Source organism: Janthinobacterium violaceinigrum (assembly GCF_009208555.1).
Lineage (GTDB): Bacteria > Pseudomonadota > Gammaproteobacteria > Burkholderiales > Burkholderiaceae_D > Janthinobacterium > Janthinobacterium violaceinigrum.
Genome location: NZ_WFLI01000036.1, coordinates 1 through 56,608 on the forward strand (window position 1 = coordinate 1; position 56,608 = coordinate 56,608).

Consider the following 56,608-nt stretch of genomic DNA (forward strand, 5'->3'; position numbering starts at 1 on the left):
GGCTGGCGGCGATGCTGCCGTCGGCCAGCCCTGCTGGCTGCGCGCGCACGGCGATGGCAGCGGCAGCGATGGCGCCGCCGCCGGCGTCGCTGTCCACCCAGCTGACGTCGAGCGCCGGCAGTTCGCTGCGCAAGTTCGTTGCCAGCGCCTGCGCCAGTGCGCGGCGCGTGTGCGCGGCTTCGTCATCGGCATGGATGGCGATCTCGGCGAGACATAGCTGCAAGGGCTGGCCCGGCTGCCGGTCCAGCAGCACTTGCAGCGCCTGGCGCCAGCTGCCCACCCAGCGTGCCAGCGCGGCGGCATCGGCCGGCTGCGGGTGGGCCGGGTCCAGCAAGATCAGGATGGTGCGCAGCGGGGCCGCAGCCGATTCCGCGCCATGCAGCCTGCCATCGGCATCCCACTGGGCATGGCGGGTATGCACGTCGGCTTCGGCCAGCCATTGCACGCATGCGGCGGGCAAGGTGCTGCTGGCTGCGGCGGCCACCAGCCATTGTTCGCCGGCTGCCGCGCGGGCCGGCTCGCCCGCAGGGACAGGGTGCGCGACCCAGTCGACCGCATGCAGCGGCAGGGGGGCAGGCACGTCCGGCGCGCCCAGGCCCAGGGCCGCGCAGCTGACTTCGCCCAGCACGCCGATGCAGCGGCCCTGCTCGGAATACAGCCGCAGTTCGCCATCGAGGAAGCCGGCGGGCGCTGGCCGCAGCACGGCCTGGCAGAAAATGGTGGCATTCCAGAGCGCGCCGGCGTCGAACCAGGCGCTGCCGACCGAGACCGGCACATAGGCCTGCGCCGCATCGCCGGCGCAGATGCCCAGGGCATGCAGGCAGTTGTCGAGCAGGGCCGCATGCCACAGGGGCAGGCTGGCCGCGGGCGCGTCCGGCGGCAGGATGCGGACCCATAGCTCGCCGTCCGATACCCGGTGGCTGGCCTGTACCCGCTGGAACAGGGGACCGTAGCTTACGCCGTGCTCGCGGTAGTGTGCATAGAAGGGCGCGGCATCGTCCCACCGCGCCGCCGCGCCCGGAGCGTCCGCGCCGTCGGGGCGCTGCGCCGCGCTCCAGCAGGCGCGCACTTCCGCGTGCAGCGCCCGCGCCTGTGCGGGCGCGCTGTAGCGCAGCTGATACGCCTGCCTGGCATCGGGGCCGCCGATTTCCACCGTCAGCGGGGTAGCGGTGTCGGCCGCCAGCGCCAGCGGCTGGTGGATCAGCAGATCCTGCAGCGTCAATTGCGGCGCGGCGGCGCCTGCCGCCTGCGGCAGCCAGCGTTGCGCCAGGCTGAAGGCGCTGGACAGGTAGTACATGCCGGGCAGGACGGCAGCGCCATGGATGACGTGCTGCTGCAGCCAGCTGTCGTCGGCCTGGGGATCAAGGCTCAGTTCATGGCGTATCGCCAGCGCCGCGACCGGCGGCACTGGCGCCGTTGCGGCGGCACCCTGGACGGGCAGGCTGGCATGCCACGAGGCCGGCTGGAAGTGCTCGCGCTGGAATGGATACAGCGGCAGGCCGTCCTGCACCGGATGTTTCTCCTGGGCGGCGAATTGCTGCATCGCCTGGCGTGGATCGAGCGCGCCCTGTTCGTTCAGGATGCCCATTGCGCGCAGCACGGTGGGGACGTCGTCGTGGCGAATATCCAGGCTGGGCAGGCAGGGGATGGCGCGGCCGGCCAGGCGCGCGGCGCTGGCGGCCAGCGGGGTCAGCACGGCGCGCGGGCCGATTTCCAGCACCAGGTCCGGCGCGTCCGCCAGCAGGCGCGCGATGGCGCCGGCAAAGTCGACGGGCGTTTGAATCTGCCCGCTCCAGTAGCGCAGCTGGTCGACGCCGTGTTCCAGCGCGGCCGGATCGTCACTGTCCACCGAGCTGTAAAACCGGATGGCGGCGCTTGGCGCGCGCAGCGCCGGCGCCATCGCCGCACAGCTGGCAGTGAACTGTTCTGCCGCCGGCGCCATCAGCGGCGTATGGAAGGCGCCCCGGGTGGCCAGCGGCGTGCAAACCAGGCCGCCGTCCGTGGCGGCCTGGGACAGTTGCGCGAGCGCCGCAGCGTGGCCCGCCACCACCACCGATTGCGGGCCGTTGCGCACGGCGATCCAGAGCGCCGGTTCCGCGGCGCAGATGCGTTCGAGCAGTGGCGCCAGCTGCTGCGGCGTGGCGGCCACGGCCAGCATGGCGGAGTCGCTGGCGGCGCAGGCCGCCTCCATGGCGTCGGCCCTGGCCAGCAGCATGCGCACGGCCACGTCGAAGTCCATCACGCCGGCCACGCAGGCCGCGGCGTATTCGCCAACGCTGTGGCCCAGCACCGCTACCGGCCGCAGGCCCAGCGCACGCCAGAATTCGGCCAGCGCATACTCGATCAGGAACAGCGACAGCTGGGCGCTGCGCTGACGTTCGCGTCCGCTCGGCTGGCGCAGCTCGGCGGCGCCGGCAAACAGGGTGTCGAGGATGGGCGTAGCATCGCCCGCCAGGCGGTCGAGGCGGGCGGCCAGCGGATCGAGCAGCGAGCGGAACAGGGTGTTTTGCAGGTACAGCTGGCGCGCCATGTTGGTGTACTGGCTGCCCTGGCCGGTGAACATGAGGGCGACCCTTGCCTTGGCCGGGCGCGCCCGCAGCGGCGTGTCCAGGCGCCGCAGCAGCTGCGCCGCCAGATCGGCGGCATTGTCGCCGGTGACGCACAGGCGCGCCTGGTTCCACAGCTGCCGATGGAACAGCGCATGGTGGCAGACGGCCGCGGCGGCTGGCGCATCCGCGCGCGCCAGCCAGCCGGCATAGTACTGCACCAGCGCCTGCAGTGCGTCGGTGCTGCGGGCCGACAGCTGCAGCAGCTGCGGGCCGTCTGTCATGGCCGGCGCCGGCGTATGGCCGGTTTCGCCGAGCAGCACGTGCGCATTGCTGCCGCTCATGCCGAAGGAGCTGACGCCGCCGATGCGGCGGCTGTCGCCGGGCCAGGCCAGCGCTTGCGCGGGCAGGACGGCATGCGGCAGGGCGCTGGCGACGGCTTCGTCGATGTCGTGCGCATGGCAGTGCGGCGCGATGCGGCGCTGATGCAGGCACAGCGCCATCTTGATGATGCCGGCAATGCCGGCGGCGCCTTCGCAGTGGGCGATGTTGGCCTTGGCGGCGCCGAGGAACAGGGGCGTGTCGCGCTGGCCGAAGACCTCGCCCAGCGCGGCCAGTTCGATGCGGTCGCCCAGTTCCGTGCCGGTGCCGTGGGTTTCGATGTGCGATACCTGTTCCGGCGTCAGGCCGGCGTCGCGCAGCGCCTGTTCCATCAGGCGCCGCTGGGCGCTCTTCGATGGCGCGGTGATGCCGTTGCTGCGGCCGTCGCTGTTGATGGCGCTGCCGAGCACATGGGCGTACGCGCGCATGCCGCGCGATGCCGCTTCGGCGGCCGGCAGCAGCACGATGGCGCCGACGCCTTCGCCGCGCGAGAAGCCGTCGGCATGGCGCGTGAACGGCTTGCAGCGGCCGTCGGCCGCCAGCATGCCGGCAGCGGCGAGGTCGGCGCTGTAGTCGTGCGCCAGGATCAGCGACACGCCCGCCACGATGGCCATGCCGCAGCGCCCTTCGCGCAGCGCTGAAACGGCCTGGTGCAGCGCCACCAGCGACGATGAACAGGCCGTGTCGACCACCAGGCTGGGGCCTTCCAGCCCGAAATGGTAGGACAGCCGGCCGGCCGCCATGCTGCCCAGCGCACCGCGGCTCAGGTAGCCGTTATAGTCGCCGCTGGCGGCCATGCGCCGGCCGAAGTCGCTGGTGCTGACGCCGACAAACACGCCGCATGGCTTGCCGCGCAGCGCTGCCGGATCGAGGCCGGCATCCTCGAGCGCGTGGTAGGCGCATTCGAGCAGAAGGCGGTGCTGCGGGTCCATGTAGGCGGCTTCCTTGGGCGCGATGCCGAAGCTGCCGGCGTCGAACAGCCACGGCGAGCGCCGCAGATAGCCGCCGTGGCGGGCGGCGGCGGCCAGGCCGTCGCGGGTGGCGCTGTCGAAGCGCTCGGCCGGCAAGGCGCCCGTGGCGTCGACGCCATGCATCAGCACGTGCTCGTAGCCGGCCAGGGTGTCGGCCGGGCCGGGCAGCTCGCAGGCCATGCCGACGATGGCGATGTCGCACGGGGAGGGGAGGTTAATGGCGTTCATGGTCAGATCCTTGATGGGAGGAAGTCGCGGCTGCCGGCAGCGCCTGCAGCACGCGCTGGGCCGAGCGCAGCGCGCCTTCGAAAAAGCCCTGGAAGTCGGAATAGGCTTCGCCGCAGATATGCACCTGCGGCGCGCGGCCGTCCTGGCCGATGGCGAACGCGGCCAGGGTTTGCATGACCTGTTCCGAATCGCGCCCCGGTTTCCAGAAATGCACGCCGGCACCGAAAGGCGCCGCGCTCCAGTCGCACAAACCCCATTCGAGCAGGTGCGGCTCGTCGTCGCGGCCAAAGGTCTGCTGCAGGGTGCGCACCAGCGCCTGGCGCAGGCGCGGGTCGCCGCTGCGTACCGGCCGGTCCTTGTGGGGGAAGCGCGCGCCTGGCGCGTCGCTCAGGTTGGCCCAGTAATGGCACCACGGGTCGTCGTTGTAAAACATCGCCAGGCCGTAGGCTTCGGGCTTGTCCGGATGCGATTCGAAGTGGGCGGCGCGGGTCGTGGCGCCTTCGCCGCTGCCGGGCGCAGCGCCAGGCGCCCACCAGGGATCGGCCATCACGCATGAGGCCCAGACGATGGGAAAGCACAGCACGGCGTCCAGGCAGGCCTGCACGGGCGCGGGCAGCGAGGGAGCCAGCGATTCCAGAGGGCTGCGCGGCAGGGCCAGGATCAGGCGCCGGGTGCGCAAGGCCACGGGCGCGCCCGCATGCCGCAGCTGCAGATCGAGTTCGCCATCGGCGCGTTCGCCGAAGGCCAGCAGCTGGTGGCCCACGTGGATGCCGACGCCGGCCGCGCGCACGGCCTGTTCGGCCACATCGATCAGCGCCTGCATGCCGCCGTGCGGAATGTACGAGGGGCGCTGCATCAGGCGCATGTCGAGCAGCTGGCAGATCCAGTCGGCCGCATTGGGATTCTGGTTCTTGAAGTTGTAGAACGCGCCTTTTTCGCGCGTGAATTCGACGGCTTCATGGCTCAGCACCTCGGCCAGCACGTTCCACATGCCCTGCCGGTACAGCGGACATCCGCCAAACTGCGCCAGGCGGCGCAAGCGGGCCTTGTCGGCGGCGCGGCCCGGGCGGTCCAGCCGGTCGGCGGCCAGCGGCCACTGGTCGCCAAGGACTTGCGCGATGCCGTGCCACAGCAGCGCCCAGGCGACGTCGCCGCCGGCGGCCTGCTGCACCACGGCACGTTCGGCGGGCGTCAGCCGCGCGTTGTCCGGGCGGATGGCCGAGCAGGCCTCGTGCGACGTGATGGGGGTGACGGCGAGCCCCAGCTGCCGCACAAAGTCGTCCATCAGGGGCTGCAGGTCCGGTTCGATGCGCACCGCGCCGAATTCGGCGCGGAACTCGCCGTCCAGCATGGGTTCGGTCTGCACGCGGCCGCCCACCGCTTCCAGCGCTTCGAACAGCTCGATGCGCAATTCCGGCTGGCGCCGCTTGAGCTGCAGCGCCAGGTACAGGCCCGTGATGCCGCCGCCGATGATGCAGATATCGCTGCTGGTTTGCATGCTCATCCTTATGCCATGGCGTGGTCGGCGGACGCGGCGCTGTCATGCTGCCGCGCGGCGATGGCTTGCGCCAGCAATTCCAGCGTGAAGAATTCAAACAGTTCTTCGGCACGCAGGCGCACGCCGAAGTCCGTGCTGACGCGCAGCGCATACATCTGCACGCCGAGCGAATCGAGGCCCAGTTCGGCAAACGGCAGGTCGTGCTCGAGGGCGGCGCCGGGCGTGCCCAGCGTGTCGGCCAGGGCTGCTGCCAGCCGGTCTATGCAGGCGGTTGCCGGCGCCGCTGCCGGCGCCGGCGCGGCCTCGCCGCCGAACATGGCTTGCAGGGATTTGCGGTCCGCCTTGCCGCTCAGCGCCTGGCGCGGGATCTCGCGCAGCGGCAGGTATTGCTTGGGCAGCCAGGCAGGGGGCAGGGAGCGGGCGGCATGGGCGGCCAGCGCGTCGAGCCAGCGGACGTCGGCCTCGGCGCCCGCCCGGGGCACCAGCGCCGCGACCAGGCGCGTCCCCGCCAGCAGGGCAGTGACGTCGTCTAGCAGCCCGGAGTCGAGCAGCACGGCTTCGATTTCCGCCAGCTCGACCCGCTGGCCGTTGACCTTGACCTGGTCGTCGACGCGGCCGATGCAATGCAACTGGCCCGTGGCGTCGACGCGGCAGACGTCGCCGGTCAGGTACAGGCGACGGTACAGCTCCGTGGATTCGGGTTCGGATAGCGGATTCGGAATGAATTTGCGCGCGGTTTCGGCGGCATCGTTGACGTAGCCGTTGGCCAGGGCGGCGCCGCTGATGCACAGTTCGCCTTCGAGGAAGGGACTGAGCCGGTGCACCAGGCCGTCACCGTCGCGCAGGTAGAAGCGCGTGTGCGGCACGGGTTCGCCTATCGGCAGCGAATCGGCGGGCTGGCCGTCATAGCGCCAGGCGCTGGCCATGATGGTTGCTTCGGTGGGGCCGTAGACGTTATAGATGCCGGCGGCCGGCAGCAGCGCGCTGGCGCGTGCGGCCAGCGCCGGCCGGAAGACCTCGCCGCCGACGCACATGGCGCGCATGGAGGTGCAGCGCTCCACGCCCGGCGTCTGCAGGATCAGGCCGAGCATGGTGGGCACGGTGGTCATGTGGGTTGCCTGGTGGCGCTCGATGGCGTCGACGATGCGGTCGCCGTCGATATTGCGCTCGCCGCCCAGGAAGGCGATGCGGGCGCCGACCATCAGCGGCGCCATCAATTCATGCATCGACGGGTCGAAGCACGGATGTATGCTTTGCAGCCAGCAGTCGCCGGCCTGGACGTTCAGGTAGCGCACGATCCAGCTGAAATGGTTGTAGGCGGCCGCGTGCGAGACCGCGACGCCCTTCGGCTGGCCCGTCGACCCCGAGGTGAAGATGATGTACAGGGGCGCCGTCACCGGCACGGGCGGCGCCATGTCGGCATTGGACAGGCCGAGGGCGTCGTGCTCGGCCTGCGCGCACGGCAGCACGCTCAGCGTGGTCTCGGCCGCCATGCGGCGCTCGCTCAGTGCCGTCAGCAGCAGGCGCACGCCGGCCTGCTGGGCGATGCGCTGCAGGCGTTCGGTCGGACATTCGATATCCACGGGCACGTACACGGCGCCGCACTTGGCCAGCGCCAGCAGCAGCAGCGTCCGGCTTGGCTCATGCGCGCTGCAGACGGCGACGCTTTCCCCCGGCCGGACTTGATGTACCGCCTGCAGCAGGCGCGCCAGGCGATTGGCGCGCGCATTGAGTTCGCCATACGATACGGTGCTGCTGGCCGAGCACAGCGCCGGCAGCGCGGGCGTCAGGCGGGCCTGACGCTCGACCAGCTGGTGCGGATATTCAGGAGTGTAGGATGTGCTCATGGTTGGACTCTCGGTGCGTTTGTATCAGTTGGGCCAGGCTGTCGGCATGGGGCTCGGCCAGCATGGAAAAATGGTTGCCGGGGACTTCGATGCCCGGCTGGCGGTAGGCCAGGGCGGCTGCGTTCCAGCTGGCGATGAACGGCTGCCGGGCATGCAGGCGCAGGCAGCTGGCGCCGTCGGTGCCGCCCGGCGTGGGCCGGTAGCGCTGCAGCAGGGCCAGGCAGGCGTTGCGGTTGCTTAACACTTCATCGATGCGGCCCTTGGGCATGCGCTGCGCGATGCGCGCCGCCAGCTCGCCGGCGTCCAGCCGGCCGGCGACCTGCTGCTCGGACATTTCGGGATGCAGGGCCAGAAACAGGGTCAGCATTTCGTTGTCGGCGTCGCTCTGGCGGTCGCGCGCGGCCATGGCCAGCGAAGGGTCCAGCAGCACCACCTGTTCGACCTGCTTGCCGACGCTGCGTAGTATCAGCGCCATTTCGGCCGCGACGATGGCGCCGAAGGAATGGCCGCCGATGCGGTAGGCCGCCGCGGGCGCAGTGCTCAGCAGCAGCCTCACGTAGTGCGCCGCCAGGGTCTGTATGCTGGACTGGCGGCGGCCGGCCTGCCGCAGGCTGAATGCATACACGCGGCAATTCAGGCGGGCTGCCAGCGCGGCAAACGGGGCGGCGCTGCCGTCGGCGCCATGCACCAGGTACAGCGGCGGCTGCGGCGTGACGGCCCGCGGCAGGCCCAGCGCGCGCGACAGTTCGACGATCGATTCGGCTTCCAGCGTGTGCGCCAGGCTGGCGGCGGCCAGCTGCCAGGCTTGCTGCAGGGCCTGGCCGCCCGGCGCGCCGCGGATGCTCCAGTCGTCATTCGGCAGCGGGTCGGACGGCGCCAGTATCACGCTGCGCTGGGGCGCGCGGATTTCAATCCTGGCGAGCGTCAATGCCTGCGCCGGGCTGCAGGGAGCGCTGCCGGCCGCGGGCGCTTCGCACGCGTCCAGCAGCTGCCGCAGCCATGCCGAGGCATCGTCGCCGGCCGGTTTCAAGGGCAGTCCCGTCCAGTGCAGCAATATCTGCGTCCGGTGGCCGTAGATTTGCTGGCAGGCATGTAGCAGTGCCGCCAGCAGGCTCAGTTGTACTGGCTGGCCGTACAGCCGGGACATGTGCTGGCGCAGCTGTTGCAGCGTGTCGCGTGAAGATGGAGGACTCATGCGGGTGATCCAGTGTAGGCGGTTGGAGCGGGCCATTGGACTACAGATGGGGGCACCGTATAACTGGAGGAAATGACAGTTTCGGCGCGGGGGCGAGGTTTCTATACTTGTCCGCGATTCGCCCGTCGGCTGATGCCTGCGGCCCTGACCATGTCGCCTATGAGGAATTCAATGGAAACCCCAACCGTCTCTGCCACGCAAGCCATCCTGGACGATGTGCGCGCGTATTTGCAGAGCAAAAGCAATCTGCCCGTCACCGAGGAACACGCTACTACCAAGCTGCTGGCCAAGTCGTTTGACGAGGAAGAAATCCGCCATCGCCGCGCCGCGTTTGCCACCAATGGCGAGATCGACTGTACCGCGGTGCTGGCGAATTACGAGTTATTGCATGGTATTAAATACCTGGATCGCCTGATCAATAACAGCGGCCACGAGGTGCCGGCCCGCGCGGCCATCGCCATCTTCCGCGGCGCCGAGATTTGCCTGAACAACCTGGTGGTGCTGGCGCGCCGCATCACCGACGACGTCAAGCGCGGCCATATGGCCGATGCTTCGCTGAAGATCGGCTGGGCCAATCGTTTCCACGAAACCTTGTACAGCCTGTCGCAGCTGCTGGTGCAGGTGGACCAGGGCGGCCGGCAGGGCGACAGCATCAGCATCCGCGATTCGGTCGTATTCCAGGACTATCTGGTGCAGGCGGCCCGCATGCACGCCATCCTGCGGGCCGAGGCCACCGAGCAGCACAGCGACCTGGGCGACAAGGATCTCGACGATCCGCAGCGCTTCGTATTCTTCCACAGCTTCGTCAACAGCAATTATGAAGCGATCTGGCTCAGCGCGATGGAGCAGGTGCGCCTGCCCGGCGTGGTGCGCGAACCGGGCGAGGATGCCGGGACGTTCTATCAGCGCCTGATCCAGAATGACGAGGTGCGCGAAGCGGTCAACTGCGTCGACCTCAAGGACCCGACCTGCCTGATGCAGTTCCGCGCCTACCACCAGATCAGCGAAGTGCTGGTGGGCCTGGTCAATGAAGTGGCCAGCGAGATCATCGTGGCCTTGCTGGGCAACGAGCAGGCCACGTTCGGCGCGCACGCGCGCTCGCTGGCCCTGTGCAGCAAGCTGCTGCAGGTGGTGACCGACAATATCCGTCCCATCGTCCGCACGCTCAGCCCGAAAGCGTATTTCGCCATCCGTCCGGCGCTGGGCATCACCAGCGGCTCGCATTCGCACAACTTGCGCAAGGGGCTGTTCCTGACGATCTATCCGTCGCTGGTCAAGTCCCTGCGCCTGCAGCTGGCGGCGATGGACGAACAGCTGGCGGCCGACGACGAGCGGCTGCAGCAGATCGTGCTGGCGCTGCTGCAGCAGCACGGCGACCCGCGTGCCGACATCCTGCGCCAGGTGGTGTACATGCATCAGTACGTCCGTACCTGGCGCGACGAGCACATGCAGTTCGTCAAAACGCAGATCGGCGTCAGCCCCGAGGACATGACGCCTACCGCATCGATTTCGGGCGCCGAAAACGCGGCGGTGACGGCCAATGGCTTCCGCCAGGCGCACAAGAACGATCCGATCGCCCCCTTGTACCAGGCCCTGCTCGGCAAGTCGCCGATACCGCCGCTGCCTATCGTGCACAAGGGCGGCTTCGATGAATACATGGCGCATTTCACCGCCAATGCGGTGAAAGAAATGTACGCCGACGTGCAGGACCGCGCGCAGCGCAAGCGTCCCGCCAGGATGGCCAGTTGAGCGGCCTGCCGCTCGTGGTGGTGACCGGCGCCGGTTCCGGGATCGGCGCGGCGGTGGCGCGGCGATTCAGCGCCGCCGGCCATCCGCTGCTGCTGATCGGCCGCCGCAAGGCGGCGCTGGAGGCGCTGGACTTGCCGCAGTCCATCTGCGCCGCGCTGGACGTGGGCGACGCCATCGCGGCGCAGGACGCCGTGCGCCTGGCGGAGCAGCGCTACGGCGCCGTTGACTGCCTGGTCAACAGTGCCGGCGTCATGCGGCTGGCCGATGCTGCCGGGCAGGATGCGGCGGAGTTTGCCGAGATGCTCAATACCAACGTCGTCGGCAGCGTCAACCTGATTCAGTGCGTGCTGCCCGGCATGCTGCGCCAGCGGCGCGGCACGGTGTTCAATGTCAGCTCGATCGCCGGCCGCCAGGCGTTTCCCATGCATGCCGGCTATTGCGCCTCCAAGTTTGCCGTGCACGGCTACACGGCGGCACTGGGCCTGGACATGGCTGCGCACAATATTCGCGTCAGCACCGTCTCGCCCGGGGTCGTCGAGACGCCCCTGCTGCACAGCACCACCTCGGCGCCGGCGCGCGCCATGTTCGAGCAGTGGCTGGGCACGCTCGATTCCCTGCTCGCCCCGGAAGATGTGGCGGGCATCATCGCGTTTGCCTACCAGCTGCCGCAGAACGTGTGCATGCGCGAAATCTTCGTCACGTCCACCTCGCAGGGCTCCTAGCGGCGGTGCGGGGAAATCACACCCATCCCCGCCAGCCGCAGTGCGTGATGACGGTGTGTGCATCGAGCAAGTCGTAATAGACGCAAAACCGGGCGCCGACGTGCAGGCGTGGCGACAGCGCCTGGTCGATGCGAAACGCCAGGGTACGCCGGGCCTGGTCGAACGCGGTCAACGTGACGGCGCTGAAATCGAAGTAATAGCCGACCGTGGGAAAGGCGGCCTTGAAAAAGCTTTCCTTGGCAGAAAACACCACCGTCGCCAGAAACTCCAGGGTATTTGCACTGTTGAGCTGGAGCAGCAGGGCCAGCTCCGGCCCGCCAATCGCCGTGTTCAGCAATGCTTCGCGCATGTCCGCCCCGACTACCGCCTCGATGTCGATGCCGATGGCTTCGTGATGCCGGGCTGGCAGGGCGACCGCGGCGGCATAGCCGCCGGCGTGGCTGATGCTGCCTGCCACCCCGGCAGGCCACAGTGGCTGGCGCGACGGGCCGGTGCCGATCTGTCCGCCGGCGAGGTCCAGCCGCGCCAGCGCGGCGCGCGCCGCCAGCCGTCCGAAAAAATACTCCGCTTGCCGTTTCGGCACGCTGTGCGCGATAGCGGCGGGCAGGGCGATGCCATGTTCATGGAAGGCGGCGGCGCGGAAGGGATACGGCTGGTAATGAATGACGGTGATGGGCAGTGCGCCCCCGTCGCCGTCGCCCGCTTCGTGGATGAACGGCAGGGGAAGCTGCTGCGCCCCGGCCATGATCATTTCTGCACGCTTCATTGCACCCGCTCTTTCATGGAAATGGACATGGACTACCCGATTGCCGCCATCGCGCACGACATTGCCGCCCGTCGCCGCGACTGCGCAACGGGATGCCTGTCATGGCGTCCCATGCGGGGCCTGCTGCAGCGCCGCCACCGGCAACTGGAAGAAGCGCGGCACCATGGCGGGCGACAGCTCGTCGCCGCCGTCCGTCATGGCCAGCCGGCCGCTCAGCAGCAGCATCACGTAGCCGTGGCCCAGCGACCAGCCGGCGCTGGCGGCGGCCTTGTCCCAGCGCGCATCGAGGCCCGCTTCGCGCACGGCCGCGCCGGCCGTCTGCAGCACATAGTGAAAGCACGCCTGCGCCGCCTCCTGCAGGGCGGGAAACTGGCGCACGTCCTGGTGCTCGAACATCAGCCGGTAGTGGGCGGGCGCGGCCAGCGCGAATTCGATGTATTGCTGGCCCAGCAGCTGAAAACGCTGTTCGGCGGGCAGGCTGGCCGGCGGCGGCAGTTCCGCCTCCCACTTGGCGATCAGGCTGGCAAAGCCGGCCGCCGCCACGTGGGCCAACAGGGCTTCCTTGCTGGGGAAGTGGCGGTACACGGCGGCGATCGACACGCCCACCGTGCGCGCCAGTTCGCGCAGCGAGAGGGCGGCGTCGTGCTGCTGCGCCAGTTGCGCGATGGCGGTGGCGACCAGGGTGTCGCGCAGGTTGCCGTGATGATAGGTACTCGTTGTCGTCATTCGATGTTATCGCTGTTCACATTGTCGTGTATGATGGCCATGTTATCACTGAACACATGGAGAGCATATGCAAGAGATGAGCAACGTGGTACGCGCCGTGGCCTTGCCGCCCGGCGCCGGCATCGCCCCCTTGTATCCGGGCAGCAACCTGGCCGACGCGTACGCCGTGGGGTTGCCCACCGCGCAGGCGCGCCAGATGGACATGCAGAGCCTGGCGCGCCAGCTGCTGGGCAGCCAGCCGGGCTGGGCGCGCAGCCTGATGGTGCTGCGCGACGCCATCGTGGCGCGCTTCGGCATCCAGACGGCCAGGCAGCTGGAAGCGAAGCCAGGCAAGCGCATCGGCATCTTCCGCATCTATGCCGTCAGCGACGACGAGATCATCGTGGGCGAGGATGACAGCCACCTGGACTTCCGCCTGTCGGTGCTGCGCAACAGGGACGCGGGGCGGCATGGCAGCGTGACCGTGGCCAGCGTCGTGCACTGCCACAACTGGGTGGGGCGCGCCTACATCCTGCTGATCCGGCCTTTCCACAAGCTGATCGTGCGGCGTTCGCTGGCGCGCGCCGTCAGGCAAGGCTTTGCCTGAGCGGCCTGAGCAGGGAGCGTGACGGCGCGGGCAATCTTGCTTATTCATGGCCGGTATTGCATACTGCACCACCAGCCTCATCACGATTCCCATGAACGATACGCTTCTCCTGCTGGGTTTTGCCACCACGCCGCTTGAACTGATTTCCTTTGTCCTGGCACTGACAACCGTTGCGCTGAACATCCGCCAGAATCACTGGGCGTGGCTGTTCGCCATCATTTCTTCTGCCGCCTACGGTTTCGTGTTTTTCGAATCGCGCCTGTATGGCGACATGGCCTTGCAACTGCTGTTCATCAGCGTCTCGTTCTGGGGCTGGTACCAGTGGCTGCATCCGGCCAGCGGCGGCAAGACCCTGCCCGTCACGCGCCTCGATGGACGCGGCTGGCTGGCCTGCGCCGCGGGCTGGCTGATCGGCTTCCTGCTCATCGCCTGGCTGCTGACGACGACGGACACGGACGTGCCCCATGCGGACGGCTTCCTCACGGCCGGCAGCCTGGTGGGCCAGTTCCTGCTGTCGCGCAAAAAACTGGAAAACTGGATCGCCTGGATCATCGTCGACGTGCTGTACGTGTGGCTGTACGTGCACAAGGGCCTGACCCTGACGGCCGTGCTGTACGCCTTCTTCGTGGTCATGGCCATCATCGGCTTGCTGGCGTGGAAAAAATCGGCGCCAGCCGCGCCCGGCGCCATGGTCCTCAAGTGATGGCGCCTTTGGTGCGCGTGGCGATCCTGGGCGCGGAGTCGTCGGGCAAGTCGACCCTGGCGGCCGCCCTGGCCGAGCGCCACGGCACCGTCTGGGTGCCGGAATACTTGCGCGAGTTCGTCGAGACGCAGGGCCGGGTGCCCGTCGCAGCCGACCAGTTCGGCATTGCACGTATGCAAGTCGAGCGGGAAGCGGCCGCTGCCGCGCTAGCCCGCCATTTCCTGTTTTGCGACACGACGCCGTTGATGACGGTGGTCTACAGCCGCCATTATTTCAATGGCGCCGATGCGCCGCTGGCGGCGCTGGCCGATGCCCATCAATACGACGTGACCATCGTGACGGCGCCCGACAGCCCCTGGATACCAGATGGTTTGCAGCGCGAATCGGAAAGCGTGCGCCAGCTCATTCACTGCCGGCTGCTGGAGGAGCTGGCGGTGCGCCGGATCGCCTACCTGCTGGTCAGCGGTCCGCTCGCGCAGCGCCTGCAGCAGGTGGACGACTGGATGTCGGGCAGAGCGGCAGTCCTGCCGCGCTAGTGCTTGCCAATATGCTGGCTCAGGAATGCTTCCAGTTTCCGATACATCGCGGTGGCGTTACGGGTCTTGTAAAAGCCATGTCCCTCATCTTCCACCATCATCCATTCGGGCGGATTATTGGCGGCAATGAGTCCCTTGCGCATGAGTTCTGCCTGCACGGGCGGCGTGGTTTCATCCTTGTCGCCATGGATCAGCAACACCGGCACCTTGATCTGCCCTGCCAGCTGGCTCGGTGAAATGGCGTCGAGTTCGCGCGGGTTCTCGCCTACATAGTCCTGGAAGGCCCGCCGCACATGTTTGAGGCGGCGCGTGGTGGGTTCATCCTGCAGCAGCTTCAGTTCATACAGTCCCGCATAGCCGATTGCGCATTTGAAGACGCCGGGTGCGCGGATCGGCAGCATCATGGCCGCGTAGGCGCCGAAGCTGCCGCCATACGTGCAGACACGCTCGGCATCGACTTCGCCCTGCGCCACCACCGCCGCCAGGCCGTCGAGAATGTCGTCCTGGATCAGCGTTCCCCACTGCCGGTAGCCGGCGCGCCGGAAGCGCTCGCCCCGACCGCTCGAGCCACGATAATTGACCTGCAGCACAGCATAGCCGCGGCTGGCAAGGAATTGGGCATCGTGATCGAAATACCAGGTATCGGCGCTTTCATGTGGCCCGCCATGGGGCATCACCACCAGCGGCAGCTTGACGCCGGGCGCATGCCGGGGCATGGTCAGGTAGCCATGCAGTTCGAGGCCATCGCGTGCCTTGAAAGCAATTGGCCGGCGTGGCGCCATCTGTTCCGGATCTATGTCGGCCATGGTCGAATACAGCAGGTCGGCTTTGTTGCTGGCTTTGTGATACAGGTAATAACTGCCCGGATCGCGGTCGTTGACAACGGCAAACAGCAAGGTGGCGCCATCGTCCGTGAAATTGATGAAGTGAACATGATCGTCCGGGAACGCGGCGCTTAATTGCTGGTGCAGTCTGGCAGTATCGCTGCCAGCGTCGACGTACACGGTGCGTGGCCTGCCGATCTCGATTACGGCGGCAAATGGCGTGTTATCGGGCGCCCGCATGGCAGAGAAGGCGTCGCCGACGGCATCCTGCACCAGGACAGTTTGTTTTCCGCTGGCAAGTTCCTGGCGTATCAGCGAATGCGGGCCGTTATCGTTGTTCTGAAAGGCGAAAAACGCGCTGTCGTCCGGCGTGAACTGGAACGGAATGAAATTCCTGTCTTTTTGCATCGCATGCAGACGCCATTCGCTGCTGGCATCGTCATAGCGGTACAAGATGGGATCGCGCTCGTCGTTCCAGCCATAGGCAAAACGTGGCATCTGATTATTCTGCATGACGTAATCCATGCGCGGCGCGCCAATATTGGCGATCAGCTTGCGTACGCCTTGTCTGCTGTCTACGTCATACAGCATCGAGCGGTCGCGATCCCAGTCCTGGGTGGACAGGAAGACATGGCCCGTGCGCGGCAGAGGAACGGCACTGATATAGGCATAGCCTTGATCATCCTGATACTGTCCGCGGCTTGACGAGCGGAACATATCATAGCCATACAAATATTCCTGCTTGCTGCCGTCGAGGTCAAAGGCGAGGATTTCTCCCGTCGACATGGGTTTTTCGAGGGCGCCCTGTTCCTCACCCTTGCGCATGACGAGGCGCCGGTTGCTCAGCCAGAAGTAGTTCAGCGGCACTTCAAAGATACGCAGGCGCAGCGTACCGACCAGTTGCATCTCGGGCAGGCTGTAGACGCCGATGATGGGAACCATGCGTTCACCTTGGGGAACTTGCACTGTCACGGCCAAATGCTTGCCATCTGGCGAAAGCCGCAGGTTGCTGACGGCATCGCGCTTGGTGAAATGTTCGACGGGGATAATGTGCTCTGCCGACCAGGCGGCGCTGGTCGTCAAAGTCGAGAACAGGATGGCGAAGAGCAGGGGCAATGAGCGTGGCAGTGTAGGCATCGGCAAGATGGGTGGTTGCAAATAAAGATAACCATTGTAGCAATAAAATAAGTTCCTATTTGGAAATATTTTCAGCCTCTTGACCATCCTTGCCGCCGTCTCCTTGCCAGGCCCATTGCGCCCTGCATCAATCGTTAACGGGATTAAAAGTCGAACTGCGCCGAAACCTTGAACGTGCGGCTGGCGCCCGGGTACAGATAGCCATCCGATTCCGGCGTCACGTCGCGCCAGTAGAACTTGTCGGCCACGTTGTTGACGGCGGCGCGCAGCACGGCGCGCGTGCCGGCGATGCGCGTGGCGTAGGCGGCGCCCAGGTTGAACACGTTGTACGACGGCACGAAGGTCGTGTTGTTGTATTCAAACGCTTTCTTGCCCGCATATTCCCAGCTGCCATTGACGCTCAAGCCTGCCACCTGCTGCACGGCGTAGTCCGCATGCACGGCTGCCTTGAAGGCGGGCACGTTGGGCACGCGCTTGCCGTCGAGGTCTGCATTGCCCGTGCCCGACTGCTGGCTGTTCAGGGCCGTCACGGACGCGCCCAGGCTCAGGCTGGACGATGCCTTGCCCTGGGCCGACAATTCCAGGCCACGGTGCTGGGCCTGGCCTTCGCGCACGAAGTTGTAGGCGCTCTTGCTGCTGTCGACGTACTGGTTGAATTCCAGGCCCTTGCGGATCTGGAACAGGCTGGCCGCCACCATGAAGTCCGGCGCCACATCCATCTTCACGCCCACTTCAAGCTGCTTCGAGCGGCTGGGCGACAATTCCACGTTGGCGTTGACGGCCTTGCGGTCGGCCGTGCCGCCATGTTCCATGCCTTGCGAATAGGCCGCATACACGGACAGGTTGTCGAGCGGGGTGTAGACGAGCGAGACGTTGGGCAGCAGGAAATCGTGCTTGGCGCGGATTTCCGTATCGGCCTTCAATACGTACTGGTAGCCGTCGACATTGATATGGCGCAAGCCGCCATGCAGTTTCCAGTTCGGCGCCAGGCTGACGATGTCCTGCACGAAGACGGAGTTTTCCGTGTCCTTGCGCACCAGGCGCACGGGGCCCTGCACGCCCGTCGACATGTCGACGATCTGCGGGTGGTAGATGTTGCTCACGCCAGCCCAGTCGTACACGTACAGGCCGGCGCGGTCCTTGCGGCGGAAGGTCGAGACGCCGGCCGTGAATTCATGGCGCAGGGAACCGGTGGCGAACTTGCCCTGGATCATGGCTTGCGCGCTCAGCGGTTTCTTCGTCTCGCCCAGGCTGCGGTAGTCGTACACGTCGAAGTCGCCATTGCCGCAGAAGCCCGGGTACAGGTCTTGCGCGCTGCAGCCGTACGGGAAGGCCGTGTAGTCGTCGCGCTTGAACGAGTGCTGGTTGGCCGACAGGGTGGCGTGCCAGTCGTCGCTGAACGCGTACTGGAAGCGCAGGCCGAGATTGCTGGTGACGGTTTCCACGGGGCGCGTCCACGGCTGCAGGTTGAGCATGGCGTCGGCGCTGATGCCGGTTGGCAAGGTCGTGTTGTTCAGCAGCTGGAAGCCGGGCGCCGTCGCCTGCGCCTTGTCCTGGTAGTCGGCATCGATCTGCAGCAGCGCCTGCGGCGAGATTTGCCAGTCGAAGGCGCCGGAAATGAACTTGCGGTTGCCATCGGCGCCCTTGATGTAGGAGCGCAGGCGCTCGGCCGCCACGTTGATCCGGTAGCCGAAGCGCGTATCTTCCAGGCGGCCGCCCAGGTCGACGGCGCCGTACACGGTGCCCCGCTCGCGCGTTTCCACGGTGACCGTGCGCAGAGGGGCGGCGGTGGGGCGCTTGACGATGAAGTCGATCACGCCGCCCGGCGCGGCCACGCCTGCCTGCAAGCCGGCCAGGCCTTTCAGCACTTCGATGCGTTCCTTGTTTTCCAGCGGAATTTGCGTGTCGCCAGGAATGGCCACGCCATCCTTGCGGTAGCTGGAATTGTTGTCGAGCTTGAAGCCGCGGATGGAAAACTGTTCCGCATAGCCGACGGCGTTGTAGGCGTCGTTGATGCTGGTGTCGAGCTTGACGGCATCGCTGAGATTACGGATCTGCAAGTCCTGCATGTCTTTTTGCGAAATGACGGTGACGGACGCGGGCGTCTGCAGCAGCGGCGCGTCACTGAAGCCGCCCACGGATGCGCGCTTGGCGGCTGGCGCCTTGCTGGCCGTGACGATGACTTCGGTCATGCTCTGGGCTTGCGGATCGGCCGTTTCGGTGGTGTCATTCGTGGCAAAGGCGGGCGCGGCAAACGCGTGCAGGATCGCCAGGGTCAATACAGGACGGGAAAAATGCGCAGATAAATTCGGTGTGGACATAGATTGCTCGTGGTTCAAGCCGTCTCGGAAAAGAGCACGGCAGGCTGCTTGTTCGGCTGGCGCCAACGCAGGAGCTATCAAAGGAGGGAGGTACTTTGCGCTTTCCTTCGCTGGCATTATCCAGATCAGGTACGAAGGGTATCTCTCACCCGGATAACTGCTCCAGGACCCCTAGCGAAATGACAGCTTAGCATGAACCACGGCCGCCTGTCCCCCTGGCTGACCGTTTTACAACAGTGTCGCCCGTAACTACAGGCTCAGTTCCAGCACCTTGCGGCTGACGGCGGGCGTCACTTCGCGCTGTTCGCCCAGCGCCGTCATGCCGTGCGCTTCCAGCGCGGATACGACGGCGTCCACGCTGGCGTGGTTCAGGCCGTAGTCGGCCAGACGCGTCTTGACGCCCATGTGGCGGAAGAAGAATTCCGTGCGCGCGATGGCGGCTTCGATGCGGCCCTCCTCGTCGCCGCCGTCCAGGCCCCACACGCGGGCCGCGTATTGCAGCAGCTTGGCGCGCTTGGCCTGCTTGCGCACGCGCAGCATGCTGGGCAGGATGATGGCCAGGGTCTGCGCGTGGTCGAGTTCGTACAGGGCCGTCAATTCGTGGCCGATGGCGTGCGTGGACCAGTCCTGCGGCACGCCCACGCCGATCAGGCCGTTCAAGGCCAGGGTGGCGCTCCACATCACGTTGGCGCGCACGTCGTAGTCGTCCGGGTGCGACAGCGCTTTCGGGCCTTCCTCGATCAGGGTCAGCAAGATGCCTTCGGCGAAGCGGTCCTGCACGGACGCGTTCACCGGGTAGGTCAGATACTGTTCCATCACATGCGCAAACGCATCGACGACGCCATTGCCCACCTGGCGCAGCGGCAGGGTAAAGGTCTTCGACGGGTCCAACACGGAGAATTTCGGATACACCTTGCGGCTCATGAACGAGCGCTTTTCCTGCGTGGCCTTGCGCGTGATCACGGCCGAACCATTCATTTCGGACCCCGTGGCCGGCAAGGTCAGGACGGTGCCGAAGGGCAGGGCGGCCTCGACGATCTTGCCGCCTTTGGCCAGGATGTCCCACGCTTCGCCCTCGTGCAGGGTGGCGGCGGCGATGAACTTGGTGCCATCGACCACGGAGCCGCCGCCGACGGCCAGCAGGAAATCGATGCGCTCGCTTTTCACCACGGCCACGGCCTGCATCAGCGTTTCATAGCTGGGATTGGGCTCGATGCCGGCAAATTCCAGCACCGTATGGCCGGCCAGCGCCGCCTTGACTTCATCGTAGACGCCGTTCTGCTTGATGCTGCCGCCGCCGTAGGTCATCAGGACGCGCGCCTGTGGCGGAATCAGGCCGGCGATGGCGGCGATCTGGCCCTGGCCGAAGAGGATTTGCGTCGGATTGTAAAAGTCGAAATTGAACATGGGGCTCCTGCCGCTGAGGTTTAGGCTGTTGCTGAGCCATGATTATGGCCGAACGGGTGGAAACGTGTCGTGGACGCTTGAGCTTTTCGTCCGCGCGGTGGAGAATGCAGCCGATGTCACCACCACGCGAAAAGGAATGCGCATGACCACCGTCCCACTGGAAGAAACGGGCTTGCCGGCCACGGCACTCGACATGCACCGCGCCATCGGCGCCACCATCGCCGCGCTGCAGGCGCTGGACTTGAACAGCCAGCGTTTCGAGGCGTGCACGGACCCGGAACTGCGCCGCGTGCTCGCGCATGCGGGCGACACCAGCCGCAAGGAAGCGGCCATGCTGCTCGAATGGATGCGCCGCCGCGACGCGCGCCTGGACACGGCCATGAAGGAAGCGCTGTTCAAGGCGGGGCCGATTGTTGCCCAGTATCACTATGACGAGAAAATATTGTAACTATTGGTTTGTTGCTGTGACGTACCATGCGCCACATTGGCAGCGCTTCGCGTAGACTGTGCCCCGAACACGATTTTGGGGGAGTTTGCAACGATGAGATCATTACCATACCGCGAAGGCAGCTGGTTTGCCGTGCCCTTGCCGGGCGGCGGCTATGCCGTCGGCGTGGTGGCGCGCACGGCGCCTGCCGGACGCATCATGCTGGCCTATATGTTCGGGCCGAAGCGCGACAGCCTGCCGGCACTGGAAGAACTGGAAGGCTTGCGGCCGGAACAGGCCGTGCGCCGCCTGCGCACGGGCGACATGGCCCTGCTCAACGAGCGCTGGCCCCTGCTGGGCGACAGCCGCCACTGGGAGCGCGATGCCTGGCCCATGCCGGCCTTTATCCGCCGCAATGAATCCCTGCAGCGTGCCTGGCGCGCCAGCTATGCGGACGGAGACCCTGCCAAGCTGGACCGCGAGGAATCGATTCCCTTCGACACGCCGGGCATGGAAAGCGATTCCCTGTACGGCTACGGGGCAACGGAATTGCTGATGAATAAATTGCTGGCGCAGGAGCAGGCGTCGGCTTGATTGCGCGGGGTCAGGCCCGACTGGACTGACCCCGGCATGTCGGACTACACCGCTGGCAAGCTGATCTGAAACGCCAGGCCGCCGCCTTCGCGGTTGCGCACCTGTAATTCGGCGCCATGGCGCAGCAGCACGCGGTCGACGATGGCCAGGCCCAGCCCGGCGCCATTGGCTTGCCCGCGCGCCGTGTCGAGGCGGGTGAACGGCTTCATCAATTGCTCGATCTTTTCTGCCGGCACGCCCGTGCCGTGGTCCTGCACCTCGATAATCACCTTTTTCACGCCATGGCTGGTGCGCACCTGGCAGGCGATGTCGATTTCCGTCACGTCGCTGCCCGGCGTCTTGCCGTAGCGGCGCGCATTTTCGATCAGGTTGTTCAGCACGCGGCGCAAGTCGGTGGGATTGCCCATCGCATGCGCGCCGTCGGCGATGGTGGCGTTGATTTTGACGTCGGGCAGGCGCATGGCTTCGCGCGCCATGTCGCTGAGCAAGCCGCTCAGGTCGACATCGGTAAAGCTCGACGCTTCCGTCGGCTTGGCGTAGTCGAGGAACTGGCCGATGATGGCGTCCATCTGCCCGATATCGGACTGGATGCCTTCGCGCGCCTCGTCCGACAGGTTCGCCATCTCCACTTCCAGCTGCATGCGCGCCAGCGGCGTGCGCAAATCGTGCGAGATGCCGGCCAGGATCACGGCGCGGTCCGATTCCACCTGTTTCAGATCGTCGACCATCTGGTTGAAGCTGCGGTTTGCCTCGATGATCTCGATCGGGCCTTTTTCCGGCAGCGGCGCCGGCTGCTTGCCCTTCGCGATGTCGCGCGCGGCCGCCGTCAGGCGCGACAGCGGCAGATTGATCAGGCTGGAAATGATGGCCGCGCCCAGCAGCGACAGCAGGGACACCAGGCTGGCCCAGCCCAGCCACTGGAAGCCCGTCAGGCCGCGCAGGCGCTCGCGGTCCAGCATCAGCCAGTACTCGTCATCGTCGATCTTGAAGCTGACCCAGAAGCCGGCCACGCCGTTGACGCGCGCGGAAAAGCGCGTGTCCTTGCCCAGCTTGGCCTTCACCAGCGCCTCGATGTCGGGCATCAGGTAATTGTCGGGCGGCGGCTCGATGCGGTCGTCCTCTTCCAGCGAGAAGATGCGGATGCCTTCGTTGCTGACGAGGTCGAACAGCAGCTCGCGGCGCAGCTCGGGCGCCGAGTGCGTCAGTGCCGCATGCGTGATGGTGACGACGGAAATGATCTGGGCGGAAATCTGCTGCGCCTGCGGCTCGCGCTGGATGACGGAAATCATGCCGATCCAGGTGATCATGCTGACCGTGGTCAAGGTGCCGAGCAGCAAAAAGGTGCGCCAGAACAGGCCGCTTTTCAGCCGCGCCAGGCTGATATCGGGAACAAGCTTCATCATGCCTCGCCAGCGATCAGCGCGGCTGTCCGTCCGGGATGAAGACGTAGCCCAGGCCCCACACGGTCTGGATGAACAGCGGGCTCGACGGGTCCGGCTCGATCAGCTTGCGCAGGCGTGAAATCTGTACGTCCAGGCTGCGGTCGAACACTTCGTATTCGCGGCCGCGCGCCAGTTCCATCAGTTTCTCGCGCGACAGTGGCTGGCGCGCATGGCGGGCAAACACTTTCAGCACGGAAAACTCACCGGTCGTCAGGGGCACCGTTTCGCCATTCTTTTTCAGGGTGCGCGTGCCCAGGTCCAGCACGAAGTCGCCGAACTCGAAGGTTTGCGGCGTTTCCGACGGCGCGCCCGGGATTTCATCGGGACCCTTGCGGCGCAGCACGGCGCCGATGCGGGCTACCAGCTCGCGCGGGTTGAACGGTTTCGGCAGGTAATCGTCGGCGCCCATTTCCAGACCCACGATGCGGTCCACGTCCTCGCCCTTGGCCGTCAGCATGATGATCGGCGTCTGGTCGCCCGCGCCGCGCAGGCGGCGGCAGATCGACAGGCCGTCTTCGCCGGGCAGCATCAGGTCGAGCACCAGCAAATCGTAGCGTTCGCGCAGCCACAGCTTGTTCATGGCCGTCGCGCTCTCTGCCGTAAAGACATTGAAGCCCTGTTCGGTCAGGTAGCGGCGCAGCAGGTCGCGCAGGCGCACATCGTCATCGACCACCATGATTTTTGCCTGGTGGCCGTGGATCGATTGCGTTGTTGTATTGCTGCCGGATGTGGAGGTTGTGGTCATTTAGGGTGTCGTGTTATCTTATATTAGTTGCTATAGTAACGCCTCGCGCGGCGTCGGCAAGGGGCTGTGGCGACCCATTACAAAGTGTTACAAACTTTACCCAATTACTCTTACTGCACCGTGTAAAGCATCATACACTGGGGCCACAGTGGAAATCAGCTTTAAGTTTATACGGCATCGCGGAAGAGGAACTCAATGAATATCTTTACTAAAAAAATTCACGCCGCTCCCAGCGCAGCTATTGCCGCACGTACGACTGTGCTGTCCGCATTTGCCGTTTGCTCCGTGTTCGCCGCCAGCGTGGCGCTGGCACAAAACCAGCCGCCGCCTCGCCGTGACGACCAGCAGCAAATGCAGGCCCAGCGGTATGAACAGGTACAGCGCAGTAACAGCAATGATACGCGACTGCGCGAACAGCGTGACGCACGCAGTTTCGACACGCGCGCCGAAGAGCAGCGCCGCGCCAACGAAGGCGCTGATGCCTCGCGCCGCACGGGCCGCATGACGCCCGACGAACGGCGCGACCTGCGCCGCCAGATCAATGAAGTGGGCCAGGATATCTACTCGAATCCCCCGCGCCGCTAGGCTTCGCGCCTCCCATCCGACAGGGCCATCTCGCAAGACATGGCCCTGTTTGCATCTGGCAAACACATTTTTGCCGAGTCAGGCACACGGCCACGCCCCGTGATATTGTTCAGTGCACTGAGGCAATTCTCTGAATTTGTTGCTGGGGAGGCAAGGCGTGAGCGACGACGACACACCCGTTCCTGATGCGGTCCAGGCTGGCGGCTTGCCGCATGGCCTGGTCCAGCGCGACGCGGGCGTGTATTTCGACCTGTCCCTGGCGCCCGCGCAGTTGCGCGCCGCCGTCGACCAGCTGTTCCTGTCCGGGCAGCTGCTGGCGGGCCTCGATTACGGCTTGTTCCTGCTGACCCTGTTCCATGCGCCCGCGCCCCGCGCCGCCCCCAAGGGCGACGCCTTGCTGCGCATTGCCGCCAGGGTGGCGCCATTTCCGCCCCAGCGCCGCGCGCTGTATAAGCAGATCAAGATCCGCGGCGACAGCGCCGAGTTTTACTTTGAAGCGCTGGCCCCTGACGCGGATGGCCAGATGCCGGCCCGCCGCGAGTTTGACGAGCTGGTGGCCGACCTGTGGGGCAAGGGCGTGCACTACGGCATCGATGGCGTGGCCGTGCGGGCCATTCTCGACAGCGGCAAGGCCGAGCGCATCACGGTGGCACGCACGCTGCCGCCGCAGCCGGGACACGACGCGCAACTGGTCGAAGTGTCGCAAGGCATCCACCGCGACGATGCGCCGCGCGAACGCTCCGATGGCCGGCTGGATCTGCTCAGCTTCAAGAACCGCTTTCCGCAAGTAAAAAAACACGCGCGCCTGCTGCGCCTGCTGCCGGGCACGCCCGGCTTGCCCGGCTACGACCTGGCCGGCAAGGCGCTGCCGCCGCCCGCGCCGCTGGAACTGGACCTGGCCACGGTGGCGGGGGTGGGCACGGCGGTCGAGCATTTCAGCGATGGCGATTACGTCGTCGCCACGCAGGATGGCTATGTGAATGTCGATGAGCACGGCAAGATCTCCATCGAAAACAAGATCGTCAGCCGCGAAGGCGTCAGCAGCCGCACCACGGGCAACCTGAAGCTGCGCGCCGCCTACGAGGAATATGGCGAAGTGCAGGAGCAGCGCCAGCTCGACGGCAGCGACATCACCATCCATGGCGACGTGTATGGCCATCTGCACTCGCATGGCGGACTGATATGGCTCAAGCGCAACCTGGTGGGCGGCACGGCCTTCAACGAGCACGGCGACGTGCGCGTCGAGGGCGTGGCCTCCGGTTCCGTGCTGCAGGCGCTGAGCGGCGAAATCCACTTGAAGCGGGCCGAAAGCTGCGTCATCGCCGGCACGCGCGTGGTGATCGACAGTGCCAGCAATTGCGAGATCATCGCCGACGAGGTCGTCATCGAGCTGGCCGAAGGCTGCGCCGTGGCGGCACGCACCATCCGCATCGGCAGCGCCGGTCCCCGCAAGCAGGTGGAGATGCTGCTGTTTCCGCTGGTGCCCGACCTGGGCCCGCTGGAGCAAAGGATCGCGGACGGCCTGGCAAAGGCCGCGCAGTTTTTGCAGGTGCAGCACAAGCGCCAGCAGGAAATCGATGCCATTGCTCAATTGCCCGAGGTGCGCAATTACCTGACCCTGGCGGGCCAGCTGCGGCGCGGCGAGCTGCAGCTGCAGCCGGCGCAGCAGCTGCAGTACGACAAGCTGGCCGCGCGCATCGCGCCCGTGCTGAAGGAAGTGGCGCGGCTGCGCGTGGACGTCAAGCAGTCGGAAATCATGCACGCGCAGATGCTGGCGCTGGTGGCGCAAGTGCGCCAGGAGCGGCAGGCGGCGGCCGGCCAGACATGCTGCACCCTGGGCCTGATCGATGGCGAAACGGCCGTGCGCGCGCTGGTTGTGCCGCCCGGACCGGCCAAGGTCTACGACCGGCCGCCCAAGGAAATCAAGGCGCTGCTGCGCAGCGCCACGCCGGCCACGCAGCCCGTGTTTGCGGACAGCACGGGCAGCCTGGACTGGACGTACTCGCCACCGCCGTAATCAGTCCGTGACCTTGCCGCGCGACTGCTTCAGCACGCTGTGCGTGCTCTTGCTGTCGAGGCGCCGCCGCTGCGAGCTGCGCGTGGGCTTGGTGGCGCGGCGCACGGCAGGCAGGAAGGTCACGCTGTCGATGATTTCCTGCAGCCGGCGCAAGGCTTCTTCCTTGTTCTGTTCCTGGCTGCGCGACTGCTGCGCCTTGAGCACCAGCACGCCATCCTTGCTGATGCGGCTGTCGCGCAGGGCCAGCAGCCGTTCCTTGTACGCTTCCGGCAGCGACGAGGCGGCGATGGGGAAGCGCAAATGGATGGCGCTGGAAACCTTGTTGACATTCTGCCCGCCCGGGCCCTGGGCGCGGATGGCGGAAAATTCGACTTCAGCGGGGTTGACGAGGTGTTGCATGGCCGGCCTGTGGGAAACGATGTCCGTATTGTAAGGCAAGTGGCGCGGAACTGCGCCGGCGCAAGGCCGTGGCGGCAGGCGATGATGTCTTCCGGGAAAGTTGCGCTTTCTCAACGCCGCCCAAGTCGATGCTGGTTAGCATGGGGCCAAAGTTGCATCGTTGCGCCACTGCGCATCCTGGCAGCGCTTACCGGATGAAAGGATCATCATGCAGCCCACGACTACGCCTGGCGCCGCAGCAACGGCCGAAGCTGGCACCGCGCAATACCTGACGCAGTACTTGAGCTTCCGGCTGGGCGGCCTCGAATACGGCCTCGATTACCGCTGCGTGCGGGAATTGCGCCCGCTCAAGGAGCTCGACCGTTTTTCGTCTGAAGGGGAAGTGCTGCACAGCGTGGCCGTGTCGCGCGGCGTGATCATCCCCATCGTCGACATGCGCGCCGCGTTCGGCAGCGCCCAGGGGGTACCCGACCCGTCCACCGACGTGATCATCCTGCAGCTGAGCAATGGCGTGATGGGCATGGTGGTCGATGGCGTCACCGATATCGTCAGCCTGGCGCCCGCCGACATCGCCGCCGTGCCCGGCCTGGGCGAGACGGAAGCGGACTACCTGCTGGGCCTGGGCACGGTGGCGGGGCGCCGGCTGATCCTCGTCGACATCGACCGCCTGATGGCGATCCGCAGCGCCAGTCCCATGCAGGTGGCCTGAAAAAAAGACGACCCGATGAGTCGTCTTTGTGTTTGGCCTTAGCCGAGTTTTTCCAGCTGATCCTGCAAGTCCAGCCACTCCGCTTCCAGCTGCGCCAGGTCCTTGGTGAAGAAGGTCTGGTCGGCCAGCAATTGCTTCAGCTTGGCCTTGTTGGCCGCGTCGTAGATGGTCGGCTCGCCCAGCTTTTCTTCCGTTTCCGCCTTTTGCGCGTTGCGCTTGGCAATCTGCTCTTCCTGGCGCTTGATCTTGTTTTCGATCGGCTTGCGCAGGGCGGCGGCCTTCTGGCGGTCTTCCGCTTCCTGGCGCTTGTCGCGCACGGGCGCGGCAGGGGCGGCGGCCGGCGCAGGGACGGACGACGTCACCGGGAAGTCGGTCTTGTTGGCCTTGCCGGCGGCCGGCAGCACGTCCGTGCCCTTGCCCAGCTTGGTCTTGAACAGCCAGTCCTTGTAGTCGTCCAGGTCGCCGTCGAACGGTTGCAGCTTGCCGTCGGCAACGATGATGAATTCATCGGTGGTGGCGCGCAGCAAATGGCGATCATGGGAAACGACGACCAGGGTGCCTTCGAACTGGGCCAGCGCTTCCGTCAGCGCTTCGCGCGTTTCCAGATCCAAGTGGTTGGTCGGTTCATCGAGCAGCAGCAGGTTCGGACGCTGCCAGACGATCAGGGCCAGCGCCAGACGGGCTTTTTCGCCGCCCGAGAACGGGGCGATCGAAGCGGTGACCATGTTGCCGGGGAAGTTGAAGCCGCCGAGGAAGTTGCGCAGTTCCTGCTCGCGCACGGTCGGGGCGATCTTCGCCAGATGCCACAGCGGCGATTCGTCATGGCGCAGCATTTCCACCTGGTGCTGGGCGAAGTAGCCGATGTTCAGGCCTTTGCCCATGGTTGCGTCGCCGCTCAACGGCATCAGTTCGCCGGCGATGGTCTTGATCAGGGTCGATTTGCCGGCGCCGTTCTGGCCCAGGAGGCCGATGCGCTGGCCGATCTGCAGCGAAAACTTGATGCCGTTGACGATGGTTTTATGCGTGACCGCGCCCGTCGCTTCGTTCTCGATCTTGTAGCCGGCATCGACGTCTTCCATCACCAGCAGCGGGTTCGGGGCGCTCAACGGCTCGCGGAATTCGAACGAGAATTCGGCGGCGGCGCGCAAGGGCGCCAGCTCTTCCATCTTCGCCAGCGCCTTCATGCGGCTTTGCGCCTGGCGCGCTTTCGAGGCCTGCGCCTTGAAGCGGTTCACGAACGATTCCAGGTGGGCGCGCTTGCGCTGCTGCTTTTCCAGCGCGCCGGCGGCCAGGATCATCTGCGCCGCGCGTTGGCGCTCGAAGCTCGAGTAGTTGCCCGAGTAGCGTTTCAGCTTGCGCTCGTCGATGTGCACGACCACGTTGACCACTTCGTCGAGGAAGTCGCGGTCATGGGAAATGATCAGCAAGGTGCCCGCGTAGCGTTTCAGCCAGTCTTCCAGCCAGATGATGGCGTCCAGATCCAAGTGGTTGGTCGGTTCATCGAGCAGCAGCAGGTCGGACGGGCACATCAGCGCTTGCGCCAGGTTCAAGCGCATGCGCCAGCCGCCGGAGAAGCTGGCCACCGGTTGCTGCATCTGGTCCAGGGTGAAGCCCAGGCCCAGCAGCAATTGCTCGCCGCGCGACTGTACCGTGTAGGCGTCGGCGTCGGCCAGCGCGCTGTAGATCTCGCCGATGGCGATGCCGTTTTCCGACGTGGCCGGTTCCGATTCCAGGCGCGCCAGTTCCGCTTCCAGCTTGCGCAGGGTGACGTCGCCGTCGATCGCGTAGTCGAGCGCGGCACGGTCCAGCGGCGGCGTTTCTTGCGCCACGTAAGCCACGCGCCACTTGGCGGGGAAATCGATCTCGCCCTGGTCAGGGTGCAATTCGCCACGCATCATGGCGAACAGGCTCGATTTGCCCGCGCCATTGGCGCCGATCAGGCCGATCTTGTCGCCCGGATTGAGGGTGACGTCGACTTGTTCGAGCAACGGTTTGATGCCGCGCATCAGGCTTACTTGTAGGAAACGTATCATTTTTTTCTTTGTGAAGGCGGGGCTTTGACCCTCGCCGTAAAAACATCGTGTAGGTCGGATGAGCCCGAAGGGCGTAATCCGACGGGTGCCGCACAGGCATGTCGGATTACGCTACGCTAATCCGACCTACCAAACCCATTAAACCAGCTTCAACTGCTCGGCCGTCAGCAGGAACACCATGTCGTCGCCGGCGCTCGTCGTCAGCCAGGTCAGGCCCAGCTCGCCGAAGGCCGCTTCCGCGTAGGCGCGTTCGTTGCCGATTTCAATCATCAGGATGCCGTCGTCCGTCAGGCGTTCGGCCGCGCCGGCGATGATCTTGCGCACCAGGTCCATGCCGTCGCTGCCGCCGTCGAGGGCGATTTGCGGTTCGGCCAGGTATTCCTGGGGCAGGGCGCCCATCGATGCGGAATTCACGTACGGCGGGTTGCTGATGATCAAATCGTATTTCTTGGCCGGCACGTTCGCGTACAGGTCCGATTCGATCAGGGTGACGCGGTCCTGCAGCTTGTACGTGTCGACGTTGCGCTTGGCCACGGCCAGCGCGTCGGCGGAAATGTCCACGGCGTCCACGGCGGCGTTCGGGAAGGCGTCGGCCATCATGATGGAGAGGCAGCCCGAACCGGTGCACAGTTCCAGGATGTTTTCCACGGCGTCCGGTTCCGGCACCCAGGGCGAGAAGTACTCGGGGATCAGCTCGGCGATGAAGGAGCGGGGCACGATCACGCGCTCGTCCACGTAGAAGTTATACGTGCCCAGCCACGCTTCCTTGGTGATGTAGGCGGCCGGCACGCGGTCGATGCTGCGGCGGTCGATGACGGTCATCACGTTGGCCACTTCCGACGGCAGCAATTTGGCGTCGAGGAAAGGCTCGAGCCGGTCGAGCGGCAGCTTTAACGTGTGCAGGACCAGATAGGCGGCTTCGTCGAACGCTTCGGCGCTGCCGTGGCCGAAAAACAGCTTGGCGGTATTAAAACGGGTAACGGCGTAGCGCAGCAGGTCGCGTGGCGTGGAAAACGGGTTCGGGGTCATGGCATTCTCGAAAAGACGGTGTTCTGGCCCGCCGTGACGGGCCTCGGTATTCAGGTTCAGACGGGCAGCAAATGCTCCAGGGTGCGCCGGTAGATATTCTTCAGGGGATCGATGTGGCGCAGTTCGATGTGCTCGTCGATCTTGTGAATACTGGCATTGGGCGGCCCGAATTCTATCACTTGGGGGCAGATCTGCGCGATAAACCGGCCATCGGAGGTGCCGCCCGTGGTCGACAGCTCCGTCACGATGCCCGTTTCCTGCTCGATGGCGGCGGACAGCGCATCGGACAGGGTGCCGCGCGGCGTGAGGAAGGGCAGGCCGCTCAAGGTCCATTGCAAATCGTACTGCAGGTCATGCCTGTCGAGGATGGCGTGGACTCGTTGCTGCAGGCTTTCCGCCGTGCTGGCCGTGGAAAAGCGGAAATTGAAGTCGATCACCATATCGCCCGGAATCACGTTGTTGGCGCCCGTGCCCGCATTGATGTTGGACATTTGCCACGTGGTCGGCAGGTAGTACTCGTTGCCCGCATCCCATTGCTCCTCGACCAGGTCGGCCAGCGCCTGCGCCGCTTCGTGAATCGGGTTTTTCGCCAGGTGCGGGTAGGCAATGTGGCCCTGCACGCCCTTGATCGTCAGCCGGCCCGACAGCGAACCGCGGCGGCCGTTCTTGATCATGTCGCCCAGTTGCGCGCTCGACGTGGGCTCGCCCACCAGGCAATAGTCGATCTGCTCGCCCCGTGCCTTCAATTTGTCGCAGACGATGACGGTGCCGTCCGTGGCCGGGCCTTCCTCGTCGCTGGTGATCAGAAAGGCGATCGAGCCCGTGTGTTCGGGCGTGGCGGCGATGAATTCCTCGCAAGCGACCACCATGGCGGCAATCGAGGTCTTCATGTCGGCCGCGCCACGGCCGTACAGCTTGCCGTCGCGGTGCGTGGGGATGAACGGCAGCGAGCGCCATTGCTCGACGGGGCCCGTGGGCACCACGTCCGTATGGCCGGCAAACACGAACACGGGCGACGTGGTACCGCGGCGCGCCCACAGGTTGGTGACGTCGTTCGACTGTATCGTCTCGCAGACAAAGCCCAGCGGCGTGAGGATATCGATCAGGTGCTGCTGGCAGCCCTTGTCATCGGGCGTGACCGAAGACAGGGCGATCAGTTTTTCGGTCAGGGCGAGGGTTTTGGAGGTGGTCATGGGTAAGGTCGTGCCGGCAACAGCGTTCCGGTGGTCAACTAATTATGGTTACAGCGAGAAAAGGGTCTTGTACTGCGCATCCGAAAACGCCACGCTGAACTGGCCATCCTTGTCCAGCACGGGGCGCTTGATGATGGATGGGTTTTCCAGCATCAGGGCCAACGCGCTGGCCGCATCGACGGTGGACGCCTTGCGCTCGTCGGACAAGGCGCGCCAGGTCGTGCCTTTCTTGTTGACCAGCACATCCCACGGCAATTGGGCCAGCCACGCTTCGACGGTGGCGCGTTCCAGTCCCTGCTTCTTGAAGTCGTGGAAGGTAAACTCGATTTGCTGTGCGGCCAGCCAGGTGCGGGCCTTTTTGACGGTATCGCAATTGGGGATACCGTAGAGTGTAATGGTCATAGTGGTCGGGCTAACGGGGAATGAATGCGGTTCGCTTGATCGCGGCGCTTGCGCTGGCGCGATATGCGATGTTAGCCGCCATTATACAGTCGTTGCGCTACTCGATGCGGCGCTGCAACATGTCCCCGGATTTTTCCTAGACGGGCCGCGGCGCCGCCTTGCCTGGCTCCGCCGGGCCGAAATGCAGGCCCAGCCGCAGGGCCAGGGCGCGCAGGGCGCCGCTTTCCTGCAGGTGCAGGGCCAGCGCGATATGGCCGTCGGGACGTATCAGGTAGGCCGCGTCGCGGCCCAGGCCGGCCAGCTTGGCGGCGACATTGAAGGTGTAGCAATGCACGGGCAGTTTCAGCACGCGCGCCTCGTCCAGCAGTTCGGGCGCGGGCTCGCCATAGATGTGCAATTGCCAATCCATGCTGCGCAGGGCGATGAAATTGTCTTGCGTGCCATCGGAGAACCACGGCAGGCGGTCGCCGCCGCGCAGGTATTCCGCATGGCCCGCGGACAGGGCGCTGTCTTCATAGCTGATCTGGATTTGCGACACCGTCTGGAACAGCAGGCGGCGCGCCCGCCCAAAGCTGGACAGGAAGGGCAGCGCATGGGGCACCAGCCAGCGGCGCAGGAATTGCCCCGCGATGCCTTGCGCGACGATGGCCTGGAAGGCGCGGTCGGTGGTGGCGACGAGCTTGCGGGCAAACACGATGCGTTCGCTTTCATAGGTATCGAGCAGGACGTCGTTGCTCTGGCCGTGCAGCTTTTGCGCCAGTTTCCAGGCCAGGTTGACGGCGTCGCCCAGGCCCGTGTTCATGCCCTGGCCGCCCACGGGACTGTGCAAATGGGCTGCATCGCCGAGGATGAAGCAGCGCCGCGCGCGGAACTGGCCCGCCACCCGGTGATGCACTTTATATGTGGAAAACCAGTTTACGTGCTCGACCTGGATGCCCAGCAAGGCTTGCACCTGTTCCCGCACGTCGTCGAAGACGGGCGCCGGCGCGCCATCGGGGCGGTCGGGCAGGATGCCGATCAGGCGCTGCATGCCGCTGGTGCGCACGGGCAGCATCAGCGCAAACGAATTCGCGCCCAGGTGGGCGTGCAGATCCGTGTTGTTGCCGGCCACTTGCGCATCGGCCACGTAGTACAGGTGATCGTAGGTGCCGCCGGAAAAGTCAAAGCCGGCAATCTCGCGCACCTTGCTGCGGGCACCATCGCAGCCGCAGATATAGTCAAACGTGCAATATTGTCGTTCGCCATCCTTGAGCACAATGGCTTGCACTTCGCTATCGTCCTGCGTCCACAGGTCCAGCGCCACGTTCCATTCCACATGCACGCCAGCCGCCGCCAGCTTGCTGATGAGAAAGCGTTCATGCTCGTCCTGGGGCAGGCTCAGCACGAAAGGGTAGGGGCTCAGCCCCTCGCCGATCTCGCCCAGCGCCAGCTTGACCAGCTCCTCGCCGGCCTCGTGGATGTGCATGGCGTTGATCTTGATCCCCAGGCTGACGAGCTCGTCGGCAAAGCCCAGCTGCTGGTAAAACTCCAGGGTGCGCGCATGCACGGCCATGGCCCGCGACGCCTGGCCCGGTCCGCTGTTCTTGTCGATGATGCGGCAATCGACGCCATGGCGCGCCAGGCGCAAGGCAAGCATGAGGCCGGTAGGACCGGCGCCGACGATCAATACGGGAGGAGTATTCATGCCATCCAGTATAGGACAGGATGGGAGATGGCTGCAGGACGATTGAAGTTGTGTTCTGGAAACGAAAATGTCCCGCCGGGGCGGGACATTCAGACTGTTGCGTGCGCCTTGCGGCGCAGTAATCAGATACCGCGCAGCAACTCGTTGATGCCGGTCTTGGCGCGGGTCTTCGCATCCACGCGCTTGACGATCACGGCGCAGTACAGCGAGTACTTGCCGTCTTCCGAAGGCAGGTTGCCCGAGACCACGACGGAGCCCGCTGGCACGCGGCCGTAGGTCACTTCGCCCGTGGCGCGGTCGTAGATCTTGGTCGACTGGCCGATGTACACGCCCATCGAGATGACGGAGTTTTCTTCGATGATCACGCCTTCGACGATTTCCGAACGGGCGCCGATGAAGCAGTTGTCTTCGATGATGGTCGGGTTCGCTTGCATGGGCTCCAGCACGCCGCCGATGCCGACGCCGCCGGACAGGTGGACGTTCTTGCCGATCTGTGCGCAGGAACCGACGGTGGCCCAGGTGTCGACCATGGCGCCTTCATCGACGTAGGCGCCGATGTTGACGTAGGACGGCATCAGCACGACGTTCTTGGCGATGAAGCTGCCGCGGCGGGCAACGGCTGGCGGCACCACGCGGAAGCCGCCCTTGGCGAAGTCTTCCTTCGTGTAGTTGGCGAACTTGGTCGGCACCTTGTCGTAGAACTGCATCGTGCCATCCGATGGCAGCACGACGTTGTCTTCCAGGCGGAACGACAGCAGCACGGCTTTCTTGACCCATTGGTTGACAACCCAGTCGCCCGAGGTCTTTTCCGCCACGCGGATGCTGCCGTTGTCCAGGCCATTGATGACGTGGGAGACGGCGTCGCGCAGTTCGGCCGTGCCGTTGCCCGGATTGATCTCGGCGCGGTTTTCCCAGGCCTGGTCGATGATGTTTTGCAGTTGTTGGCTCATGATGATGTCTTGTTTAGTTGATTGAGGCGGATGCGGAAAGCTGCTGGCAGAATTTTACTATGCGTAAGGCCGCTTCCAGCCCTTCGGCCGTTTCGGCCACCAGGGCCATGCGGATGCGGTTGCGGCCCGGGTTGATGCCGTGCGCGTCGCGCGCCAGGTAGCTGCCAGGCAATACCGTGACATTATATTCGGCGTACAGGCGTTGCGCGAATTCGGTGTCGGACAGGCCCGTGCGGCTGACGTCGGCCCACAGGTAGAAGCCGGCGTCCGGCAGTTGCACGTCCATCACCGATTGCAGCAGCGGCGTGATGGCGTCGAACTTGGCGCGGTACTTGGCGCGATTTTCCTCGACATGGGTTTCGTCGTTCCAGGCCGCGACGGAGGCCGCCTGCACGGCAGGGCTCATGGCGCCGCCGTGGTAGGTTCGGTAGAGCAGGAATTTTTTCAGCACTTCCGCGTCGCCGGCGACAAAGCCCGAGCGCATGCCCGGCACGTTCGAGCGCTTCGACAGACTGGAAAACACCACCAGGCGCGCATACGGGCGCTCGATGGTGGACAGGCCCAGCATGTGCGCCGCCTGCAGCGCGCCAAGCGGCGGCGTGTCGCCGTGGTAGATCTCGGAATAGCACTCGTCGGCGGCGATGACGAAGTCGTAGCGCTCGGACAGGGCGAACAAATGTTCCCAGTCCGTCAGGGTCAGCACGGCGCCCGTCGGGTTGCCCGGCGAGCACAAAAACAGCAGTTTGACCTTTTCCCACACGCTGGCCGGTACGCTGTCGTAGTCGCAGCCGAAATTGCGCGCCGGGTCGGAATTGACGAAATACGGTTCGGCGCCGGCCAGGTAGGCCGCGCCTTCATAGATCTGGTAAAACGGGTTCGGGCTGATCACCAGCGAGCCGGCCGACGGATCGATCACCGTTTGCGCCAGCGCAAACAGCGCTTCGCGCGAACCGTTTACGGGCAGGATTTGCGTGGCAGGATTGAGCGTGGGGATGCCATAGCGGCGTTCCAGCCAGCCGGCGATGGCGCCGCGCAAGGCTTCCGAGCCGATGGTGGTCGGATAGCTGGCCAGGCCGTGAATATTGTCGACCAATGCCTGCTCGATGAAGGCCGGCGTCGGGTGCTTGGGTTCGCCCATGCCCAGGCTGATGGGCGCATAGTCGGGGTTGACCGTCACGCCGGCAAACAGCTGGCGCAGCTTTTCAAATGGATATGGTTGCAGTTTAGCAAGAAGTGGATTCACGGAGCGGACCAGGGCAAGAGTGGAAAGACGATGTGGCTTAGCAATGACTGAACTTGGTAATGACTTGGTAATGGCTGAAAATAAGGGCTGAAAATGACTGAGCGGTTGCTTGGCGCGGCAGGCTTGATGCCGGTCAAATAATCAGCTGCGTCTTTCATTATAGCCGTCCTCGCGGGCCCGCTGTGCAAGCGGGGTCAGCCGGATGGCTGCCCGGCTTGTCCGGGCATGCCGCAGCGGGGAGTGCCGCGCCATGGCGCGGCAAGGTAAAATACGCTATGTCTACCTTACTTCCCACCTTACTTGCTATTGAAACCTCGTCCGAACTCGCCTCCTGCGCCTTGCTGCGCGGCGATGTCGTCCTGTCCCGCGCCTCGTCGGGCGTGCGCACCCATTCCCAATCCATCTTGCCGATGGTGCAGGAATTGCTGGCGGAAGCGGGCGTAACCCTGGCGGACGTGGACGCCATCGCCTACGGCTCCGGCCCCGGTTCGTTTACGGGCGTGCGCACGGCTTGCGGCATCGCCCAGGGCCTGGCCTACGGCGCCAGCCTGCCCGTCGTGCCCGTCGTCACGCTCGACGCCATGGCGCTGGCATGCCACCAGCAGCATGGCGCGCAGCGCATCGTGACCGTGCTCGACGCCCGCATGGGCGAAGTGTACTGGGCGCAATACGATTACCAGGATGGCTTGCAGGCCATCGTGCCGCCGGCCCTGAGCGCGCCGGCCGGCGTGCTGCCGCAAGGCGACGTCGTCGGTTGCGGCAACGGTTTTGGCACTTATGCCGACGCCCTGGCCCCGCTGCCGTGCGCCGCGACTGCCGACGCCGCCATCATGCCGCACGCCGTGCAGGTGGGGCAGCTGGCGCGCATCGCTTTTGCGGCCGGCCATTTCGTCAAGGCGGCCGATGCACAGCCTTTGTATTTGCGCAACAAGATCGCTTACACGAGCGCGGAACGGCTGGACATGCAACAGGCCAAGGCCGCTGCGGAGTCGGCACAATGAGTGTGGCGGGCCAGGACGCAGTGACGCAGGCCGGCAGTGCTGCATGGGACTTGCTGCGCCTCGACTATCAGCCGATGCTGGAGACGGACCTGTCCGAGGTGCTGGCGCTGGAGCAGCGCGTGTATCCGCATCCCTGGACGCATGGCAACTTCGTCGATTCCCTCAAGAGCGGCTATCCGGCCTGGGTGCTGCGCGACGTGGATGGCACCTTGCTCGGCTACTTTTTGCTGATGCTGGTCGTCGACGAGGCGCACTTGCTGAACGTGGCCGTCGAGGGCGCCATCCAGGGACAGGGCCTGGGCCGTTTCCTGCTGAACCAGTCCTGCGCCTGCGCGCGCCAGCTGGGCATGGAATCGATGCTGCTGGAAGTCCGCCCGTCGAACGTGCGCGCGCTCGATATTTACCAGCGCTATGGATTTGAACAGATAGGCCGGCGCAAGGGATATTATCCGGCCAGCAACTCGCAACGTGAGGACGCCATCGTGATGCGTTATACCTTATGAGCCGCAGCGCCGTTTTTCTCGATGAAATGGGCGTGGGGCCATTGTGGCGCTTGCGCCACGGCGCCGCGCCCGAGGCCGTTGACACTGTCGTCGCGGCTCCCGTGGACGTGCAAGCTGCCGCGGTGCAGCCTGTGGCCGAAGCGCTTGAAATAGTAACTGAGGTGGTAGCCGAGGTGGTTGCCGAAGTGCAGGTGGAGGCGCCTGTCGCCGTTGCTGCTGCGCCCGTCGCCGCCACGCCGGTCCCCGCCGCCACACCAGCGCCCGCCGTGGCGGCGCCTGACGACACGGCCTGGTTCGACGATGCACCGCCGCCACCGCCCGCCAGACAGCTGAGCGACGCCGATATCGCCGCCCTCGACTGGGATGGCTTGACGGCGGCCGTCGCCAAGTGCGCGCGCTGCGACTTGTGCAAGACGCGCAAGGGCGTCGTCATGGGCCGTGGCGACCGCCAGGGCGATTGGCTGATGCTGGCCAGCAGCCCGTCGCGCGCGGAAGAACGGGAAGGGCGCGCCTTGCCGGGCGAGCAGGGAAAATTGCTCGACAATATGCTGAAAGCCATCGAAGTCGACGCCAGCCGCGATGTGTATGTCACCCACCTGCTGAAATGCCGTCCGCTCGACGAGGCAGGCCAGGAACGCTTGCCCACCGAAGCCGAGTCGGCCGCCTGCCGTCCGTATTTCGAGCGCGAACTGGCCCTGCTGCAGCCGCGCACCATCATCACCCTCGGTTCGATGGCCGCCGCCGGCATCACTCCCGGCGAGAAACCCGTGCGTGGCACCGTGCGCCAGCTGGGCCATGCCTCTGTCGTTGCCACCTTCCACCCGGAAATGTTGCTGCAGGACGAGACAGGCAAGGCCAAAGCGCGCGCCTGGGCCGACCTGTGTCTGGCAAAAAGCACGCACGGTGATTGACGGGGCCGCCGGCGCTTTCCAGGCCCGCTTCGAGCGCCGCTGGGGCCACCTGACGCACCCCCGCGTGCGTGCGCTGGCCTGGCTGCTCGATTCGCCCGACTTGCTGGACCCGGCCAGTCCCCACTGGGGTGGGCGCATCGCCAGCCTCGCGCCCGTCACGCCTGCCTTGGCTGCCTGGCTGGGGGCGCTGCAAGAGGACCCGTCGCCGCTCGATGCGGCGCTGGGGCCGAAATTCTATTCCCGCCTGGGCCTGTATGCTGAAAAGCTGCTGGCCTTTTATTTTGCACAGCATGGACTGCTGCAAGCGCATGGCTTGCAAGTGCAGGTGAACCGCAACGATACGGTGGGCGAGTTCGATTTCCTGCTGCGTGACGGAGATTCGCTGTTGCACTGGGAATTTGCCACCAAGTTCTACCTGCTCGAAGGCGCGCCCGATCCCGGTGTCTTCAATCACTTGATCGGCCCCAACCTGGCCGATACCCTGGGCTTGAAGATGCGCAAGATCCTGGACAAGCAACTGGCCTTGTCCCGCCATCCGGCCGCGCAAGGCTTGCTGGCGCAGCCCGTGCGCGCGGCGCAGGCGCTGGTCAAGGGCTGGCTGTTCTATGCGGCCGGTGCCACGCCCGCCCTGGACGGTATTTCCCACGAACACGGACACGGTTTCTGGTGCACGCCGGCACAACTGCCGGCGCAGCGCTATGTCGTGCTGCCGCGTCTGCAATGGCTGGCGCCATTCAAGGGGCGCGACGTGGACGTGCTGGACGTGGATGCCTTGCGCGCGCAGTTGTTTGATCTGGCGCAACCCGTGATGGTGGCTACGGTGGATACTGTCGAAGGCTGGGAAGTGGAACGCGAGAGAGGGTTTGTCGTGCCCCACGACTGGACGGAGCAGGCTGCCGCGCGGCGAATAACGGGCGCGCTACCTGCGTAATGCCTGGGTCTGACCCGCCAGGTCAGCCCTCGAAATTCATGCTGCTGCGCGCGAATCAAGGACAGGTTATCGGATGTAAAACGCTCAACCCAAAACGAAATCCGGGGTCAGACCCTGAGGGTCTGACCCCAGCCCTTGCTGGGTTTAATGTTTTTGCTCGCCGATCAAGGACAGATTATCGTGCTCGGCCTGGTTCAACTTGTGTTTGCGCATGATCATGTACATGGTGCCGGCCACGAACAGGCCGAACAGGGTGATGATGATGTTCAGCGGCAGGTGCAGGCGGATCATGATCGAATACACGGCCAGCATGGTGAGGATCGACAGGTTTTCATTGAAGTTCTGCACGGCGATGGAGTGGCCAGCGCTCATCAGCACGTGGCCGCGGTGTTGCAGCAGGGCATTCATTGGCACGACGAAAAAGCCGGACAGGGCGCCGATCAGTATCAGCAGCGGGTAGGCGATCCATACGGAATGCACTTGCGTCATCATCATGACGATCACGCCCATGGCGATGCCCAGCGGAATGACGGTCAGTGACTTGCGCAGCGGAATGAAGCGGGCCGACAGCACGGCGCCGGCAGCCACGCCGATGGCCACCACGCCCACCAGGCTGGTTGCCTTGTCGAAAGGCATGTTCAAGGATTGCTTGGCCCATTCCAGCACGATCAGCTGCAAGGTGGCGCCGGCGCCCCAGAACAGGGTCGTCACGGCCAGGGTGATCTGGCCCAGCTTGTCTTTCCACAGAATGGAATAGCAATTGGCAAAATCGGTGATCAGTTTGATAGGATTGCGTTCCTGGTGCGGATACACGCAGCCCGTGTCGGGAATCTTCAGGTTGGCCAGGGTCGCCAGCGCATAGATGCCGACCACCACGCACAGGGCCGCTTCCGTCTTGTTGGTGATGCCCGTGTCGATCAGCGGGATGTCGATGGACAGCAGCATGTCGGACACGTGGCCGCTGACGAGCGCGCCGCCCATGACGGTGCCCAGGATGATGGAAGTGACGGTCAAGCCTTCGATCCAGCCATTCGCCGCCACCAGCTTTTCCGGCGGCAACAGTTCCGTCAGGATGCCGTACTTGGCGGGCGAGTACACGGCCGCGCCAAAACCCACGACGGCGTAGGCCAGCAGCGGATGCACGTGGAAGAAGACGAGGGCGCAGCCGAAGATCTTGACCATGTTGGCGATGAACATGACCTTGCCTTTGGGCAATGCATCCGCGAAGGCGCCGACAAAAGCGGCCAACAGCACGTAAAACAGCACGAACGATAGTTTGAGCAGCGGCGTGATCCACGCCGGGGATTTCATGGACACCAATAAATCGACGGCGACAAAAAAGAGGGCGTTATCGGCCAGCGAGGAAAAGAACTGCGCCGCCATGATGGTATAAAAACCACGATTCATTCTGGAATGCCTGAAATCATATCTGGCTTGCTTTATACCACGAAAAAACGGCAAACCCCAAGTTTGGACGGGGCCGCTTTGCATAGTCTTGCCTAAGCGAAGCTTAATTTTTCTGCCGTAGAAAAATACACATACATGTGAGCATTTTATACATGCTGTCGTGGGCGACCATCGCGCCCATCGCTTTCCAGGCTTGCCGCCCGCAGCTCGCCGCCCGCATCCGGCCCATCCGGTAAAATACGGCTTTCCCACCCGCCGTGAACCACGCTTATGCCCAGGCCCCTCATCGCCACCATCCATCTCGATGCCATGCAACACAATCTGGCGCGCGCCCGTGCCTGCGCCCGCGGCGCCAAGGTGTGGGCCGTCGTCAAGGCAAATGCATATGGCCATGGCCTGGAACGGGCCATGCGGGGCTTTGCCGATGCCGATGGCCTGGCGCTGGTCGAGGTCGACTATGCCGTGCGCTTGCGCGAATTGGGCTGGACCAAGCCCATCTTGCTGCTGGAAGGTTTTTTTGACGCCAGCGATCTGCCCGTCATGGCGCAATATGGCTTGAACGGCAGCGTGCATTGCGAAGAACAGATTGCCCTGCTGGCGGCGGCACGCCTGCCGCACGCCATCGATGTGCACCTGAAAATGAATACGGGCATGAATCGCCTGGGCTTTACGCCGGACGCCGTGGCCGGCGCGTATGCGCGCCTGCGCGCCATGCCCCATATCGGCACGATCACCCTGATGACGCATTTCGCCAATGCGGACGAGGCGGCGCCCACGCGGCTGCCCCTGGCCCAGCAGATGCTGCGCTTCGAGGCGGGTGCGGCCAGCATCGGCGCCGGCGTTGGCACATCATTGCCGCGCAGCCTGTGCAATTCGGCCGGCCTGCTGCTGCACCAGCTCGACAGCGACTGGGTGCGCCCCGGCATCATGCTGTACGGCGGCACGCCCAGCGGCGCTCCCGGCGGCACGTCCGCACAGGCGTTCGGCTTGCTGCCCACCATGACCTTGCGCAGCAGCATCATCGGCATCCAGGACATTGCTGCCGGCGACGTCGTGGGCTACGGCAGCCGCTACGAAGCGGCCGGCAATATCAAGGTGGGCGTGGTGGCCTGCGGCTATGCGGACGGCTACCCGCGCCATGCGCCCGAAGGCACGCCCGTGCTCGTCGACGGCGTGCGCACGGGCCTCATCGGCAGGGTCTCGATGGATATGCTGATGGTGGACTTGACGCACGTGCCCGGCGCGCGGGTCGGCAGCAGCGTGACTTTATGGGGGCAGGGCATGCCGATCGACGAGGTGGCCTTGGCCGCCGGCACCATCGGCTACGAGCTGATGTGCGCACTGGCGCCCCGCGTGCCCGTGAACGAGGCGTGACCGCAGGCGGCGATTTGTATATACTGTGAATCTACTGTATATATAACCAGCTGTTCCACTTTACCCGAGCAAAGTACACCATGGCCAAAGTCAAGACCGTCTACACCTGCAGCGATTGCGGCGCCGTCAGCAATAAATGGATGGGGCAATGCACTTCGTGCAACCAGTGGAATACCATGGTGGAAAGCCTGCCCGAGACGGGCGGCAATAACCGCTATTCGAACCCGCAGCACATGTCGCTGGCGCAAACGGCGCCCGTGCTGTCGCTCGACGATATCGATGCCATCGACGTGCCCCGCTTCGGCACGGGCATCGAGGAATTCGACCGCGTGCTGGGCGGCGGCATGGTGGCGGGCGGCGTGGTGCTGATCGGCGGTGACCCCGGCATCGGCAAGTCGACCCTGCTGCTGCAGGCGCTGGCCAATATGTCGCACCACAAGCGCGTGCTGTATGTGAGCGGCGAGGAATCGGGTGCGCAGATCGCCCTGCGCGCCAAGCGCCTCGTCATCGATGCCAAGGAACTGAAACTGCAGGCAGAGATCCAACTGGAAAAGATCCTCGCCACCCTGGCCGATTTGAAGCCGGAAGTGGTGGTGATCGACTCGATCCAGACCGTGTATTCGGACGCGCTCAGCTCGGCGCCCGGTTCCGTGGCGCAGGTGCGCGAATGCGCGGCCCAGCTCACGCGGGTAGCCAAGCAGACGGGCGTGACCATCATCCTGGTGGGCCACGTGACGAAAGAGGGCGCGCTTGCCGGTCCCCGCGTGCTCGAGCACATCGTCGACACGGTGCTGTACTTCGAGGGCGACGCCCATTCCAGCTTCCGCCTCGTGCGCGCCATCAAGAATCGTTTCGGCGCCGTCAATGAGCTGGGCGTGTTCGCCATGACGGAAAAGGGCTTGAAAGGGGTGTCGAACCCGTCCGCGCTGTTTTTGTCGCAGCACGACAACCAGGTGCCCGGTTCCTGCGTGATGGTGACGCAGGAAGGCACGCGTCCGCTGCTGGTGGAAATCCAGGCACTGGTCGACACCAGCCATCTGCCCAATGCGCGCCGGTTGTCCGTCGGTCTGGAACAGAACCGCCTGGCCATGCTGCTGGCCGTGGCGCACCGCCACGCGGGCATCGCCGCCTTCGACCAGGATGTGTTCATCAATGCGGTGGGCGGCGTGAAGATCACGGAGCCGGCGGCCGACCTGGCCGTGTTGCTGGCGATTAACTCATCGATGCGCAACAAGCCGCTGCCGCGGGGCCTGGTCGTGTTTGGCGAAGTGGGGCTGGCCGGCGAAATCCGCCCCGCGCCACGGGGCCAGGAGCGCTTGCGCGAAGCGGCCAAGCTGGGCTTTACCCTGGCCGTCGTGCCCAAGTCCAACCTGCCCAAGCAAGTCATCGAGGGCCTCAAGGTGATCGGCGTCGAGCGCATCGATGAGGCGTTCAACAAGCTGCGCGATCACGAGTAAAAGTCGGTATGGTTGAAATGCCAAGCTTGAGACAAGTCAAACAGAATTTCCGTTTAGAACTATAATATTTGTCCGATGGATTCCAGCGTGAATCCGCATCGACAATGAATTGATAGAGAAGCGGAATACAGTGTCAGTTGAGCAAAGGCAGGGCGCACGCAAGATATTGCGTGCCAAGGCAATGTTGGTAATCGATGGCGCGGGCCCCGTGGCGGCGCGCACCCTCGATGTGGGGCCGGGTGGCATGTCGGCCGTCATCGCGGAACCGGTGCCGACAGGCAAAAAGGGCAAGGTGCTGTTCGAGTTGTTTTATGATGGCTCGGCGCACATCATCGAGGCGCGCGTGTCCGTCTCGCACTGCATTTTCAGCAGTGCCGGTTTCAAGGTGGGACTCACTTTCCAGCAGCTGGACATGGCCGTCAGCAGCGCCATTTCAAAGTTCATGCGCTGAGGCAGGTCCGGGATTAGCGGCAAGTGAAATGCGCTAAAATGGTGCATATGGGTTTGCAGTCAGGAAAAACCTGTTCTGTTCGCTGTTTTGATATTCCAGTAATACTGCATAATTATCAACCAGAAGAGGGACCTTGCCGCGCCACGCGCGCTGGCGTCCGTTTCCAGCGCAGCGCGGTCAGGACCTGAACCGTGTGCCATGACCTTACATCCGACGGGAATGCCTACCATGTTTAATTCGACCATCAACAGCAGGGCCTACACCAACAACACGCAGCAGACGACGCAGGGCAATATCTCGGCCGATGTGTATGCGAAGGTGGAGCGCCAGATGCAGTCGCAGAACACGGGCGTCGTCAAGCTCAACGCCAGCCTGGCGCGCGACCAGGCCAAATTCTCGGGCCTGGGCCAGCTGCAATCGGCGCTGGCAAAATTCCAGACCGTGGCCAAGAACATGGCCGGCAGCGGCCTGGCCACGTCGGCCACGTCCAGCACCAAGGATGTGCTGAGCGCCACCACCACCGACAAGGCGGTCAGCGGCAGCCATGAATTGAACGTCAAGCAGCTGGCGCAAGGGCAGACCCTGCTCAGCGGAGCGCAGAAGTCGTCGAGCGCGGCGATCGGCACGGGCGCGCCGGCGCTGGTCAGGATCGAAGTGGGCACGGCCGACGGCAAGCAATTTACTGCCGGCAGCGGCAAGATCATTGCGGTGACCATCGACAGCAGCAACAATAGCCTCGACGGCATCGCCGCCGCGCTCAAGCAGCAGGGCGTCGACGCCAGCGTGGTCAAGGGCCCCGATGGCTATTCGCTGGCCCTGAACGGCAAGAGCGGCGCCGACAGCAGCATGCGCATCAGCGTGTCCGGCGACGCGGCCGTCAGCAATTTGCTCAGCTATGCGCCCGGTGCGGGCAAGGGCATGCAGCAGACGGCTGCCGCGCAGGATGCGCTGCTGACCGTCGACGGCAAGGAAATCAAGAGCGCCACGAATACCCTGACGACGGCTGTCGAGGGCGCCACCATCGAATTGAAGAAAAAAGGCACGACGGACCTCGTCATCGCCAAGGACAGCAGCCAGATCGCCAGCAACGTGGCCAGCTTCGTCACGGCCTACAATGAACTGAACAGCAAGCTGCAAAGCCTGCAGCAGGGCGACTTGAAGTCCGACACGGCCCTGGGCCAGGTGCGTTCGCAGATGGAGCAGGTGCTGCGCACGGCCAGCACGGGCGTGCCTTCCTCCGTCTTGAGCAGCGCCGGCGTGACCCTGGGCAAGAGCGGCGAGCTGGTGCTCGATGATAAAAAGCTCAAGGCGGCCATCGCGGCCGATCCTGACGCCGTCAGCAAGATGTTCACGAATAACGGCAAGGGTGTGGCAGACCAGTTCGCCAGCAAGATCGGCGAGCTGACGGGCGAGACGAGCATCATCCGCAAGGAAGTGCAGACGGTGGGCAAGGACATCACGACGCTTACCAACAAGAAAGCCGTGCTGGCCAAGGCGCTGACGGCCCAGGCGCAGGCGCTGGTGAAAGCGTATTCGGCCCAGGAACAGATGGGAACGAATTCGGCCTTGCCGGGCTACACGGGCAAGAACTCTTTATTTGACTTCATGGCTTGATTCGGCTTGATCCGCGCGGGCGTATGGCCTGCGGCGCGGCGCCTCGTTTTGAACGCCGGCCGGTGCGCGCTCAGGGACGCCCGCCCTGCGCAAAAAACGCCGAGGGCGAGCTGCCGAAGGTTTTCTTGAACATGGCGGAAAAGGCCGACTGGCTGGCGTAGCCCAGTTCTTCGGCCACCTGCGACAGCGGCACGCCGCGCGCGATCAGGGGCGCCGCGTGCGCCAGGCGCACCTGCTGGCGCCACTGGCCAAAACTCATGCCCAGCTCCCGTTCGAACAGCCGCGCCAGGGTACGCTCCGAGGCGCCGACCTGCTGCGCCCAGTGTTCCAGGGTCTGGTTGCTGCCCGGTTTCTCGATCAGGCTGTCGCACAGGGTCTTCAGGCGCTTGTCGCCCGGCAAGGGAACGCGGATGGGGCGCGTGGCCGAGCGCTTCAATTCATCGAGGATCAGTTCGGCCAGCAGCGCCTCGCGCGCGGGTTCCTGTCCCGGGTCCAGCTGTTCCAGCGCCATGATCAGCTGGCGCAGCAAATTCGACACTTCCAGCACCTTGCAGTCGCGGCCCGCGAATGGCGCGCGCGCGGCATGGATGCACAGGGGGCGCAAACGGGTTTTTTCCAGTATCGTAACGGCATGCTCGACGTTGGGCGCGATCCAGATGGCGCGCATGGGCGGCAGCACCCAGCTGCTGTTGTTGGCCGTGATGCGCAGCACGCCTTCGAGGGCCATCGTGACCTGGCCCCAGGGATGGCTGTGCGGCAATAAAAATTCATCGGGTTGCAGGTCGCGCGCGATCATCGTCACGGGAATCGTCGCGCTGGGCGCTTCCCGTGGCGGACACATACGGGTATGGTGGAGGATAGGTACACCCATCAGCTTGGCCTTAATTCGATAAATTATGTCGTTCTGTCGGAAAACAGACGATGGTATTTTGCATACACTTGAGCTTCACCAGTATAAGACAGGGTATGACATGATAACAACTAAGCCGGCAACGCAGTTGCCCCCGCCTGTGCCACCATCGCTGCGCAGCGATGCGCGCGTCATCGCCCTGGTGGGGCTGGCGCATGGCGTCTCGCACTTCTACCACCTGATCCTCGCGGCCCTGTTCGTCTGGCTGAAACCCGCATTCGGCCTGTCGTATGCAGAACTGGGCTTGCTGATGACGGTGTTTTTCATCATCTCGGGCGTGGGGCAGGCGCTGGCCGGCTTTGTCGTCGACCGCTTCGGCGCCCGCGCCGTGCTGTTTTCCGGTATTTTCTTGCTGGGCGTGTCGGCGCTGGCCCTGTCCACCGCCCACAGCTATGCGGCGCTGATGCTGGGCGCCATGCTGGCAGGCATGGGCAACAGCGTGTTCCATCCGGCCGACTACACGATACTCAACCAGCGCGTCTCGGCGGCTCGCGTGGCCTACGGCTTTTCCGTGCATGGCATCAGCGGCAATATCGGCTGGGCCCTGGCGCCCCTGTTCATGACGTATGTTGCCACGCACTACGACTGGCGGGTGGCCCTGCAATGCGCAGCCGTGCTGCCGTTCGGCGTGCTGCTGATCCTGTTCCTGAACCGCCACGCCATCCGCCCGGAACCCGTGAAAAAGGCGGCGCCTGGCCAGCCGGCCGGCGGCGAAGGCACGCTGGACTTCCTGCGCCTGCCGGCCGTGTGGATGTGCTTTGCCTTCTTCTTCATTACCGCCATCGCCCTGGGCGGCATCCAGAGCTTTGCCAGCGTGGCCCTCGTCAAGCTGTACGGCATGAGCCTGGCGCTGGCCACCAGCGCCTACACGGCTTACATGCTGGCCTCGGCCGTGGGCATGCTGGCCGGCGGCGTGGTGGGCGCGCGCAGCAAGCAGCCGGACCGCAACGTGGCGATCGCCTTTTCCGTCGCCGCACTGCTGGCCGTGCTGCTGGCCATGGCCGTCGTGCCGGCCTGGGGCGCGGTGGTGCTGATGGGCGCCATCGGCCTGACATCCGGCGTGGCGGGGCCGTCGCGCGACCTGATGATACGCGCGGCCGCACCGAAGAATGCCACGGGGCGCGTGTATGGCGTCGTGTATTCGGGCCTCGACAGCGGCCTGGCCGTGGGACCCCTGTTCTTTGGCGCGCTGATGGACGGCGACCATCCGGCCCTGCTGTTCGTCTTCATCGGCGTGTTCCAGGCGCTGGCGATCGCCACGGCCGTGGGCGTGGGCGGTAAAACACGTGCCGTGGCGCTGCAAAAGGCATAGAATCGTTGCCATCCGACACCATTCACCCACTTCCAGGAGCCAGCATGACTTTTGCCACCACCGATCTGTGCGACGACTATGCAGCCATGCTGGATGAGGGCACCCTGGCCGTGCTGCCGCCCGTGTACCGCGCCTTCGGCCAGCGCGTGCGCTTCTGCGGCCCAGCCACCACCTTGCAAGTGTTCGAGGACAATGCGCTCGTGCGCAGCACCCTGGAAACGCCGGGCCAGGGCCACGTGCTGGTGATCGATGGCGGCGGCAGCCTGCGCCGCGCGCTGGTGGGCGGCCAACTGGGCGTGCTGGCCGAAAGCAACGGCTGGGCCGGTATCGTTGTCGATGGCTGCATCCGCGACAGCGACGAAATCAATGTCTGCCAGATCGGCGTGCGCGCGCTGGCCACGCATCCCCGCAAGAGCAACAAGACGGGCGCCGGCCAGCGCGACGTGCGCGTGCAGCTCAGCGGTGTGGCCGTGCATCCGGGCGACTGGATCTACGCGGACGCGGATGGCATCCTGGTGGCGCGCCAGGAACTCGACTGAGCCGTTCTTCACCGGGGGGAGGGCGGCAGCAGCGGCACGCACGGCGCCGGAAGCGTTACATATTGTCCACATTAAATATATTTTTGCAAAGTTCTTTGATTTTCATCCTGGCTGGGATATGATTTCACTTAAGGTAACTTTAATGCCAATAAGGCAAGGAAATCATCTCATGAAAATCGCCACCATCGCAGCAGTTGTCGCCCTGTTTGCTGCCGGCACCGCCAGCGCCAGCCCCGTCAACCTGATCACGAATGGCAATTTTGAAACGGTCGCTCCCGGTTACACCTTCGACAGCGGCTTTAAAGTCGTCAACAGCGGTTCGTCGGCCATCACGGGCTGGACCGTTGGCGCCAGCTCCGTCGACCTGATCCGCAATGCATATAACGCCATCGACGGCTACAGCATCGATTTGCTGGGTACGCCAGGTCCGGGTTTCCTGTCGCAAAATTTCAATGTCGTTGCCGGCCAGACCTACAGCCTGACCTTTGACATGGCGCGCAATTCCGGCGGCCCCGCAGGCCAGGGCGTGAGCGTCAATTTCGGTGGCGTGGTCGGGGATTTCTACTCGACGGCTGCCGCCTCGAATACCTTGTACAGCAATACCCTGAGCTTCACGGCCGCCACCACCGGCCTGGCGACCCTGTCGTTTGCCAGCGCCGCCAAGGCCGGCACGCCGTTCGACAATTACTCGGGTGCCGTGATCGACAACGTGTCCGTGATGGCCGCCGTGCCGGAACCGGAAACCTACGCCATGCTGCTGGCCGGCCTGGGCCTGATGGGTTTCCTGCGCCGCCGCAAGGCCGCCAAGTAATCCCGGCTTTACGCCACGTCAAGACCGCCTGCTGCGTTGCACAGGCGGTTTTGTCATTCTGGGGGCGCGTAGCCCGCATCGGGCCACAGCCGCCGCGGCAGTCTTAGCTGACTGCATCGGCATTGCCGCGCAAGGGGCAGTCCGCCGCCTGCGGCTCCAGCCGCCGCGCCAGTTCGCCGCGCAACTGCGTCAATCCCGCGATGCGCGCATCGATTTCACCCAGCTTGCGCGCCAGCGCCGCGCGCAGCAGGTCCGCCGTGGCGGGATCGCCGGCGCTGGCCAGCAGCGGCATGTCGGCCTCGATTTCCGCCAGCGTAAAACCCAGCTGTTGCGCCGTGCGCAGGTAGCGCAGCCAGTCCGCCGCCTCGGGCGGGTAGTCGCGGTAGCCGTTCGCACCGCGCCGCGCGCGCAGCAAGCCCCGTTTTTCATAGAAGCGCAGGGTATCGCGGCTCAAGCCCGTTGCCTGCGCCATCTTGCCGATCTGCATGGTTATTTTTCTTTCATAAAATGCTTGACCATGGAGTGTACTCCAGCCTTGATCATGGGCGCTTTCCATCGACAGGAGTTGCCATGTTGTCCGTTTCCGCCTTCCGCCGCCTGGTGCGCGCCAGTGCCATTTATGATGTGCTCATGATTGCCCCGTTTACCACGCCGTGGACGTTCTTGCTCATGCGCGAGCACTTAAGCGCCCTCAATGTGGGTCTGGGCGGCGTGCCGCTGCCCGTCTTCGGACCGTTTCATCTGCTCATCAGCAGCCTGCTGGGCAGCGTGGTGCTGGTCTGGTCCGTGCTGCGCACGCTCGATCCGCAGCCGCGTTTCGGCCGTTTCGATGCGGCGGCGCGCTATCTGTTTTCCACCTGGATGGCGTGGGCGCTGCTGGTGACGGGCCAGCCCCTGCTGTGGCTGTTCCTCGTGCCGGAGCTGGCCTGGGGCCTCGCGCAAAGCTTGCCAGTGCGCCGCAGCGAGGGCGGGCTGGAAGGGCATGCGCGCGAATCGCTGTTGAGATGACGATAACGAAATGCAATAATGGCCGTGCTCGCAGTGCAACAATGACTGCAATGAACGACTATTAAGGGAATGACTATGCAGCAGGATGCCGCAGGAAAAAACATGGCGTTGCTCGATCCGGTAGTGGCGCCGCGGATCGCGGTGACGCGCCTGGTGACGGGCCTGCTGCAAGGCTTGCTGCTGTACTGGCTGTACAGCACGGCGCAAGACAAGGTGTGGCCCGCCACGGAAGCGTATCTGCTGGGGCCGTTGATGCTGATCAGCCTGCTGCTGCCCATTTTGCTCGTTTCCAGCCTGGGCCATATGTCGGCAAAGCGCATCGTCCTGTGGATGGCGGGCGCGGCTGCCGTGATGGCCGTGCTGGCCTGGCATGACGTGGCGCGCGGCGCTGAACACGTGATCTGGGGTAACTACAAGCCGGGCGCGCCGCTGCGCGTGGTCTCGGCCCAGCTGTTCGGTTTCAGCGTGGTGGGCTTCTATATCGCCCACGCGCTGGTGCTGGCCAGCGCCCAGGATGGCCAGCGCATCGCCCGCTATCCCACCTATTTTGAAATCGCCTGGAAGTTGGGCATCCAGCTGCTGTTTTCCCTGCTGTTCGTGCTGGGCCTGTGGCTGGTGCTGTGGCTGGGCGGGCAGCTGTTCCTGCTGATTAAACTGAGCTTCCTGAAAAAGCTGCTGGGCCAGGCGTGGTTCGTGATCCCCGTCATCTGCTTCGCGTTTTCGTTCGCCATCCATATCACGGACGTGCGCCCGTCCATCGTGCGCGGCATCCGCACCCTGCTGCTGGTGCTGCTGTCGTGGCTGATGCCGATTGCCGCCGTGCTGGTCTCCGGCTTCCTGCTGACCCTGCCATTCATCGGCTTCGAGCGCCTGTGGGCCACGCGCCATGCGGCTTCCGTACTGCTGGGCATGGCCGGCGTGCTGGTGGTGCTGATCAATGCCGCCTTCCAGAACGGCGAAGTGGGCCATGGCGTGGCGCGCGGCATCCGCCTGGGCACGCGCCTGGCCTGCCTGCTGCTGCCGTGGGTGGTGGGCATCGCCATCTATGCGCTGACCCTGCGCGTGATGTCGCATGGCTGGACGTCCGACCGCCTGATCGCTGCCGCCTGCCTGCTGGTCGCCACCTGCTACGCCGTCGGCTATGCCTGGGCGGCCAGCAAATATGGCGACTGGCTGCATTTGATCGCCAACGTCAACGTGGCCACGGCCGGCGTCACCCTGCTGGTGCTGTTCGCCCTGTTCTCGCCGCTGGCGGACCCCGCGCGCATTTCCGTGGCCAGCCAGATGGCGCGCCTGGACAGCGGCAAGGTGGGCGTGGACAAGTTCGATTTCGAGTACCTGCGTTTCCAGGGCGCCCGCTATGGCCAGGCGGCCTTGCTGGAATTGAGCAAACGCACGACGGGACCTGACGCGGCCGTCATACGGGCCCGCGCCGAGGCCATGCTCAAGCGCCAGAACCGGCTCGACGAGACGGGCGCGCTCAGCGATGTGTCGATCAACCTGACCCTGCGTCCGGCCACGGCGAAATTGCCGGAAAGTTTCCTGCGCCAGGACTGGACGCAAGTGGGCCCCGCCTGGCGCCTGCCCGCCTGCCTGAAGCGGGCAGGGCCCCAGTGCGATGCCTACCTGCTCGATTTCGATGGCGATGGCAAGCAGGACGTACTGTTGATCAGCAACGATCCGCGTGCCTCGTCGGTGCTGCTGGCGGAAAAAGAGGATGGCAACTGGTACGCGCGCGGGCAAATCCCCACGGACGCCCTGCGCTGCAAGCCCCTGCGCGAGAAACTGCAGGCAGGCGAATTCCAGCTGGTGCCGCCGAAAGTGCGCGAACTGGAAATCGAAGGCCAGCGCGTGCCCATGACTTTATATACGCCGGAGGACGAGGTCAGCTGCCCGGATGAGACGGCGCCGGGCCTGTAAAAGAGAGGGAACCTGGCGTGCCGAATAGAGCCTCTTGCTGCTTTCAAAGAGACAACTTCATAGACCGGGCCAGTCCGGCTATGCGCCAGGAGCAGTCAATTGCCGTCGCCTAAAAAAAAGAAAAGATGTTTGCGTTCTTGAGGAGGAAGGAACTATCACTGCTCGTCGTGAAGTTAAATGGAAAGGCAGTTTGTTCAATTGCAGCAGCTGAGCTTCCTTGTGAAAAGAACCCGGCGATTCAATTGGAAGCGAACAGCGTTTTGGAACTAATTGATGCGAAGGGCCATAGTCATAGGCACGAGCTTGGGGAGTCCACCGGCTGGTTTCATTTTTCCATTCGGGTCCACCCTAATCTCGCTTGCCAGGCAGACTGTGTAATCACAGACGCAAGAGAATACGATCCTGATGCCTTTTCCGAAGGAAGGGCAAGGGGAATCCGGTTTCAACCGTTTTTTATATCCGGCGCCAGCGTGGCGAACGACAAACTGTATGGCCAGGGCCTTTTTGCCAGAGGCTTGCACTTCAGCGGCAATATCACACCCGGGAACACCATTCTTTCTTGTGTATGTGACCGCTGTAAACGCTCATTTCAAATCCATTCCTACCATTCGGGCTTCAGCAGCACCGGCTACTTCTATTCCGACTCTGGCAGATTTACCATCACAGTCCATGATCGTGTCCCTGGTTGCCCAGCCGCTCTTGCACAGCCGGACCCAGTCCATCTCGCTACGTTGGAAGCGAAGCTGCCGCGCGCGCCTGACGGCACGTCATATAGATACGCAAATCCATTCCGCTGTCCACATTGTTCGGCGCCGTACATCGATTTCGATGCCTATCCGAAGAATCGGCAAACTGAATACTACGGAAATTACTTTGTCGGCTCCGAGCTGCTTCGCTATGAGTTTGGTGATTGACTGTCCGCTTCGGGGCTGACGGCTACCGTACCAGCGTTGCCCGTGTGACGTGGGGCAGCGATGCGGCACAGATGCAAACTGAATTGCTGCGCAAGCTGCTGTGGGAAATGAGCCATGACATGGACAGGCCGGAGGCAGCCTGGCAGTTTTTCGCATCCAAGGTACGCAAGCATCGGGACGGCGCTCTGGCTGGCAGCAGAACCAGTTGCGGCCGGCATCCTGGTCGGAATCTCTCGCTTGCCGGCTCGCATATTTGCTGGAGGTGGGTCAGGCGCCCCTAGTTCTTCGTGCGCACTTGGCGCACGTGGTTTTCCAGTTCGCTGAACGATGGGCGTTCCGTGGCGGAAATGACCTTGCGGCCGAATTCCACGGCCAGGGCCGGTGCATAGCCGTTCAGGCTGGCCAGCAGGGTCACTTTGACGCACTGGTACATCTTTGCCGTTTCATGGTGCTTGCGGCGCAGCAAGCTGGCCAGCGGGGCGATGAAGCCGTAGGCCAGCAAGATGCCGATGAAGGTGCCCACCAGCGCCTGTGCGATCAGCACGCCCAGCTCGGCCGGTGGCAAGCCCACGGACGCCATCGTGTGCACCACGCCCATCACGGCGGCCACGATGCCGAAGGCGGGCATGGCATCGGCCAGCTGCGAAATCGTCTGGATCGGCATTTCCGCATCTTCATGGTGCGTCTCGATCTCGTTATCCATCAGGTTTTCGATCTGGTAGGCGTCCATATTGCCCGACACCATCAGGCGCAGATAGTCGGTGATGAATTCCAGGATGTGCTCGTCGCCGAGCGTGTACGGGTATTTCACGAAGATGGGGCTGCGGTACGGGTCGTCGATATCGTCCTCGACGGACATCAAGCCTTCCTTGCGGATCTTGCTGAGGATTTCATACATCAGCCCCATCAGTTCCATATAGCGCGCTTTCGTGTATTGCGAACCGTGGAACAGGGTGGGCAGGGCGGCAAACGTGGCGCGGATGGCCTTGGCGTCGTTGCCGACAAAGAAGGTGCCCAGCGCGGCGCCGCCGATCATCAGCAATTCCAGCGGCTGGAACAGGGCGCCCAGGTGCCCGCCCTGCATGGCGAAGCCGCCGAAGACGGAAAACAGCACGACGATAAATCCGAGTATGACTAGCAAAACTTACTCCCTCATAATATTGCCATATCGCAATATTGTAGTTTAACCTGATTCGGCGGCCGTGGCCGCATCCGGCTGCAACTGCTGGCCGAGAAAATTGATTAAAGCGCGCACTTTGGCGGGCAGCTGGTGGCGGCTCGGGTAGTAGGCGTACAGGTCGGCGGGCGCCAGCGCGTAGTCTTCCAGCACCACGCGCAGGCGGCCGCTGTCGAGGTAGCGGGTCAGGTCCCATTCCGAGCGCAGCAGGATGCCGTGACCGTCCAGTGCCCAGCCCAGCACCACGTCGCCATCGTTGCTGGCCACCGTGCCGCGCACCTTCACCGTGTGCGTGGCGCGGCCGCGGCTCAGCCGCCAGATGCCGTAGGCGTCATCGTTTTGCCGGTGCACGATGCAGCGGTGGTGCGCCAGCTCGTCGGGCGTCTGCGGCGTGCCGTGCGCCTGCAGGTAGGCGGGCGAGGCGCACAGGAAGCGCCGGTTCGACATGATGCGCCGCGCCGACAATCGCGTGTCGGGCAAGTCGCCGAAGCGGATGCCCAGGTCGTACGCCTGTTCCACCAGGTTGATGGGACTGTCCGTCAGCTGCAGCTGCACTTCCAGCTGCGGATGGCGCAGCGCGAACTGCGACAGCAGGGGCGCGATCACCGTGCGGCCGAAGCCCAGGGTGGCGTTGACGCGCAGCAGCCCGCGCGGTTCCGCGCTGCCGCTGGCCAGGGACTCCTCCATGGCGCGGATGTCGTCGAGAATCTGCCGCGCCTGCGCCAGGTAGCTTTCGCCATCGCCCGTCAGGCTGATGCGCCGCGTGCTGCGGTTCAAGAGGCGCACGCCCAGGCGCTGCTCCATCAGCACGAGGCGTTTGCTGACGGCGGGCGGGGTGATGCCCAGTTCGCGCGCCGTGGCCGACAGGCTGCCCAGCTTGGCCAGCAGCACAAAGAAGGCCATTTCCGTGGTGGCGTCCGTTTTCATGGGTCATCTTTCACTTCAAGTGAATAATGGTTTAAATTTCAGCCCATTATATGGCTTTGTATCGCGGGTAAGCTGGCGTCATCGTTTTCACCCACAGGAGACCCGCATGAAAATCGTTGAAATCCGCGAACAGACCATTCCCATTTCCTCTCCCATCCGCAACGCCTACATCGATTTCACCAAGATGACCCTGAGCCTGGTGGCCGTCGTCACGGACGTGATGCGCGACGGCAAGCCCGTCGTCGGCTACGGCTTCAATTCGAACGGCCGCTACGGCCAGGGCATGCTGATGCGCGAGCGCTTCATCCCCCGCATCCTCGATGCCGATCCCGCTTCGCTGCTGACGGCGGACGGCAGCAACCTCGACCCGCACAAGGTGTGGGACTGCATGTATACGAATGAAAAGCCGGGCGGCCACGGCGAGCGCTCCGTGGCCATCGGCACCATCGACATGGCCATCTGGGATGCCGTGGCGAAGATCGAACGCAAGCCATTGTTCCAGCTGCTGGCCGAGCGCCACGGCACGGGCGTGCCCGATAAACAGGTGTTCGTGTATGCGGCGGGCGGCTATTACTACCCGGGCCAGAGCCTGTCCGCCCTGCAGGACGAGATGCGCAGCTATATCGACCGCGGCTACACGGTGGTCAAGAAGAAGATCGGCGGCGCTTCGCTGGACGAGGACTTGCGCCGCATCGACGCCATCCTGGAGGTGCTGCAGGATGGGCAAAAGCTGTGCGTGGATGCGAACGGGCGCTTCGACCTCGATACCTCGATCGCCTACGCCAAGGCGCTGCGCCAGTACGATTTGTTCTGGTACGAAGAGGCGGGCGACCCGCTCGACTTCGAGATGCAGGCGACCCTGCGCAGCTATTACGACAAGCCCATGGCGACGGGCGAGAACCTGTTTTCCATGCAGGATGCGCGCAACCTGATCCGCTATGGCGGCATGCGCGCCGACCGCGACTGGCTGCAGTTCGACTGCGCCCTCAGCTACGGCCTGGTGGAATACCTGCGCACCCTGGACATGCTGCAGCAGCACGGCTGGTCGCGCAGCCGCTGCATCCCGCACGGCGGCCACCAGATGTCCCTGAATATCGCGGCAGGGCTGGGCCTGGGCGGCAATGAATCGTATCCGGACTTATTCCAGCCTTTCGGCGGCTTTCCCGATGGCGTGCGGGTGGAAAACGGCCACATCACCATGCCGGACCTCGTCGGCATCGGCTTCGAGGGCAAGGCCAACCTGTACGCGGCCATGCGCGCATTGAGCGGGCAGTAAATCAGGCGGCGCGTTGCCAGAAGCGCAGCCGGTTGCCGAACGGGTCCGCCACTTCCAGGATGCGGCCCCAGTCCTCGTCGCGGATGCCGGGCCGCGCATACGGGTAATCCTTGTCGCGCAGCTCCGCGTGCAGGGCGGCGACGTCGTCGACGGGGATCAGCAGCGCCGCTCCGGGCGTGGCGTCGCCGTAGTGTTCACTGAGGTGCAGCACGAGCTCGCCCCGCGTCACCTGCAGGTACAGGGGCGCCTTGGGTTCGAAGCGGTGCTGCCAGTCCAGGGTGAAACCGAGGAAGCCGAGGTAGAACTCGCGCGCTTTTTCTTCGGAAAAGCTGCGCAGGATGGGAATGGGAGCATGCATGGCGGCGCTTTCAGGCGGTGGCGATAGCGCCATTCTAGCGTCAGGCCGGCGCCTGCCGTTTGACCTGCGCGGCGGCGCTGGTCTTCTCCCAGCGGAACAGCCACATGATCACCAGCTTGGTTGCGGCGCTGACGCAGGCCAGCAGCAGCAAGGGCCAGCCCGTTTGCAGCCCCATGACGCAGGCAAAGAAGATGGTGCTGGCATCCATGGCC

51 protein-coding genes and 1 riboswitch (1 of these 52 cut by a window edge) are annotated in these 56,608 nt (G+C 64.6%); of the genes, 25 read left to right on the top strand and 26 right to left on the bottom strand.

Features of this window, described 5'->3' with window-relative positions:
• The 4 genes from GCN75_RS23155 to GCN75_RS23170 all read right to left on the bottom strand — a co-directional run.
• Positions 1-4,126: type I polyketide synthase (locus GCN75_RS23155; RefSeq protein WP_152284487.1), on the bottom strand; the 4,126-nt coding region annotated here is incomplete at its 3' end.
• Entirely contained in the window at positions 4,113-5,624 is a 1,512-nt protein-coding gene (locus GCN75_RS23160) for a flavin monoamine oxidase family protein (protein WP_193317617.1), read from the bottom strand. The genes GCN75_RS23155 and GCN75_RS23160, both read right to left, overlap by 14 nt.
• A gap of 8 nt (positions 5,625-5,632) precedes the next feature.
• Positions 5,633-7,471, bottom strand: a complete 1,839-nt coding sequence (locus tag GCN75_RS23165) for a non-ribosomal peptide synthetase (RefSeq protein WP_152284489.1) — start codon at positions 7,469-7,471, stop codon at positions 5,633-5,635.
• Entirely contained in the window at positions 7,449-8,666 is a 1,218-nt protein-coding gene (locus GCN75_RS23170; protein WP_193317618.1) for a thioesterase domain-containing protein, read from the bottom strand. Before GCN75_RS23170 ends, GCN75_RS23165 begins: the two co-directional genes overlap by 23 nt.
• 171 nt (positions 8,667-8,837) lie before the next feature.
• On the opposite strand from GCN75_RS23170, the gene GCN75_RS23175 reads away from it, so the two are divergent.
• Both GCN75_RS23175 and GCN75_RS23180 read left to right on the top strand, forming a co-directional pair.
• Entirely contained in the window at positions 8,838-10,415 is a 1,578-nt protein-coding gene (locus GCN75_RS23175; RefSeq protein ID WP_152284491.1) for a hypothetical protein, read from the top strand.
• Positions 10,412-11,137 carry an SDR family oxidoreductase gene (locus GCN75_RS23180; protein WP_226941528.1) on the top strand — a complete coding sequence of 242 codons (726 nt, stop codon included), beginning with the start codon at positions 10,412-10,414 and terminating at the stop codon, positions 11,135-11,137. The genes GCN75_RS23175 and GCN75_RS23180 overlap by 4 nt, the downstream gene beginning before the upstream one ends.
• Positions 11,138-11,153: 16 nt before the next feature.
• On the opposite strand, the gene GCN75_RS23185 is transcribed toward GCN75_RS23180, so the two are convergent.
• Both GCN75_RS23185 and GCN75_RS23190 read right to left on the bottom strand, forming a co-directional pair.
• Positions 11,154-11,903 carry a 4'-phosphopantetheinyl transferase family protein gene (locus GCN75_RS23185; protein ID WP_152284492.1) on the bottom strand — a complete coding sequence of 250 codons (750 nt, stop codon included), beginning with the start codon at positions 11,901-11,903 and terminating at the stop codon, positions 11,154-11,156.
• A gap of 99 nt (positions 11,904-12,002) precedes the next feature.
• On the bottom strand, positions 12,003-12,629 hold the full coding sequence (locus GCN75_RS23190; protein ID WP_152284493.1) for a TetR/AcrR family transcriptional regulator: 627 nt from the start codon (positions 12,627-12,629) through the stop codon (positions 12,003-12,005).
• A gap of 67 nt (positions 12,630-12,696) precedes the next feature.
• On the opposite strand from GCN75_RS23190, the gene GCN75_RS23195 reads away from it, so the two are divergent.
• From GCN75_RS23195 to GCN75_RS23205, 3 genes are all read left to right on the top strand, one after another.
• Positions 12,697-13,215 (top strand): DUF2867 domain-containing protein, encoded by a 519-nt coding sequence (locus GCN75_RS23195; RefSeq protein ID WP_152284494.1) that lies wholly within the window; start codon positions 12,697-12,699, stop codon positions 13,213-13,215.
• Positions 13,216-13,306: 91 nt separating this feature from the next.
• A complete protein-coding gene (gene pnuC / locus GCN75_RS23200; protein ID WP_152284495.1) occupies positions 13,307-13,918 on the top strand; it encodes a nicotinamide riboside transporter PnuC in 612 nt (203 codons plus the stop codon).
• On the top strand, positions 13,918-14,454 hold the full coding sequence (locus tag GCN75_RS23205; protein ID WP_152284538.1) for an AAA family ATPase: 537 nt from the start codon (positions 13,918-13,920) through the stop codon (positions 14,452-14,454). The genes pnuC and GCN75_RS23205 overlap by 1 nt, the downstream gene beginning before the upstream one ends.
• On the opposite strand, the gene GCN75_RS23210 is transcribed toward GCN75_RS23205, so the two are convergent.
• The 3 genes from GCN75_RS23210 to GCN75_RS23220 all read right to left on the bottom strand — a co-directional run bounded on the left by GCN75_RS23210 (position 14,451) and on the right by GCN75_RS23220 (position 20,143).
• The gene (locus GCN75_RS23210) at positions 14,451-16,394 is read right to left on the bottom strand and encodes an alpha/beta hydrolase family protein (RefSeq protein WP_193317619.1); all 1,944 of its coding nucleotides are present in this window, start codon (positions 16,392-16,394) and stop codon (positions 14,451-14,453) included. The two genes, GCN75_RS23205 and GCN75_RS23210, sit on opposite strands and share 4 nt — an antisense overlap.
• 164 nt (positions 16,395-16,558) lie before the next feature.
• On the bottom strand, positions 16,559-18,736 hold the full coding sequence (locus GCN75_RS23215; RefSeq protein WP_152284497.1) for a TonB-dependent siderophore receptor: 2,178 nt from the start codon (positions 18,734-18,736) through the stop codon (positions 16,559-16,561).
• Between the two features lie 85 nt (positions 18,737-18,821).
• Positions 18,822-18,919, bottom strand: a riboswitch (TPP riboswitch).
• A 66-nt stretch (positions 18,920-18,985) separates the two neighbouring features.
• Positions 18,986-20,143 carry an iron-containing alcohol dehydrogenase gene (locus GCN75_RS23220; RefSeq protein ID WP_152284498.1) on the bottom strand — a complete coding sequence of 386 codons (1,158 nt, stop codon included), beginning with the start codon at positions 20,141-20,143 and terminating at the stop codon, positions 18,986-18,988.
• A 142-nt stretch (positions 20,144-20,285) separates the two neighbouring features.
• Between GCN75_RS23220 and GCN75_RS23225 the strand changes: the two genes are divergently transcribed.
• Both GCN75_RS23225 and GCN75_RS23230 read left to right on the top strand, forming a co-directional pair.
• Positions 20,286-20,591: a ferritin family protein gene (locus tag GCN75_RS23225; protein ID WP_226941529.1), complete on the top strand. Its 306-nt coding sequence runs from the start codon at positions 20,286-20,288 to the stop codon at positions 20,589-20,591.
• Between the two features lie 93 nt (positions 20,592-20,684).
• Positions 20,685-21,164, top strand: coding sequence for an Imm26 family immunity protein (locus GCN75_RS23230; RefSeq protein ID WP_152258382.1), 480 nt, complete (start codon positions 20,685-20,687; stop codon positions 21,162-21,164).
• A gap of 44 nt (positions 21,165-21,208) precedes the next feature.
• Here GCN75_RS23230 and GCN75_RS23235 read toward each other — a convergent pair whose 3' ends face one another.
• The gene (locus GCN75_RS23235) at positions 21,209-22,567 is read right to left on the bottom strand and encodes a sensor histidine kinase (protein WP_152284500.1); all 1,359 of its coding nucleotides are present in this window, start codon (positions 22,565-22,567) and stop codon (positions 21,209-21,211) included.
• A gap of 13 nt (positions 22,568-22,580) precedes the next feature.
• Complete coding sequence (gene ompR / locus GCN75_RS23240) at positions 22,581-23,282, bottom strand: osmolarity response regulator transcription factor OmpR (RefSeq protein WP_223278807.1); 702 nt, start codon at positions 23,280-23,282, stop codon at positions 22,581-22,583.
• Between the two features lie 264 nt (positions 23,283-23,546).
• On the opposite strand from ompR, the gene GCN75_RS23245 reads away from it, so the two are divergent.
• Positions 23,547-23,936, top strand: coding sequence for a hypothetical protein (locus GCN75_RS23245; RefSeq protein WP_152284501.1), 390 nt, complete (start codon positions 23,547-23,549; stop codon positions 23,934-23,936).
• 157 nt (positions 23,937-24,093) lie between these two features.
• On the top strand, positions 24,094-25,953 hold the full coding sequence (locus GCN75_RS23250) for a flagellar assembly protein A (protein ID WP_152284502.1): 1,860 nt from the start codon (positions 24,094-24,096) through the stop codon (positions 25,951-25,953).
• Here GCN75_RS23250 and arfB read toward each other — a convergent pair whose 3' ends face one another.
• Positions 25,954-26,352, bottom strand: a complete 399-nt coding sequence (arfB, locus tag GCN75_RS23255; protein ID WP_034749850.1) for an alternative ribosome rescue aminoacyl-tRNA hydrolase ArfB — start codon at positions 26,350-26,352, stop codon at positions 25,954-25,956.
• 208 nt (positions 26,353-26,560) lie between these two features.
• On the opposite strand from arfB, the gene GCN75_RS23260 reads away from it, so the two are divergent.
• A complete protein-coding gene (locus GCN75_RS23260; protein ID WP_152284503.1) occupies positions 26,561-27,061 on the top strand; it encodes a chemotaxis protein CheW in 501 nt (166 codons plus the stop codon).
• Positions 27,062-27,099: 38 nt separating this feature from the next.
• On the opposite strand, the gene GCN75_RS23265 is transcribed toward GCN75_RS23260, so the two are convergent.
• The 7 genes from GCN75_RS23265 to dapC form a co-directional block, all read right to left on the bottom strand.
• Positions 27,100-29,094, bottom strand: a complete 1,995-nt coding sequence (locus GCN75_RS23265) for an ATP-binding cassette domain-containing protein (protein WP_193317179.1) — start codon at positions 29,092-29,094, stop codon at positions 27,100-27,102.
• A gap of 138 nt (positions 29,095-29,232) precedes the next feature.
• Positions 29,233-30,123 (bottom strand): 50S ribosomal protein L3 N(5)-glutamine methyltransferase, encoded by an 891-nt coding sequence (gene prmB, locus GCN75_RS23270; protein ID WP_152284504.1) that lies wholly within the window; start codon positions 30,121-30,123, stop codon positions 29,233-29,235.
• A 56-nt stretch (positions 30,124-30,179) separates the two neighbouring features.
• Entirely contained in the window at positions 30,180-31,316 is a 1,137-nt protein-coding gene (dapE, locus tag GCN75_RS23275) for a succinyl-diaminopimelate desuccinylase (protein ID WP_152284505.1), read from the bottom strand.
• Between the two features lie 48 nt (positions 31,317-31,364).
• Positions 31,365-31,718 carry an ArsC family reductase gene (locus GCN75_RS23280; protein ID WP_152284506.1) on the bottom strand — a complete coding sequence of 118 codons (354 nt, stop codon included), beginning with the start codon at positions 31,716-31,718 and terminating at the stop codon, positions 31,365-31,367.
• A 136-nt stretch (positions 31,719-31,854) separates the two neighbouring features.
• Entirely contained in the window at positions 31,855-33,402 is a 1,548-nt protein-coding gene (locus GCN75_RS23285) for an FAD-dependent oxidoreductase (protein ID WP_152284507.1), read from the bottom strand.
• A gap of 122 nt (positions 33,403-33,524) precedes the next feature.
• Complete coding sequence (dapD, locus tag GCN75_RS23290; protein WP_152284508.1) at positions 33,525-34,352, bottom strand: 2,3,4,5-tetrahydropyridine-2,6-dicarboxylate N-succinyltransferase; 828 nt, start codon at positions 34,350-34,352, stop codon at positions 33,525-33,527.
• A 13-nt stretch (positions 34,353-34,365) separates the two neighbouring features.
• Positions 34,366-35,595: a succinyldiaminopimelate transaminase gene (gene dapC / locus GCN75_RS23295; protein WP_152284509.1), complete on the bottom strand. Its 1,230-nt coding sequence runs from the start codon at positions 35,593-35,595 to the stop codon at positions 34,366-34,368.
• Between the two features lie 275 nt (positions 35,596-35,870).
• On the opposite strand from dapC, the gene tsaB reads away from it, so the two are divergent.
• Genes tsaB through GCN75_RS23315 form a run of 4 tightly spaced genes read left to right on the top strand, consistent with a single transcriptional unit; the run spans position 35,871 to position 38,941 of the window.
• Positions 35,871-36,596: a tRNA (adenosine(37)-N6)-threonylcarbamoyltransferase complex dimerization subunit type 1 TsaB gene (tsaB, locus tag GCN75_RS23300; protein ID WP_152284510.1), complete on the top strand. Its 726-nt coding sequence runs from the start codon at positions 35,871-35,873 to the stop codon at positions 36,594-36,596.
• Positions 36,593-37,099 carry a ribosomal protein S18-alanine N-acetyltransferase gene (rimI, locus tag GCN75_RS23305; RefSeq protein ID WP_152284511.1) on the top strand — a complete coding sequence of 169 codons (507 nt, stop codon included), beginning with the start codon at positions 36,593-36,595 and terminating at the stop codon, positions 37,097-37,099. Before tsaB ends, rimI begins: the two co-directional genes overlap by 4 nt.
• Complete coding sequence (locus tag GCN75_RS23310) at positions 37,096-38,010, top strand: uracil-DNA glycosylase (RefSeq protein ID WP_152284512.1); 915 nt, start codon at positions 37,096-37,098, stop codon at positions 38,008-38,010. The genes rimI and GCN75_RS23310 overlap by 4 nt, the downstream gene beginning before the upstream one ends.
• On the top strand, positions 38,006-38,941 hold the full coding sequence (locus GCN75_RS23315) for a DUF1853 family protein (protein WP_226941531.1): 936 nt from the start codon (positions 38,006-38,008) through the stop codon (positions 38,939-38,941). Before GCN75_RS23310 ends, GCN75_RS23315 begins: the two co-directional genes overlap by 5 nt.
• Before the next feature lie 144 nt (positions 38,942-39,085).
• Here the strand turns inward: GCN75_RS23315 and lplT are convergent, their stop codons facing one another.
• The gene (gene lplT, locus GCN75_RS23320; RefSeq protein WP_152284514.1) at positions 39,086-40,348 is read right to left on the bottom strand and encodes a lysophospholipid transporter LplT; all 1,263 of its coding nucleotides are present in this window, start codon (positions 40,346-40,348) and stop codon (positions 39,086-39,088) included.
• A 270-nt stretch (positions 40,349-40,618) separates the two neighbouring features.
• Between lplT and alr the strand changes: the two genes are divergently transcribed.
• From alr to fliD, 4 genes are all read left to right on the top strand, one after another.
• Entirely contained in the window at positions 40,619-41,722 is a 1,104-nt protein-coding gene (gene alr / locus GCN75_RS23325; RefSeq protein WP_152284515.1) for an alanine racemase, read from the top strand.
• Between the two features lie 80 nt (positions 41,723-41,802).
• Positions 41,803-43,179 (top strand): DNA repair protein RadA, encoded by a 1,377-nt coding sequence (gene radA / locus GCN75_RS23330; RefSeq protein WP_152284516.1) that lies wholly within the window; start codon positions 41,803-41,805, stop codon positions 43,177-43,179.
• Between the two features lie 130 nt (positions 43,180-43,309).
• Positions 43,310-43,630, top strand: coding sequence for a PilZ domain-containing protein (locus GCN75_RS23335; RefSeq protein ID WP_226939138.1), 321 nt, complete (start codon positions 43,310-43,312; stop codon positions 43,628-43,630).
• Positions 43,631-43,858: 228 nt separating this feature from the next.
• The gene (fliD, locus tag GCN75_RS23340; protein ID WP_152284517.1) at positions 43,859-45,244 is read left to right on the top strand and encodes a flagellar filament capping protein FliD; all 1,386 of its coding nucleotides are present in this window, start codon (positions 43,859-43,861) and stop codon (positions 45,242-45,244) included.
• A 70-nt stretch (positions 45,245-45,314) separates the two neighbouring features.
• Here the strand turns inward: fliD and GCN75_RS23345 are convergent, their stop codons facing one another.
• Positions 45,315-46,085, bottom strand: coding sequence for an AraC family transcriptional regulator (locus GCN75_RS23345; RefSeq protein ID WP_152258401.1), 771 nt, complete (start codon positions 46,083-46,085; stop codon positions 45,315-45,317).
• 130 nt (positions 46,086-46,215) lie between these two features.
• Here GCN75_RS23345 and GCN75_RS23350 point away from each other — a divergent pair, with 130 nt between their 5' ends.
• The 3 genes from GCN75_RS23350 (at position 46,216) to GCN75_RS23360 (ending at position 48,816) form a co-directional block, all read left to right on the top strand.
• Entirely contained in the window at positions 46,216-47,466 is a 1,251-nt protein-coding gene (locus GCN75_RS23350; protein WP_152284518.1) for an MFS transporter, read from the top strand.
• Positions 47,467-47,510: 44 nt separating this feature from the next.
• On the top strand, positions 47,511-48,005 hold the full coding sequence (gene rraA, locus GCN75_RS23355; protein WP_152284519.1) for a ribonuclease E activity regulator RraA: 495 nt from the start codon (positions 47,511-47,513) through the stop codon (positions 48,003-48,005).
• A 169-nt stretch (positions 48,006-48,174) separates the two neighbouring features.
• On the top strand, positions 48,175-48,816 hold the full coding sequence (locus GCN75_RS23360) for a choice-of-anchor C family PEP-CTERM protein (protein ID WP_152284520.1): 642 nt from the start codon (positions 48,175-48,177) through the stop codon (positions 48,814-48,816).
• Positions 48,817-48,919: 103 nt separating this feature from the next.
• Here GCN75_RS23360 and GCN75_RS23365 read toward each other — a convergent pair whose 3' ends face one another.
• On the bottom strand, positions 48,920-49,303 hold the full coding sequence (locus GCN75_RS23365) for a MerR family transcriptional regulator (protein WP_152284521.1): 384 nt from the start codon (positions 49,301-49,303) through the stop codon (positions 48,920-48,922).
• 83 nt (positions 49,304-49,386) lie between these two features.
• Between GCN75_RS23365 and GCN75_RS23370 the strand changes: the two genes are divergently transcribed.
• From GCN75_RS23370 to GCN75_RS23380, 3 genes are all read left to right on the top strand, one after another.
• Positions 49,387-49,824: a hypothetical protein gene (locus GCN75_RS23370; RefSeq protein ID WP_152284522.1), complete on the top strand. Its 438-nt coding sequence runs from the start codon at positions 49,387-49,389 to the stop codon at positions 49,822-49,824.
• Between the two features lie 102 nt (positions 49,825-49,926).
• A complete protein-coding gene (locus GCN75_RS23375; protein ID WP_152284523.1) occupies positions 49,927-51,744 on the top strand; it encodes a DUF4153 domain-containing protein in 1,818 nt (605 codons plus the stop codon).
• 125 nt (positions 51,745-51,869) lie between these two features.
• On the top strand, positions 51,870-52,658 hold the full coding sequence (locus GCN75_RS23380) for a hypothetical protein (RefSeq protein ID WP_152284524.1): 789 nt from the start codon (positions 51,870-51,872) through the stop codon (positions 52,656-52,658).
• A 277-nt stretch (positions 52,659-52,935) separates the two neighbouring features.
• Here the strand turns inward: GCN75_RS23380 and motA are convergent, their stop codons facing one another.
• Positions 52,936-53,799 (bottom strand): flagellar motor stator protein MotA, encoded by an 864-nt coding sequence (gene motA / locus GCN75_RS23385; RefSeq protein WP_092794839.1) that lies wholly within the window; start codon positions 53,797-53,799, stop codon positions 52,936-52,938.
• Positions 53,800-53,841: 42 nt separating this feature from the next.
• Positions 53,842-54,762, bottom strand: a complete 921-nt coding sequence (locus tag GCN75_RS23390) for a LysR family transcriptional regulator (RefSeq protein WP_152284525.1) — start codon at positions 54,760-54,762, stop codon at positions 53,842-53,844.
• A 106-nt stretch (positions 54,763-54,868) separates the two neighbouring features.
• Here GCN75_RS23390 and GCN75_RS23395 point away from each other — a divergent pair, with 106 nt between their 5' ends.
• The gene (locus GCN75_RS23395) at positions 54,869-56,038 is read left to right on the top strand and encodes a mandelate racemase/muconate lactonizing enzyme family protein (protein WP_152284526.1); all 1,170 of its coding nucleotides are present in this window, start codon (positions 54,869-54,871) and stop codon (positions 56,036-56,038) included.
• 1 nt (position 56,039) lies between these two features.
• On the opposite strand, the gene GCN75_RS23400 is transcribed toward GCN75_RS23395, so the two are convergent.
• Complete coding sequence (locus GCN75_RS23400; protein ID WP_152284527.1) at positions 56,040-56,396, bottom strand: glyoxalase superfamily protein; 357 nt, start codon at positions 56,394-56,396, stop codon at positions 56,040-56,042.
• Between the two features lie 40 nt (positions 56,397-56,436).
• On the bottom strand, positions 56,437-56,608 hold the 3' end of the coding sequence (locus tag GCN75_RS23405) for a hypothetical protein (protein WP_152284528.1). Its footprint extends 533 nt past the window's final position; the window shows 172 of its 705 coding nt (coding positions 534-705); its start codon lies beyond the right edge, outside the window; the stop codon is at positions 56,437-56,439.

Coding starts and splice junctions, on each gene's coding strand:
- GCN75_RS23160 (WP_193317617.1), bottom strand. CDS start 5,624: ATGCAAACCAGCAGCGATATCTGCATCATCGGCGGCGGCATCACGGGC.
- GCN75_RS23165 (WP_152284489.1), bottom strand. CDS start 7,471: ATGAGCACATCCTACACTCCTGAATATCCGCACCAGCTGGTCGAGCGT.
- GCN75_RS23170 (WP_193317618.1), bottom strand. CDS start 8,666: ATGAGTCCTCCATCTTCACGCGACACGCTGCAACAGCTGCGCCAGCAC.
- GCN75_RS23175 (WP_152284491.1), top strand. CDS start 8,838: ATGGAAACCCCAACCGTCTCTGCCACGCAAGCCATCCTGGACGATGTG.
- GCN75_RS23185 (WP_152284492.1), bottom strand. CDS start 11,903: ATGAAGCGTGCAGAAATGATCATGGCCGGGGCGCAGCAGCTTCCCCTG.
- GCN75_RS23190 (WP_152284493.1), bottom strand. CDS start 12,629: ATGACGACAACGAGTACCTATCATCACGGCAACCTGCGCGACACCCTG.
- GCN75_RS23195 (WP_152284494.1), top strand. CDS start 12,697: ATGCAAGAGATGAGCAACGTGGTACGCGCCGTGGCCTTGCCGCCCGGC.
- pnuC (WP_152284495.1), top strand. CDS start 13,307: ATGAACGATACGCTTCTCCTGCTGGGTTTTGCCACCACGCCGCTTGAA.
- GCN75_RS23205 (WP_152284538.1), top strand. CDS start 13,918: ATGGCGCCTTTGGTGCGCGTGGCGATCCTGGGCGCGGAGTCGTCGGGC.
- GCN75_RS23215 (WP_152284497.1), bottom strand. CDS start 18,736: ATGTCCACACCGAATTTATCTGCGCATTTTTCCCGTCCTGTATTGACC.
- GCN75_RS23220 (WP_152284498.1), bottom strand. CDS start 20,143: ATGTTCAATTTCGACTTTTACAATCCGACGCAAATCCTCTTCGGCCAG.
- GCN75_RS23225 (WP_226941529.1), top strand. CDS start 20,286: ATGACCACCGTCCCACTGGAAGAAACGGGCTTGCCGGCCACGGCACTC.
- GCN75_RS23230 (WP_152258382.1), top strand. CDS start 20,685: ATGAGATCATTACCATACCGCGAAGGCAGCTGGTTTGCCGTGCCCTTG.
- GCN75_RS23235 (WP_152284500.1), bottom strand. CDS start 22,567: ATGATGAAGCTTGTTCCCGATATCAGCCTGGCGCGGCTGAAAAGCGGC.
- ompR (WP_223278807.1), bottom strand. CDS start 23,282: ATGGTGGTCGATGACGATGTGCGCCTGCGCGACCTGCTGCGCCGCTAC.
- GCN75_RS23245 (WP_152284501.1), top strand. CDS start 23,547: ATGAATATCTTTACTAAAAAAATTCACGCCGCTCCCAGCGCAGCTATT.
- arfB (WP_034749850.1), bottom strand. CDS start 26,352: ATGCAACACCTCGTCAACCCCGCTGAAGTCGAATTTTCCGCCATCCGC.
- GCN75_RS23260 (WP_152284503.1), top strand. CDS start 26,561: ATGCAGCCCACGACTACGCCTGGCGCCGCAGCAACGGCCGAAGCTGGC.
- GCN75_RS23265 (WP_193317179.1), bottom strand. CDS start 29,094: ATGATACGTTTCCTACAAGTAAGCCTGATGCGCGGCATCAAACCGTTG.
- prmB (WP_152284504.1), bottom strand. CDS start 30,123: ATGACCCCGAACCCGTTTTCCACGCCACGCGACCTGCTGCGCTACGCC.
- dapE (WP_152284505.1), bottom strand. CDS start 31,316: ATGACCACCTCCAAAACCCTCGCCCTGACCGAAAAACTGATCGCCCTG.
- GCN75_RS23280 (WP_152284506.1), bottom strand. CDS start 31,718: ATGACCATTACACTCTACGGTATCCCCAATTGCGATACCGTCAAAAAG.
- GCN75_RS23285 (WP_152284507.1), bottom strand. CDS start 33,402: ATGAATACTCCTCCCGTATTGATCGTCGGCGCCGGTCCTACCGGCCTC.
- dapD (WP_152284508.1), bottom strand. CDS start 34,352: ATGAGCCAACAACTGCAAAACATCATCGACCAGGCCTGGGAAAACCGC.
- tsaB (WP_152284510.1), top strand. CDS start 35,871: ATGTCTACCTTACTTCCCACCTTACTTGCTATTGAAACCTCGTCCGAA.
- rimI (WP_152284511.1), top strand. CDS start 36,593: ATGAGTGTGGCGGGCCAGGACGCAGTGACGCAGGCCGGCAGTGCTGCA.
- GCN75_RS23310 (WP_152284512.1), top strand. CDS start 37,096: ATGAGCCGCAGCGCCGTTTTTCTCGATGAAATGGGCGTGGGGCCATTG.
- lplT (WP_152284514.1), bottom strand. CDS start 40,348: ATGAATCGTGGTTTTTATACCATCATGGCGGCGCAGTTCTTTTCCTCG.
- alr (WP_152284515.1), top strand. CDS start 40,619: ATGCCCAGGCCCCTCATCGCCACCATCCATCTCGATGCCATGCAACAC.
- radA (WP_152284516.1), top strand. CDS start 41,803: ATGGCCAAAGTCAAGACCGTCTACACCTGCAGCGATTGCGGCGCCGTC.
- fliD (WP_152284517.1), top strand. CDS start 43,859: ATGTTTAATTCGACCATCAACAGCAGGGCCTACACCAACAACACGCAG.
- GCN75_RS23345 (WP_152258401.1), bottom strand. CDS start 46,085: ATGTGTCCGCCACGGGAAGCGCCCAGCGCGACGATTCCCGTGACGATG.
- GCN75_RS23350 (WP_152284518.1), top strand. CDS start 46,216: ATGATAACAACTAAGCCGGCAACGCAGTTGCCCCCGCCTGTGCCACCA.
- rraA (WP_152284519.1), top strand. CDS start 47,511: ATGACTTTTGCCACCACCGATCTGTGCGACGACTATGCAGCCATGCTG.
- GCN75_RS23360 (WP_152284520.1), top strand. CDS start 48,175: ATGAAAATCGCCACCATCGCAGCAGTTGTCGCCCTGTTTGCTGCCGGC.
- GCN75_RS23365 (WP_152284521.1), bottom strand. CDS start 49,303: ATGCAGATCGGCAAGATGGCGCAGGCAACGGGCTTGAGCCGCGATACC.
- GCN75_RS23370 (WP_152284522.1), top strand. CDS start 49,387: ATGTTGTCCGTTTCCGCCTTCCGCCGCCTGGTGCGCGCCAGTGCCATT.
- GCN75_RS23375 (WP_152284523.1), top strand. CDS start 49,927: ATGGCGTTGCTCGATCCGGTAGTGGCGCCGCGGATCGCGGTGACGCGC.
- GCN75_RS23380 (WP_152284524.1), top strand. CDS start 51,870: ATGTTTGCGTTCTTGAGGAGGAAGGAACTATCACTGCTCGTCGTGAAG.
- GCN75_RS23390 (WP_152284525.1), bottom strand. CDS start 54,762: ATGAAAACGGACGCCACCACGGAAATGGCCTTCTTTGTGCTGCTGGCC.
- GCN75_RS23395 (WP_152284526.1), top strand. CDS start 54,869: ATGAAAATCGTTGAAATCCGCGAACAGACCATTCCCATTTCCTCTCCC.
- GCN75_RS23400 (WP_152284527.1), bottom strand. CDS start 56,396: ATGCATGCTCCCATTCCCATCCTGCGCAGCTTTTCCGAAGAAAAAGCG.